Below are 57,671 nucleotides of genomic sequence, written 5' to 3' on the forward strand. Positions count from 1 at the left end.
TCTGGTGAATAGTGTTCTCTCGATTTCATTCAATACCCCCGATTGTCTCATCGTAACAATCGGGACTGTCTGTGAAAATCAGGATACCTCAGATGATATGAAGCTGCACGACCTGATCAAAATGAACCAGTCGCTCCTGTTGCGTCTGCCCCTTGCGCAGATGAGTGCTATCGCAGTGTGGCCAGCTGCGCAACAACACTAGTTCAGATGCTCGATACGCAGCCTCAAGGTTATCGGCATCGCGAGCCCATACAAAGAGTATCCAAAGACACAGATAGGCCTTTCGCAGTTGGCGTGTGCACTCTGCCTGGTCCTTCGGCTTAGTGAAGATTGCATTGAGCAAGTGGGAGAAATACCGATAGGCGACATCAGGCTGATCAAGCATCGCTAGCGCCTTCTGAAACAGTCCCCGGTTCTCGCTCTCAATTAATTCCGCGCGTAACATACCGCTGAGAATCAGATCTGCAAGGCGATCTCCGTTCCACTCGGCGAAATGAATGTTAACTGTCTCGTTCTTCCGGCAAAAACCGCTCCACTGAGCGCGAACGTCTTCGCGCATTTCTCCCCCCATGCAAACACATATAACGACCGGCAGACTCGCTAAATGGGGCGGAATACGATTCGGGATGTAATCATCCAATATCTCGTTAAGCGATGGACGCACGGCTTGTTGGCCAGTATCCCAATGCTCTCGTGTCAGATCGCCGGACTTGATTGTAAACAGAAACAGGCTGCGATCACCGCCACTGTCACGATTGGGACCCACAGCAGCGACATCAACTCCGGCTTGCCGCGTACCACGGCGGGGGCGGGTGAGAACTTCGAACCCACTCTCAGCCAAGAGATCGGGCAAAATGGCGTCGAGTTCGTCACGTTCACGAAGCGAGCGCAAATAGTGCAACACGACAAGTTTCATCGAGATTCCCGTTGCTCCAGTCTGAAATTAAAAAGCATGTGGTCAAGGCCAATTGGGTCAACAATATTGAGCAGGGGCAACTCAGACGTAATGGAAAATGATGTCATCTCTATCTCAGTGAGATTAGTTTTGCCCTCACCGGTATGGACCGAGGTCAACGACGAGCGTCCGTAAAGGATGTATTGCTTGGTGAAAATATCATCAAATATTGATTTCCGACGCCCCTGCGGGATACTACGCTCCATCTGTTCGTGCCATTGAACTCGCTCCACTTCACGCTGCATTTCGTTGGGGTGTAGTTCAACCAAACGTTCAATGCCTTCCAGCGCGTCATCAAGCGCAGTCTTGCGTGCGAGCAATTCGGCAAGGCCTGAGCTGTTTCCCCCCCCTTCGACGACACACTGCTCAAGATAACTCTTCAACTTGCCGCCATAGCTCAGTAGTAAGGGATCATAGATAAGCTCGAGGACATCATTTTTGATGTCCGGAGATCCATTGCGAAGCACCGCTAACAATATGGTAACCACAGCTAGAGGATCAATGAAGAACCAACCAATAGCCTTACGACAAAGGAATAGCTGATCCGATGGGTCTGATGGCAGTGACGACGAGGATATAGAGAAAGATGGTACATCGTTCCCAACCCCGCACACTTTGTACGCCAAACATTTGTGAGTGTATGCTCCTGCATTAAGCAACCAGTACACCACTGCACTACCAAGCACATCATAGCCTGCTTGATTAAGCGCATGATATGTACTCTGAAGCGAATCAAACGTAATGCGTCCTTTTGAACGATCGATCAATTCACTAAGTAAAGGAATCACCTGTTCAGTACGCCCAACGCTCACGAGTTGGTATAAGGCATGGTCGATGAGAGAGAGTGTGCTGGCGTTATCTGGATCAACGTGGGCCGCAGCGCCAAGACACAGAACAATGGCATCTTCTGTGAGGCTCTCTCGGTGACGCGTCAAGAGGTTTACCGCAAAGTGAATAGTAGATGGGCTAAGTGTAAAAAGGATTTGTTCGAGCCGCTTTTCGAAACCAACTGGTGCATATGCTTTTCGCTTTGCAGCAGCACGATAGCCGGCTTCTATTGATCGAAGGCAGATGTCCTCATCCTCGCTAGACGCACACTGGAACAGGATGTCGATCACCTCAGAGTAGCGATCTCCTAGCTCCATAGACCCCAAAGCCGATATAGCCGCGAGCTTTGCCTCCTGCTTATGAGCCTTCGCGAAAATGATGCTTTCATCCACATCAGAATTTATCAGGAGCACCGTGGATAACAGACGCAGCGCGAGGTTATCACCATTACGTGCTGACTTATAGACTTTTTCAGACCGCTTTGAGTCTTTTTTCGTCCACTCCCCAAACGAGGCAATCAGTGCGCCATCACAACCGGCATCAAGCAAATGCATGATGAATAGGTGAATGATGTCCTGTTCTACGTTCAGAAGGGGAATCAAATCGCATAGAACATTCTCGACAAGGAAAAGTCGCGATCTATCCAACTCCTCAAGCGCGTCTTCGATATAAAAAACAATCGGCGGCGCGTCTGTGGTATTTAATATATGTGCGATCGTCTCAATCAACTCGGAGGCGTTACCATTCAGATGCCAACACTCCAGATCCACAATAGTACGCACCAAGCCGCGAGTACGGAGCTGCGTTGCCAATTCCGTCGCATCTACCTGTATCCCCTCATTAGCCATTGATCTACTCATTGGGTTTTGTCCTCACAAATTCACTTATAATCCTACCGAAATCGCAGACATCTCCCAATCGATTTAGTACTCACGGGGCTAGATAAGTGCTTAATACCATTCACGTATTTGTGACCAAGCGTAACGCTAGCCACATTTTCGTTATCAATAAACGTATTTTTGAGAACTAAGGGTCAAAGGTGAAACATGGGTAGAAAAAAATGCACAAAAGCTGGCAATGGCTCAGACCAAGCCTTGCTACTCGAAGCCAATACTACAGGCACAGGTGCTCGGAAACTAACCGCCCATGAACTCGCTGCACTTCGTCGAGATATGGCCGAGTCATCAGCCAAGATGCGAGCAGAAGTGGCGCGTAGAGGGAACAAAGCCTGATGAGCTCGGAGCTATAACCGCGCGATTGCCCGATTAAACAAAGTTTGTGATCACCAGCTTAGAGATGACAAGCCCCGCAGGGCAGGAAGTACGTTGAGCGCCGCAGGTGCGAATAAGGGACAGTGAAGAGAGTTAACCGGCTTGCCGGTTAGCTAACTTCACACATCCTGCCCTCAGATCAGCCTTGCATCTCTCGTGGAGACTCAATAGGAAATGGCTGTTATCGCCATACATAGGGTTAAGTAATGAACTTACGCCAGGAAAAGATCTAAAAACAGATTAAAATACATATAAAACAGTGCATTACACCTCAAGAGCACATACTTTACTTTGCTAAACCCAATAACTTTACACATAGTTTCCGTGCATTTTCCTACGATCCCCCCTCAGTCAGCTTATAGGGCTAGATCCCTTCCTGGCGTTCAATTATCGGCCTCTGGCCGATTGCGCAGTACGACAAGGTGCAACCGTCCGCATAAAACGGACGGTTACACCGCCTGGAGATCCTGAGATATCCTAAATATCCTGCCAAAACAGTAAAAAATCGGGCGGGTGTGAAACGCCATCGGGCGGGTGTGAAACGCCATCGGGCGGGTGTGAAACGCTATCGGGCGGGTGTGAAACGCTATCGGGCGGGTGTGAGACGCTTTATCCTATTTTCAGCATCTATCGCTATCCCAACTGCATGCAATTTTTCCGCATCTTCCCTGAGCCTGTAACGCTCACTTCGTATCTTTTGACTATTAAGATTTTCACCACACACTGCGCGAATCAGGGTGTCAACATGCCATCCTCCGGCGGGCTCATGCTTGTGAGTCAATATATGGCGAGCAATAGCCTGGCTAATACCGTGCCGCAAACGGGCAATGGGGGCCGGATCGTAGTACAGGCTTAGGTCATGCTCCAATAACATGACCAGTGCGATACCAAGCCGAACTCTCCATAAGTTCCGCTCCCCTCCCGTCAGAGGATCAAGGCGTGTCATCAGTGAAGGGATAACATGATCTATCAAACCACCGATTATTGGGAAATCGAACTGTGACGTTTCAATAGTTACGGTTGCTGCTCGCAGCTCAGTCAGTAATTTCTCAAGCTGGAAGAGGCTATACCGGCTGTCTGACAGCGTTTTCCGCACTTTAGCAGGGTCTACCAGAAGTTCGACACCACCATCGGACACATCGCGGCGACGTTCGGCACAATACAAGATTGCCTCAACAACATCTGCGTGCCGCTGGCCTAACCTCCCCTGAATAGAACAACGGCCAAAGGATGTCTTCATCCAATTTGCCTCCCTCATACTCGGGCGTTGAGTCGCCTGGTAGATCATCACTCGTGCCTGTGCGCTGGTACTGGTTGGAACGACCTTGTTACCAATTGTCATCAGCGCCCTCCACAACAATTTCCGATTTCTTGAACGGCAATACTTCTTTAGTTTTACGCCGCCTCTCCAACACAGCCGGCTTGAGTACGCCCCCCTCATGTCGGCGCAGCCAACGTTCGGGAAAAGGTGCGCCATAGTTGGCTTTGCTGACGCCAAAGCGGACGAAGTAACCTCGCTGACCGTCGTTGACCCCCAACTCTTCGGCTTCCTTTAGCGTCATCCCCGAAAGGTAGGATTGCCAACGGATGTTATCGACCAGTACAGATGAACCACGACTGGCCTGCTGTTGGTCACCAGCCCCCATCATGGTCGCACCCTTGCTGGAGTGATGGAGAAATACGATAGCGCAGCCGGTTTCGACAGCTATGGCCTCCATCCGGCCAATCACCTGTGACATTGGCCCACTGGCGTTCTCCTCCTCAATATGGAAGCGCCGCAGAGTATCCAGAATGAGCAGGCGTCGGCCATCAGCAACCTGTCTGAGTCCGTCGAACCATGCCGAAGACATAATGTCAGGACACCGACCGATCAGCGGCTCAATCAGTAATCCATCAGCTACCGCCTGCTGTTCTGTAAGCGTGAGATGTGCACCCAATACATGTAACCGATGATGAATCGTGGCGGTCGGATCTTCAGCTGGCAGGTAAGCCACAGCCCCTGTGAGGAACTCACCAATGTTCAGTAGATCTGGGCCTCCAGCAATCTGTGTCGCAAGCTGTAAGGCCAACATGGACTTACCCGCCCCACCAGGTGAAACAATTGCGCCTACAGTTCCCGCAACCATATTTGGTAGAACGTAATCAATAGGCGGCGGCAGCTTAGTAAAAGCGGCCATGAGATCGAGGGCCATGCTATTAACCTCTAATAGTCTGGCCGGGGCGTGAAGCATGGAATCCAGAAGACTTGCGCTCTTCAATCCATTTTTCGACTTCCGTCAGCTCCCAAGCAACATTTCTGCTTGTCAGCGCAATACGGCGTGGGAATTCACCCCGCAGCTCCATGTTGTAAATTGTTCGCGCAGAAAGTGGGATCATGTCCAAAAGTGCTTTTCTATTAATGAGGGTCTTGAATGCCATTGTTTGCATGTGTTTGCCTCCAGCAACCAGTGAAGGCGCCATAGTGCCAAGCAATACAACTTGAGTAAGCGCATTAATTGGCTAAAATGGTTGACATGAAAAAAGCACCAAAGATAGTCATCTGGGAGAACTGCGATCATCACATTTCGGCTGCTATCCGGCAGTTTGAAGAACTCTGGCTGCCATACTCAGTATCATCACGTCGATACCCTATCCTTCGCTTGATCAAAGAAGTCATCGACTCCGCTGTAAATAGCTACATAAAGACTCTTCCTGCAAACTACGCTGGGTATCTGCCTGGTGCGGGAGGTGGTGTACCTTTCAGTGAAATTGTCAAATTGGTGGGGCTAGAAGCCATGGTCCGTATGCAACGACAATTGTTGCGACAGTTCATCAAAACTGAAGACCAACAAACTCCGATAGACCTGTGCTTTGTCGCTACGCTTGAATCTTTGATTGGATTAGTCGGGTGCTGCGCATGCAAATCCCCTAAGAGGTCTGCCTCCAGAAAGGGTGTCAACCTGAATAAGCAACGAAAACATGGATTTTGCGAGTTCTGCGGGAATATGACTGAGTTTGCAACCTTTATGGCAACTGTGGAGGAGAACCGGATCAATAATTCCGAACTCGAAGATCACAAAAAATTAGAGCTCAGTCACCAGTATTGCAGCGAGCACCGACCCAAGCTGGTAACTGGCGAGTGGAATCCTTTATATAGAAGAGCAAAACGCTCACTAACACAATTTAATATCGAACTTGCTAGGCTAACTCATCAGTGTGCCAACCGATCCAGACCTAACGCACTATCAGGCGATGAACTAATAGATAGGTATTTTTTTCAATTAATGCTGAGATTAACCCTGCAGTCAGCAGATGAAGCCAAATTACGCAACCTAGCCCGTAGAATGGTAGACTCAAAATGTTCTGACACTAAGAAAATAATACTTACCCTCAAACAATTGGGGTTAAATCAAACAGAAATTGGGCTACGAATACAGCAGCCAATGACACGACAAGCCGTATCTAAATCGCTAGTTACAATTCGTAAAGAATTCGTTTTATAGAATAAAGAGGCTTGGTACCGACCTAAAATTCAGTAGTTGATATCTAGGTCGTAGCCCAAGGAGGTTGGAGCCCCAAATCACTATAAATTCCTTCAAGAGGCTCAATATCAAGCTGCCATTTTCGAGGCAATGAAGTACGAAATTTTTTTGCGAGAAAGTAAACTAAAAGAACAAATGGGTGCCTAAACTCCACCGATCCAAGTTGCCTAGCTTTAATTTTGTCACTGACATAGGAATATCTTGGGTCCTCAAGAAAAGCTAGAAACTCATCCATTGATGTTTTCTTCAATAACTCACTGACTGAGTTAAGTAGATAGTCTGCACTTTTACTATCATCAATAAGCTGAATGTCTCCAAGACGTTTTATTGCCTCGCGGCTAATAACATCCTTCCAGGCATTTATATCGGCCGTTGCTTTTTCCAACAACTCCTTTGCACTGCATAATAAATCATCAGTGGTCTCCATCAGCGCCATACTTTTTGCGAATGTCCTACGGACCTCTGGTGAGGCCGATATATTACCTTTATAGATAGTATCATGAGCCAGTTCAGCATAAGCATGTTGCAGCAAAGTCCTTAACTGCACTTCACAGGGTGTACCTTCTTTTATAATAACACTATTGTGTTCAATATCTCTATTTGCATAAACTATATAGTGAACAGACTGATAATCAAATAATCGTGGATCATCTCCTTTCCAATCATCAAATTCTTTATCCTTTGAATAAGCCCAACTTGTCGCCCCTTCAACTATATTGCAAAGTAATTCAAGCTGAGATGTTAGCAGCACAACAAAGCGAATTCCTGCTTTATCAGTAATCTCTTTATAAGGATCTTTATACTTATTTCGCTTCCTGATAAATGCCTTCGCAACTAGAGAATCTACCTGTTTAACTCTTTGAGATGGCGGGATTTTTACCCATTCCAAGTACGCATTTTTCGTTCCAGCATGAGAAAGAATTTTGGAGTCAATATAAGTCAGAACAAAGTCAGCCCACGCTTCATACATGGGCAACTCAGCCTCGTACAACTTGATGAAATCTGGGCGTTCCATTATTCTTGCTCAGTCAGTCTACCCTGGATTCTAAGGATAGTATGTTCATCGGTAACGTCAACAACCTGAACCATTTCTTCAAATTTTTCTGCAGGAGCTGTTAGCTTAACACTAGAAGAGAAATTCATTTTACGATGCTGTAGCCGTTTCTTAATTAAAGAGGTATCTTTAACTATTGCATTCGTTGGGAAATTTTTACTTTCCATATAATCAGCATAATTATCTCTTAACTCTTCGTTCATGAACTGGTCAGCAAAGCTACTACTCTGGATTGTATTGCTCTGGTCAGTTTTTAGATATGTATGTAATGCCTGCTGAAGGTCAACCTTACTCTCTGTCGACAGTTCAGAATCATTGATAAAACTCTTTGTATATTCAAAAAAATCCCGAGTTCTTTGTTCTGAGTTGTTAGGGATTCTCAACCCCAAGAAACCAGAGTAAAAATATCTTGCTGCCTTTCTATCATCTTTAGCTTGGATATTACTATCGAAAACATAAGCCTCAAAATCGTTTGAGTCCCTAATTTCGTTGCCAACACTTTCTCTACTTAATTCAACGAATGCACCAACCTTATAGAGCTTTGATTGAGGTGTAAGTATTAGGTTATCCAAGTAATCCATAACAACTTTATCACCCACTTCTTTTCCTACAAATCCTGCTTGTTGCTCTGCTTTTATGATGAACAAGCATCTCTTATTCGCAGCACCAGCAGTTCCATCAATAATAACAAGAGTACCTCCGGGCCAGCTTTTACTGGTATGAGCGGTGGTATGCAGTTCCGCAATCTCAACCGAATTATTTATAAAACTGGCATCGTCATCTGTTAGAAGCCTAGTGGCACAATGAAAGCAACTAGCCGCACCATCCTGTGCAATATCCATTTGTAAGCTATGTGATCCATTACCAAGCACACTACTAATTCTCTGTTGCAGCTTATCTAAACCAGCTCCGACTAACTGAGTTAATTCACGACTAGGAAACGGGTTAACTCGCCCTTCATCGTTGGGCTTATAAACGTTATGTAGAATTATTCTATTAAAAATGAGGTTATCAAAAGTAAAAGCCATTCAAAGTTCCGCTCCCTGCATAGTTTTCTGTAAATGGTAATCATATTTACTTATTTAATACTACATTGATCACCAATAAATAGTTAGTCTCACAGCCCACCTGTATTAAGATATCCAATCATCTATCATATCTGCCCAATCTTGCAACATCGCAGTGCGCTGTTCTCTATATTCTGCCTTGTTATAAACAGCTCTAACACCTTTTTGTTCATGAGCAAGGCATTTTTCGATCCAGTCAGTGTTATAGCCAGCCTCATGTAGCAGGGTGCTAGCCGTGCGTCTCAGGTCATGGGGACCAAATTTGGCGAGCAGCTTGCCTTCTTTCTGGGCCAGTGTGTAGGTCATGGTCATCACCCGATTCAAGGTGGCGCTGCTCATAGGCAAATCTGAGTCGTAACGGGATGGCAGTATATAGTCAGAGCCACCAGAGAAGGTCTTCAACGCGATCAGGATGTCCAAGGCTTGTCTGGATAGAAACACCAGGTGGGGGGTCCGTCGCTTCATCCGCTCTTTTGGGATGGTCCAAAGAGCGTCGCTGAAATTGATCTCGCTCCAGGTCGCATTTGTCAGCTCACTTTTGCGCACCATGGTCAAAAGCAGTAACTTTACCGCTGCACGTATGGAGGGCGATGTGCCAATCCGCCCCATATATTCATACATAAGCCGGATTTCTGCAGGCGACAAAGTTCGATCTCGCGGCTCAAATCTGGCAATGCTCGTTGGTCTAACAAGGTCAGCGGGGTTTTCAACCTTCTGCCCTCGCTCGATGGCCCAACGATAAATCTGCAGCACTATGTCACGGGTATGAACAGCCGTTGCTGGAGCCCCTCGCTCCACAATGGCATCCGTCAGCATGCGCAAATCTTCATGGGTGATCTCGGTCAGCTTCTGGTTGCCAAATTTCGTTTCCAGTTCCCGAGCATAGACAGAGCGACGCATATCACGGGTGGAGTCCGCCATCTGGTAACCTCGCAACCACTTTTCCGCCCAAGCACCAAATGTTTCAGCATCTTTTACCCGAGCCTTTTTACGAGCCTTCTCCTTAGCCGGAGACTTACCGTCGGCCACCATCCGCTTGGCTTCATTCAGTCGCTCGCGGGCTTCAGCCAAACTGATACCACCGACACCGTAGCGGCCAAAGGTGATCGTCTCTTGCCTGCCATTGATCGAGTAGTTGTAACGGAACGAGACCGAACCAGCGGGGGTAACCGCTACATAAAGGCCATCCCGGTCATTCACCTTGTAAAGTTTGTCCCTCGGCTTGAGGTTGCGCAGCTTGGTATCAGTCAGCATAAGTCTTATCCTTACTCGAATCTGATACCATGCTGAAACACCACCCCAAAATAAGGCAATAAAACCAATAAAAACAGTTAGTTAAACAAATTAAATACCATGAAAATACAGAATCAAGCAGCATGGTATCGGCTATCATTCATGGCATCATGCCTCGATAATACCACCTTGGATACCATACTCAAGTGGTGCTTCCCACTGCCATCCGTTGCCAGGTCATGCCAAATACAAAAACAAAAAAGCCCATGTAAACATGGGCTTAAATGTATTCCTGTGCCAGTTAGTACCAGCTAATGCCTAACGAGTGATCATTCCCATTCGATGGTTGCAGGCGGCTTGCCGGAGACGTCGTACACCACGCGGGAGATACCGTTGATCTCGTTGATGATGCGATTCGATACGTGACCGAGGAAGTCGTACGGCAGGTGAGCCCAGTGGGCGGTCATAAAGTCGATGGTTTCGACGGCACGCAGGGCAATAACCCAGTCATATTTGCGGCCATCGCCCATCACGCCAACGGAGCGCACCGGCAGGAACACGGCGAATGCCTGGCTGACCTGGTTGTAGAGGTCGGCTTTGCGCAGCTCTTCGATAAAGACCGCATCGGCGCGGCGCAAGATATCGCAGTACTCTTTCTTCACTTCGCCAAGGACGCGCACGCCCAGACCCGGGCCCGGGAACGGGTGACGGTAGAGCATGTCGTAGGGCAGACCCAGCTCGAGGCCGACGCGGCGCACTTCATCTTTGAACAGCTCGCGCAGCGGCTCGACCAGACCCATCTTCATCTCTTCCGGCAGGCCGCCGACGTTGTGGTGGGACTTGATGACGTGGGCTTTGCCGGTTTTGCTGGCAGCGGATTCGATAACGTCCGGATAGATGGTGCCTTGCGCCAGCCACTTGGCATTTTTCAGCTTTTTCGCTTCATCGTCGAACACTTCAACGAAGACGCGGCCGATGATCTTGCGCTTGGCTTCCGGCTCGTCAACACCGGCCAGGGCGGAGAGGAAGCGCTCTTCGGCTGCAACCTTGATGATGTTCAGACCAAAGTGGTCACCAAACATCTCCATCACCTGAGTGCCTTCGTTCAGACGCAGCAGACCGTTGTCAACGAAGACGCAGGTGAGGCGATCGCCGATGGCGCGGTGCACCAGCATGGCAACCACGGAGGAGTCGACACCGCCGGAGAGGCCGAGGATCACTTCATCGTCACCCACCTGCTCGCGGATGCGGGCAACGGCATCGTCGATGATGGTGGCCGGGGTCCAGAGGCATTCGCAGCCGCAGATGTCTTTGACGAAGTGCTCCAGCATGCGGGCACCCTGACGGGTGTGGGTCACTTCCGGGTGGAACTGCACGCCGTAGAAGCGCTTGGCTTCGTTGGCCATGGCCGCGTGGGGGCATGTCGGGGTCTGGGCGATGGTGGTGAAGTCGGCCGGAATGGTGGTGACCTTGTCACCGTGGCTCATCCAGACATCCAGCAGGGCATTGCCGTTGTCGGCGATGGCATCTTCGATGTTGCGCAAGAGGGCGCTGCTCTTGCCAGCTTCGCCCAGCACTTCCACCTTGGCGTAACCGAATTCACGCTCGGTGGAGGATTGCACCTTGCCACCCAGCTGCTCGGCCATGGTCTGCATGCCGTAGCAGATGCCGAACACAGGGACACCGGCGTTGAACACATACTCGGGGGCGCGCGGGCTGCCTGCTTCGGTGACGGACTCGGGGCCGCCGGAGAGGATGATGCCGCTCGGATTGAATTCGCGGATCTGCTCTTCGGTTACGTCCCAGGCCCACAGTTCGCAGTAAACGCCGATTTCGCGCACGCGGCGGGCGATCAGCTGGGTGTACTGGGAACCGAAGTCGAGGATAAGGATACGGTGCTGGTGAATGTCTTTAGTCATTTTATTCCTGCATCAGGCTGATGTTGTCACAAAGGGCACGGGATAAAAAAAGGGTGGAGAAACGGGGCGCAGGGCCCCGTTTTATCAGCCCATCCGATAGTTGGGGGCTTCTTTGGTAATGGTCACATCGTGGACGTGGGACTCTTTCATCCCGGCGCCGGAGATGCGCACGAACTCTGCCTTGGTACGCATGTCGTCGATGGTGGCGCTGCCGGTCAGGCCCATGGAGGAGCGCAGGCCGCCCATCTGCTGATGGATGATCTCTTTGAGGCGGCCCTTGTACGGCACGCGACCTTCGATGCCTTCCGGCACCAGCTTGTCGGCGGCGTTGTCGGTCTGGAAGTAGCGGTCGCTGGAGCCTTTGGACATGGCGCCCAGAGAGCCCATGCCACGGTAGGATTTAAAGGAGCGACCCTGATAGAGCTCGATCTCGCCCGGCGCTTCTTCAGTACCGGCGAACATGGAGCCGACCATGACGCAGCTGGCGCCCGCGGCGATGGCCTTGGCGATGTCGCCGGAGAAGCGGATGCCGCCGTCGGCGATAACCGGAATACCGGTGCCTTCCAGCGCATCAACGGCGTCGGAGATGGCGGTGATCTGGGGCACGCCCACGCCGGTCACGATACGGGTAGTACAGATGGAGCCCGGGCCGATACCGACCTTGACGGCGTTGACACCGGCAGCAGCCAGCGCCTTGGCGCCCGCGGCGGTCGCCACGTTGCCACCGATAATCTGCAGATCCGGATAGGCGTCGCGAGTAGCCTTGATGCGATCCAGCACGCCCTGGGAGTGGCCGTGGGAGGAGTCGATCAGCAGCACGTCTACACCGGCTTCCACCAGCGCAGCAACGCGCTCTTCGTTGCCGGCACCGGCACCAACGGCAGCACCGACCCGCAGACGACCCTTGTCATCTTTACAGGCGTGGGGCTTGCGCTCGGCTTTCTGGAAATCTTTAACGGTGATCATGCCCTTGAGTTTGAAGTCGGCGTTCACCACCAGCACTTTTTCGATACGGTGCTTTTGCATCAGGGCAACTACCTCTTCACGAGGGGCCCCTTCACGCACGGTGACCAGACGATCTTTCTGGGTCATGATCTGTTCAACGGTCTGGGAGAGGTCAATCACGAAGCGCACGTCACGGCCGGTGATGATACCGACCAGCTTGTTGCCGTCAGTCACCACGGGGTAACCGGCGAAACCGTTCTTGTGGCTCAGCTCCTTGATTTGGGCGATGGTCATGTCAGGGCGCACGGTGACGGGGTCAGTGACCACGCCGCTCTCGTACTTCTTGACCTTGCGCACTTCGGCAGCCTGCTGCTCGATGGACATGTTCTTGTGGATAAAGCCGATACCGCCTTCCTGGGCCAGAGCGATAGCCAGACGGGCATCAGTCACTGTGTCCATGGCAGCGGAGATCATCGGGATATTCAGGCTGATGGCGGAGGTCAGCTTGGTACGCAGATCGGCAGTATTGGGAAGAACTTCGGAGTGGGCGGGAACCAACAGTACATCGTCGAAGGTTAACGCTTCTTTGGCAATCCTGAGCATGGCAATATCTCACCGTTGAGGAAGTGGGGGTGTAAAATATTGCCGACGAAGTTTACTCACCGATTGGTCACTGGTAAAGAAGTTTTTTGAATTTTTTATGGCGTAGCCCGCTTTTAGCAGGCCAAGAGGCTAAAAAACCAAGATTTTCTCTTCAAAAATGACCGTTTTGTGGCAAAAGAGTTGAGCGATTGGGGTTTTATGCAAAATGTCCCTGATGAATTTCCCCCGTAGGCAGATTTGCAACCCCCTGCCCTCCTCCCAATCCTGCAGCAAAACAGACCCATACAACCCGGCATTCCATTGCATCGCAATGCACTCGTTAACACGCCAGGCAAGTCGCCATGTTGGCAGTTGTTGCGCTGGCGCAACAAATCAAACAATTCCCGTCACACACACGCAAAAGTAGTGGCCGCAGGAAGAGGAGGTCTCGTAAGATACCCTGCAGCGTCATGATGTGACCATGCTCGTATTGGCCCATTCGGCCACTAACAAGAGAGGTCAAGCACCGGAAAACGGGGCAACAGCGAATATATTCTGCGGGTGAAGTCAAACCCGGCTGAATAACGAGTTTGCCACCCTGACATGCTTATTTCAGTGCATGAAGCACAGTCCATAGATATCAATCAACCATCGCGGGCATATATATGAGATTTCAAGGAAAGATTTCTGAGTGGAACGATGACAAGGGATATGGATTCGTCGAACCTAATGGCGGAGGTGAACGCACATTTATTCATATCAAGTCATTTACATCGAGAGCACGAAGACCCGCCAATGGCGATCTGGTTATTTATGAAGTAGAGAAAGATAGTCGGCAACGCAGCAATGCAGTCAATGTCTCGTTTCCCCATGAACGATCACTGCAAAGAAAGAGAGGGGGCAGTAACGTCAGTCTGGCATGGCCGCTACTGTTTATATCAGGCATATTTGCACTCACCCTGTTTCAGCGTATTCCGGCTCTCATTCTCATCGTATATATATCCCTGAGCATTATTACGTTTATTGCCTATGCCATTGACAAACATGCCGCCCAAAATAACCACTGGCGTACTCAAGAGAGCACCCTGCATCTGCTGGCCCTGCTCGGTGGTTGGCCTGGCGCTCTCTCAGCCCAACAGCTGCTCAGGCATAAATCAGCCAAAGTGGAATTTCGCCAAGTGTTCTGGGTAACGGTTTTCCTGAATCTGCTCCTGCTGTGCGGGTTAACCATGAGCGATCCGGGTCGTGCCATGCTTGGCACTGTCACAACAGAGATCCTCCGTCTGATCGCCCCCTGGGCTTGAGTCCGGGCTCGGCTCCTGCCGTGCGCTGGGGTAAGATAGCGGCCATCGTTTTATCCCGGCCCGCCGGAGCAGACTACAGGTACGCCCTTGAACCGATTTACCCCATCCAGTGCGGCGAGCGGCCGCGAGCAGCAGGTCTTTACCGTCACCCGCCTCAACAGCGCCGTGCGCATGATCCTGGAGCAAGATCTGGGGCTGGTGTGGCTGACCGGCGAGCTCTCCAATCTGGCGATGCCAAGCTCCGGCCACTGGTACTTCTCCCTCAAGGACATGTCGGCGCAGGTGCGCTGCGCCATGTTCAAGGGCAACAACCGGCGGGTGGCCTTCCGCCCGCAGGATGGCATGCAGGTGCTGGTGCAGGCGCGGGTCTCCCTCTATGAGCCGCGCGGCGACTACCAGCTGATCATCGAGTCGATGCAGCCGGCGGGCGACGGCGTATTGGCCCTGCGTTTTGAAGAGCTCAAGCGCCGCCTCGGCGCCGAGGGGCTGTTTGACGAAAGCCGCAAGCGGCCGCTGCCCCGCGAACCGCGGGCGGTGGGCCTTATCACTTCCGCCACCGGTGCCGCCCTGCACGATATGCTGACTGTGCTTAAACGCCGCACCCCGGATCTGCCGGTCTTTATCTACCCGACTCAGGTACAAGGCAGCGCCGCCATCAGCCAGATCGTCGCGGCGATCGCCAAAGCGAACCAGCGCGCCGAGGTGGATGTACTGATCGTCGGACGCGGCGGCGGATCCCTCGAAGATCTCTGGTGCTTTAACGAAGAGGCGGTGGCCCGTGCCATTGCCCACTCCGCCATACCTGTGGTGAGCGCGGTGGGCCACGAGGTGGATGTCACCATCAGCGACTTTGCCGCCGACTTGCGCGCCCCTACCCCATCGGCCGCCGCCGAGCTGGTGGCGCCGGATCAGAGCGCCCGTGCCCAGCGTCTGGTTCACCTCAAACAGCGACTGCTGCAGGCGATGAGTCGCCAGCAGACCGCCGCCCGCCACGATTTCATCCTGCTGCAAAAGCGGCTCGACCATCAGGATCCGAAACGGCGACTGGAGCAGCAGTCCCAGCGCCTCGATGAACTCTCCACCCGTTTGCAGCAGCTATTGCGCCAGCGGCTGCATCAGGGAGAGCGGCGCCTCACCAACCTTGAGCTGCGCCTGCAGGGCAAGAGTCCGGAGCGCCTCCTGGCCGCTGGCAAGCGCCGCCACCAGCTGGCCGAGGAGCGGCTCTATGCTCTGATTGCCAAGCGGCAAGACCTTGCCAGTCACCGCCTCGCCATGCTCACCGCCCGCCTCGACGGGGTGAGCCCGCTCGCCACCCTGGGGCGCGGCTACTCCATCACCCGCACTGAGCGCGGTGAAGTGATAAGCCGCGCCGATCAGGTCAACAGTGGCGATCAGCTCATCACCACCCTGGCGCAAGGGAGCCTGCAGGTGCGGGTCGAGGACATTAAGCCGTAACCTGTTCTCTTGAGCCACAACCGGGCGCCGCACCTCGCAGGCAACCAGTCGCCTCGTTCAAGCCGATATAAAAAATCCCCGCCGATTGGCGGGGATTTTTATTGGGTTCTTCTTCATCCCGCGAGCGGGAGAGCGCGCTTAGCTGGCCTTGCGCAGGATCTGCTCAAGGTAGTCGGCGAAGCGGTGACCGTGATGCTCCAGCAGTTTCGGGAACATGGAGATGGAGGTCATGCCCGGGAAGGTGTTGATTTCATTCAGCAGGATCTCGCCCTCGTCGGTCAGGAAGAAGTCGATACGGGAGAGGTGAGTCAGTTTCAGCTGACGGAACGCCTTGAGGGCATACTCGTGGATCGCATCGGCCTGCGCCTGGGTCAGCCCCTCGGCACGCAGTGCCGTCTCGGTATGGCTGGCGCTGCTGTACTTCTCTTCATAGGTGTAGAACTTGTCCTGCGGCACGCAGATCTCGCCCGGGTAGGTCGCCACCAGCTCGTCACCGTACTGGTAGACTGCCACTTCCAGCTCGCGCGGCTTGACCGCTTTCTCGATCAGAACCTGTTCGGAGTAACCGAAAGCATCGGCAATGCCCTTCACCAGATCCGCTTCGTTGCTGGCAGAGTAGCAGCCAACGGAAGAGCCCTGGGAAGCTGCCTTGATAAAGACCTTGCCCCACTTGGCCAGCGCGGATTTCGCCTCGGCGAGCGCAGCGTCGTTTTGCTCGGTCAGGAACAGGTATGGGGTATTGGGAATGCCGATGGCGGAGAGCCACAGCTTGGTGCTGATCTTGTTGAAGCAGATCTTGCTCGCCTCGGCATCGCAACCGAGATAAGGCAATCCGGCCAGCTCGAGGAAGGATTGCAGATCGCCGGTCTCACCCGGGTAACCGTGGATGCAGGGCACCACGTAGTCTACCGGACGGGCCACGCTGTCAAACGAGAGCAGCTTGTCGAGCCCCAGCTTGCACTCGCGGCCATCGGCACTGAGCCAGCGATCGGCGAACATCTCGACGCGGGTCACTTCGACACCGGGCAGAAGGCCCAGTTGTTGCTCGAGGAAATTGGCGCTGCGCAGAGAAACTTCGTGCTCGGAGCCACCGCCGCCGCACAGCAGCAAGACATGCATGTTCTTCATTAGATGTGATCCCTTGGGAAAAGCGGCCTCGCCATGACCATTTGATAAGCCAACCACCATAAAAACCCGACGAAGCCAGATACGAACATAAGTGCGCGCCAGTGTAGCAAGGGAGATCAACCCTTGTCAGCTGATGGGAGACCCATGACCCCACTTCTTGCAGTGAAAAGTCTCCCCTGTGTCAAAATCGGGACACATTGCCCTTCAGCGCGGCGGATCGACCCTTCCCATGCCGTTGCCATTGACCCGAAACCAGCCGGCGATGCTGTAGCGCTCGCGATTGGCAGGCAGCACTTCGTGGGGAAACTCCTCGGAGAGAAACATGACCAGCCGCCCCCCCTTGGGGCAGACATCCATCAAAAACTGTTCCTTGTCGTCATACATGCGCAGCACTCCACCCGCTTCGGGCAGCCAGTCGTTGTTGAGGTAAAACACGGTGGTAAGACGGCGGTTGGAGCGACCGGCAAAGGCATCCCGGTGGGTGGCGTAAAAATCCCCGCTGCGATAGCGGGCGAAGTGGGCCTCGTAGTCGAACAATCCCAACATCAGCATCCGGTTGGCGGCAAGACGCAGGGACTCCATCCGGGCGAGGTAGTCAGCCACCGGCGCACCGAGGGAGGGCTCCAGCCAGTGGATCTGGTCACGGCGAATATCGGGATTGCCCTGGTGCAGGGCGTCACGGCCGATCCCGGCCGGTTGCCATTCGCTTGGCAAACAGGCTTTGAGGGCATCCACCTCGGCGGCGGTCAAAAAATCATCCACTATCACCCATCCCCGGGTGTAAATGGCATCCATGGCAGCTTGATAGTCCAAGATTGGCTCACAATGAGTGGAGAGAGGGCGCTTTGTAACGACTTACCGGCAAAGCCACAAACCGGTTTGCTTCTCTTGAGAAGTCCTACCATCAATACGCGATTTGTCGCCCGCTTCCCCGCTTTTTGTCGCCAGTTGTGATCCCGCCCCACCGGACGGCGTATTGGCTGTCGAAACTGTGATGGCCATTGCAATCAGGGGGAAGATAGAGTGCGGGTCTCTTGCCGCCAAAAGAGCCAACCGATACCGTACTCCAGTACCATCATGCCGTTCATCCGACATCTATCGCCACAACCGACCGAGCGCCTCACGGACAACCAATAGAAGGATCTGCTTATGCCTCTGCCCGATCTCACTTTGCAACGACTGGATGGCACCCCCTATCCGCTGGCCCAACTGGCTGGCAAGGTGGTGCTGGTGGTCAATGTCGCCAGTCGCTGCGGCTTTACTCCCCAATATGAAGGGCTGGAAGCCCTCTATCGGGAACTCGGCCCCAAGGGGCTGGTGATCTTGGGCTTCCCCTGCAACCAGTTTGGCAATCAGGAGCCGGGGGATGCGGACGAGATTGCCCGCTTCTGCTCCCTCGACTATCCGGTCACCTTCCCCATCATGGCCAAGTGCGATGTCAACGGCGAGCATGCCCACCCCTTCTACCAGTGGCTTAAAAAACAGAAACCGGGTTTTCTGGGGCTGGAAAATGTCAAATGGAACTTCACCAAGTTCCTGATCGACCAGGAGGGAAATGTGGTGGACAGATTCGCCCCCCAGGCCAAACCGGAGAACCTGGCCGAGCAAATCCGCGAGATGCTCTGAATCTTCCGACGCGTTTTGCCCCATTGCTTTTGAACGATTGTGTGGCGGCCGGTGCGACAGCTACTGCGCAGCGGCCGCTATTTTGCTATATTACGCCCCCACTATCTTTTCCATATCGTGGCTGGCCCCAAAGTGCTGGCTGCCCGTTGAGCCAAAGGCTCATCTCAGGAGTGTCTCTCGAACATGTCATTCAACGAACTGGGTCTGTCTCCGCATATTCTGCGGGCCGTCAAGGAGCTGGGTTACGAACAGCCAACCCCCATCCAGCAGCAAGCGATTCCGGCCATTCTGGCCGGTCAGGATGTGCTCGGCGGCGCTCAGACAGGCACAGGCAAAACGGCAGGTTTCACCCTGCCGATGTTGCAGCGTCTGCTGGCCAACCACGGTCGTGGCCGTCGTCAGGTACGCGCACTGGTACTGACCCCGACCCGCGAACTGGCGGCACAGGTGGGCGAGAGCATCATCAAGTATGCCCACCACCTACCGTTCAAGACTCTGATCGCCTACGGCGGCGTCAGCATCAAACCGAATCTGGACGCCATCAAGCTGGGTGTGGACATTCTGGTCGCCACCCCGGGCCGTCTGCTGGATCTGCTGACCCAGGGCGCCCTGACCCTGAGCGAGCTGGAAGTGCTGGTGCTGGATGAAGCGGATCGCATGCTCGACATGGGCTTTATCGTCGACATCCGCCGCATCATGAAGGCGCTGCCTGCAGAGCGGCAAACCCTGCTCTTCTCTGCCACCTTCTCAAGCGACATCAAGGCGCTGGCGGATGATCTGCTGAACGACCCCACCCTGATCGAGGTGGACCCCAGCAATACTGCCGCCGAGCAGGTGACCCAGCGCATCATTCAGGTGGATCGGGAACGCCGCCGCGAGCTGCTCTCCCACATGATTGGCCGTGGCAACTGGCAGCGGGTGTTGGTGTTTGTTCGCACCAAGCAGATCGCCGACCGCCTCGCCCAGCAGATGCAAAAAGATGGCCTCAATACCGTGGCGATCCACGGTGACAAGAGCCAGGGTGCCCGCAACCGGGCGCTGGCCGATTTTCGCAGTGGCGAGGTGCGGGTGCTGGTAGCGACCGATATTGCCGCCCGCGGTCTCGATATCGATCAACTACCCTACGTGATCAACTTCGAACTGCCCCAGATGGCGGAAGATTACATCCACCGTATCGGCCGCACCGGCCGCGCCGGTCGTGGCGGCGAGGCCATCTCGCTGGTCAGCCAGGACGAGTTGGGTCAGCTCAAGGCGATCGAAGCCCTGATCGGCCAATCCCTGACCGTGGAAATCCTGGAAGGGTATGAGCCAAGCGGCAAGCCGAGTCGCCAGACTCTGCCGGGCAGCAAGCCGGTGCAGAACCCGCCTCGGGCTCGCGGCCATGCCAAGGGCAAGCCAGCCGCAGGCAAGGGCAAAGCCAAGGGTGACGCCAGCAAAAATCCCGCCCAGTCTCCTCAAAACAAGTCCCGCAAGCGGGAAGTAGTGGGCGAGGATATCGGCTTTGCGCCAATGCGCCGCTTGCCCAAAGCAATGCGCGACAGCTATCAGGAGAGCAGCGACGAGTAAGCTCGCGCGACGCTAACTGCCAAGCCAAAAGAGGGAGCCTGCAAGGCTCCCTCTTTCGTTATGGATGGTGCGAGCTGGCGCAAGTGCTGCGCTCAGGCTCAGACCAGAGAGTGACGCACTGCGGCGGCGCCATGGCTGGGCGGTGCTGAACCATCGAGCGGATTGAGTTGCAAGAACTCGAACAGCCCGGCCTGCATATTGACGTTCCAGAAGCGCCCGGCGAGAGTGAGTTGCAACCGTGCGCTCTCGATCTCGGCCAGCCCGTGCCGCTGCCAGACGGCAAAAAGCGGCATCAGATGGGTCAGCAAAGGCGTTGGCAGACGATCCAGCGCCAGCACGCCACTGTCGAGGGCACCGCGCAGCAGACCATCAATCCTTGCATTGGGATTGCGCCCCATCACCATCCCGGGTGCCCGCTCGCTGTTGGCCAGCGCATCGTGCCAAGGAGCCAGATCCCGCCCATACATCAAGCCATGGCCAAGAATGCTGCCCCCAGCACCGGCGCCAAAGGGGAGGATCTCCGCACCGCGCTTGGCCATCTGGTTATAACGGCTCTGCTCGGCCGGGCTGCGCCGCCAGTGACTGCAAGAGAGACGCTCCCAGCCGTGGGCTTCCAGTTGCGCCCCGCCATAGGCATACATAGCGGCTCGCTGCTGGCCATCGGCAAGCCAATCCAGGGTGCCCTTCTCCTGCGCCCGCTCCAGATTGGTGCCCTGCATGGCGATGAGCTGGTAGAGATCGACCCCGTGTACACCGCTCGCCATCACATCGCGGATATCCTGCTGCCACACGGCATCATCCTGACCGGGCAGACCAAAGATAAGATCCGCCACGATCACAGCCGCATCATCACGGGTCAGCTCACCCAAACGGGTCAGCAGCGTCTCCCTGTCATCGAAACGGGCTGCCTGCTGACGCACCCGGGTATCAAAGCTCTGCACCCCGAATGAGAAGCGGTTGAAGCCCCCCGCCAGCGCAACCTGCCATTTCTCATCATCAAAGCCGTTGAGACGTCCCTCCAGTGTCACCTCGGCATCCGCCGCCAGCGGAAAACGGCGGATCACGGCAGCCAGCATGGCCAGCTCGTCGGCGCTCATGTCGGTCGGCGTACCGCCCCCCACATAGACGGCTGAAAACGGCATGCTCTGCGCCAGCGGGGTGTCAGCCGCCTGCACAAGGGAGGCGCACAAGGCGTTGACATAGCGGTTGATCCGCGCCGGGTTGGCGCCATTTTCAAAGAAATTGCAAAAGCTGCAGCGCTTGCGGCAAAACGGAATATGGATGTAGAGGGCGCGCTCCTCAGCTTCACTCTCTCGCTGCCACCAGCTTTGCCAGCCAGCCTCATCCAACGGGAAGGGGCGCATCCCTCCCCGACTGGCGTGAGCCGAGGTCTTGGCGCTAAAAGCAAACTTGAGGGGATCCGGCGTGGCAATACCGGTCATGGAAGGGGTCAGATTCATGATGGTCACTATTATCAGCAAATAATGACAATGATAACGATTATCGTTACTTGCGATTTGTTCTGGATCAACCCGAGGAGCAGCCCCCCTCCCGAAAGGCATTTTGGCAACCTGCATTACCGATCTGCTTAACAAATTATTTACTCAAGAGTGGTTATCGTGTGCCGATAGAGAACCATCTCCCGCCGTTTCTTCGTCTACGATCAAGATGATACGGGATCACATAACAACACCAAGCGCATGGAACTTGCCCAAAATGCATAACCTCTCCTTGAACTGGAAAATATTCCTCCCTCTTGCGCTGGTCATCAGCACCACCTTTGGCCTCTGCTTCGAACTCTCCGCCTGGCTGCAACGGGATCTCGCCATCCGGCTGGCAGAGGAGAAAGTTGAGAGCATGGCCAACACCTATATGGATCAGGTGAACGTGCTGATGATGACCGGTGGCATGGCCAACCGGCAGATAGTGCAGACCAAACTCAAAAGTGAAGCGGGCATCGTTGAGGCCCGTCTGGTGCGCGCGCCGGCCGTCAGCAACCTGTTTGGCCCGGGTCATCCGGATCAGAAAGCGCAGGATCCCCTCGATGAGCGTGCCATCAATCAGGGCGAAGCCATCCTGGAGCAGCAGGGCAACCGGCTCATCCTGATCAAACCGTTCAAAGCTTACAAGGAGTATCGCGGCACCCAGTGCCTCACCTGTCACCAGGTCAATGAAGGAACCGTGATGGGGGCAGTACGGATCAGTTATGACCTCAGCCACACCTTCGGCGAGATCCGCCACAACAACCTGATCCTGAGCGGCAGCCTGGCCGCCGTCTTCAGCCTCGGCTTCGGCTTGCTCTGGTGGGTATTGCAACGTTACGTGAAACACCCCCTGCGCCAGTTGCAGCTCACCATGATCCGGATGGCCAAAGAGCGCGACCTCGCCCTCCCCCTGGTCAATCACAGCCGGGATGAACTGGGCCAGATGACCCGCGCCGTCAATGACATGGTGCAGGGATTCCGCCACAGCCTGCAGGAGGTGGAAGGGGCGACCCACCAGCTTTATCAGGAGTCGAACCAGATCCGTCAGGTGGCGACCCAGACCGAAAACTCGGCCCGCCAGCAAGAGGGGATGACCACCCAGGTTGCCGCCGCCGTCAGCGAGCTGGCCGCCAGCTCTCATGAAGTGCGCGAACATGCCCGCCACAGCGCCGAGCTCTCCGCCCTCACCAATCAGGATGCCGCCGACACCAGCCGCCTCGCCCAGCACTCCATCACCGATATGGGCGAGATGTCGGCAGAGATCGATCGGGTGGATCAGGTGATCCAGCAACTCGACAGCCGCTGCCTGGCGGTTGACGGTGTGCTCGAGGTGATCAAGGGGATTGCCGATCAGACCAACCTGCTGGCCCTCAACGCCGCCATTGAAGCGGCCCGGGCAGGTGAGCAAGGCCGTGGCTTTGCGGTGGTGGCCGATGAAGTGCGGGCCCTCTCCAACCGCAGCCGCGCCGCCAGCGAAGAGATCTCACAGATGATCGCCGCCCTGCAAAATGAGGCCCAGAGCGCAGTTACGGTGATCGGGGATGCAAAAAGCAAAGCCGGTGAAAGTATCAGCAAAACCGAAGCGACCCTGGCGGCCATGCAGAACATCATCGAGCGCATCGCCCGCATCAACGACCTCAACGCCCAGATGGCGCAGTCGGCCGAAGAGCAGGACAGGGTCTGCCATGAGGTTGACAGCTCGGTAAGCGATATTCGCAACACCTCCAACGACACCCTGGGTCAGGCGCACGCCGCCAACCTCGCCAGCATCCAGTTGGTGGAGCAGTGCCAGAAACTGGAAGCGCTGCTGAAAACCTACCGTTGGTAATCCACTTCACCAATGAAAAAGCGCGACCCTAGGGTCGTGCTTTTGCTTTATGGATTCGATTTGGCCGAGCGGCAGCTTGCTGTTCCAGCGGCGCGCTGATATTAACGGCGCCGCCGGGATGACTTTAGCGGGCGTTACGGGTTGCGACGGCATCCGCCAGGTTGCGCAGCAACACTTCGGTATCAGCCCAACCGATACAGGCATCGGTGATGCTCTGGCCGACGGTGAGTTCACACCCTTCCACCAGATCCTGACGGCCTTCTACCAGATGGCTCTCCACCATCACCCCAAACACCGCCTTGCTGCCGGCACGCAGTTGGCCAGCCACATCCTCGGCCACCACCATCTGGTTCTTGAACTGCTTGCTGCTGTTGGCATGACTAAAGTCGATCATCACCTTCTGGGGCAGACCGGCCTTCTCCAGCCCCTTCACAACTTCGCTGACATGGGCCGCGCTGTAGTTCGGCTCACGACCACCACGCAGAATGATGTGACAGTCCGGGTTGCCGCGGGTCGCCACGATGGCGGAGTGACCGTATTTGGTGACCGACAGGAAGTGGTGCGGCGCACTGGCAGCGCCAATGGCATCGATGGCCACCTTGATGGTGCCGTCAGTGCCATTCTTGAAGCCCACCGGGCAGGAGAGACCGGAGGCCAGCTCGCGGTGTACCTGGGATTCGGTGGTACGGGCACCGATCGCGCCCCAGCTCATCAGATCCGCCACATATTGCGGGGTGATCATGTCGAGGAACTCGGAGGCAGTCGGCAGCCCCATGTCGTTGAGATCCAGCAACAGCTTGCGACCAATGCGCAGACCGTCGTTGATCTTGCAGCTGTTGTCGAGGTACGGGTCGTTGATCAGTCCCTTCCAGCCCACCGTGGTGCGCGGTTTTTCGAAGTAGACCCGCATCACGATCTCCAGCTGACCTTTCAGCTCGTCACGCAACGCCTTGAGGCGCTTGCCGTACTCCAGCGCGGCCACCGGATCGTGGATGGAGCAAGGACCAATCACCACCAGCAGACGCTCATCTTCGCCGGCCAGGATATTGTGAATGGCCTGACGGGATTCAAAAACGGTAGACGAGGCAACCTCGGTAGCCGGAAACTTCTCAAGCACCGCAACCGGGGGTAATAACTCTTTGATTTCACTGATACGAACGTCGTCGGTTTGATGCTGCATGACAAGGCTTCCTGCTAGATGACTGCGATTAAGAAATCTCAACATAGCCCGCGACAGCGCATGTGTAAATAGGAAATTACAGCAATCACAAAACTATTTTGCGTAGCAATCTTGCAAGTTATTGAAATGATGCTAGGCGAAAGGACGATGCAGGTGAGGAAGGCAAAAAGGCCCGCTCAGCGCGGGCCCGAAGCGTCGGTGATGACGGGTTTGTCAGTGATCAGCCACGCTGGCTGATACTGGCCAGCTTGTCGAAGTAATCCGGGAAGGTCTTCGAGGTGCACTTGGGATCATTGATGGTGACCGGAGTATCCGACAACGCCACCAGTGAGAAGCACATGGCGATACGGTGATCGTTGTAGGTATCGATCTCGGCATGCTTGAGCTGGGTCGGCGGGGTCACGGTGATAAAGTCATGCCCCTCCTCCACTTCGACGCCCAGCTTGCGCAGCTCGGTCGCCATGGCGTGCAGACGGTCGGTCTCTTTCACCCGCCAGTTGTAGATATTGCGAATGGAAGTCGGCCCCTCGGCAAACAGCGCGGCAACGGCGATGGTCATGGCCGCATCGGGAATATGGTTCATGTCCATATCCACTCCGTGCAGCGGCGCCTGCTCCGCCTCGATAAAATCATCGCCCCAGGTGATGCGCGCGCCCATCTTCTCCAGCACGTCGGCGAAGTGGATATCACCCTGAATGCTGTGCTTGCCAATACCGGTGACCCGCACCTTGCCCTTGATGGCGCCCGCCGCGAGGAAGTAGGAGGCGCTGGAGGCATCCCCTTCCACCAGAAAATCACCCGGGCTGATATAGGTCTGGTTGCCCTTGATATAGAACAGCTTGTAGTTGTCGTGCTCGATGACCACCCCGAACTGCTTCATGATGTGCAGGGTGATGTCGATGTAGGGCTTGGAGACCAGCTCCCCCTTGATGTGGATCCGGGTATCACCGGCCGCCATCGGCGCCGCCATCAAAAATGCGGTCAGGAACTGGCTGGAGACGGAGCCATCGACGTGCACATCGCCGCCCCACAGCCCCTTGGCATCCACCACCAGCGGCGGATAACCATCGTGTTTCAGGTACTGGATATGGGCACCCGCTTCACGCAGGGCATCCACCAGATGGCCGATGGGACGCTCTTCCATGCGCGGCTCGCCACCCAGGGTATATTCACCGGAGCCGAGGCATAGCGCGGCGCAGAGCGGTCGCATCGCAGTACCGGCGTTGCCGAGGAACAGATTGACCGGCTCTTTCACCGCGAAGCTGCGGCCCAGACCCTGCACAGTACACTCGGTCTTGTCGGCGGAGAGCTTGTACTTGACCCCGAGCTGGGTCAGCGCAGCCAGCATATGACGAATGTCATCGCTGTCGAGCAGGTTGGTCAGACGGGTGGTGCCACGAGCCAGCGCCGCCAGCAGCAGCGCACGGTTAGAGACACTCTTGGAGCCGGGCAGATTGACCTCACCGGCCACACGAGAAATGGGTTCCAAACGCAACGAATTCATAGACTTCCTGTGCTATCTCAAAAATAAACGCCTGTCCGGACGTTAACAGCCTGCGTCCCGCTCGGCAAGGGCACTTTCAGGGGAAATCGCACGGCAAACGCCAGCGCGCTGGTTCTGTTGAAAAAAAGACGCCGAGGTATCCCCGGCGTCTTGAATCACTGCAATAGCTGGAAGCGGCTCACGAGTTGTCACGAGAGGCCGCCAGCAAGCACGTATGTACTTTCTTTTCAGCCGTGGCGCTTGGCAAAGCCATCCATAAAGCTCACCAGAGCCTTCACTCCCTCCAGCGGCATGGCGTTGTAGATGCTGGCGCGCATGCCACCGACGATGCGGTGCCCTTTGAGGGCCAGCAGGCCGGCCGCTTCCGATTCGGCCAGGAACTGCTTGTCCAGCTCGGCATTTTTCAGCTGGAACGGGATGTTCATCCGCGAACGGCAGCTGACATCCACCTGATTGCCGTAGAAGCTCGACTGATCGAGATAGTCGTAGAGGAAGTCGGCCTTCTCCTTGTTGCGCGCTTCCATCGCCTCGAGGCCACCCTGTTCCTTGAGCCACTCGAACACCAGACCGGCCAGATACCAGGCGTAGGTGGGCGGCGTGTTGAACATGGAGTCGTTCTTGGCAGTGAGCTGGTAGTCGAAAATCGAGGGGACATCGGCTCTTGCCTGATCCAGCAAGTCATCGCGCACGATGGCGATGGCAAGCCCGGACGGCCCGATATTTTTCTGGGCACCAGCATAGATGATGCCAAAGCGGCTGACGTCGAGAGGACGGGAGAGAATGGTGGAGGAGAGATCTGCTACCAGCGGCACCTCGCCGGTGACCGGGATGTCGAACATCTCAATGCCGTCGATGGTTTCATTCGGGCAGTAGTGAACATAGGCCGCATCGGCGCGAAACGCCGGGGTCGGCAGCAGGTGAGAGATCCCCTGCTCGTTCTTGGCAACCCCCTGGAAGGTCTGGATATCGCCATACTTTTTGGCTTCATCCACAGCACTCTGGGACCAGACACCGGTCAGCAGGAAGTCCGCCTTCTTGTTGGCCCCGCCCAGCAGGTTCATGGGCACGGCGGAGAACTGACCGCGGCCGCCACCGTGCATGAAGAGCACCTTGTAGTTCTCCGGCACCGCCAGCAGCTCGCGCAGATCAGCTTCGGCCTTCTCGGCAACCGCCATGTAGGGCTTGCCGCGATGGGAAAGCTCCATGACCGAGGCTCCCAGCCCCTGAAAATTACAAAATTCGCGCTGGGCGCGCTCCATGACTTCAACCGGCAGCATGGCGGGGCCGGCGCAGAAGTTGTAAATCTGTTTGCTCATGACGCTTTCCGTGAGTGGATGAGAGTAATCGATGACTTGTCAGGTTTTACACAAGAGCAGCCAGCGGATCAAAGGCTTTTTGGGAGCTGGCTCAACCTTTTACCGTCACTCTGCATCCCCCTTGCAGTAGAAAAAGCCCTGAACGGGTCAGGGCTTGCAGGGAACATGCACAGAAATGGCGGGCAGAGCGCATAAACGACCACAGCTCAGCCATTTCTGACAAATTTACAGTTTGGCGGTGAGCTCCGGCAGCAGGGTGAAGAGATCCCCCACCAGCCCGTAGTCTGCCACCTGAAAGATGGGGGCGTCGCTGTCCTTGTTGATGGCCACGATCACCTTCGACTCCTTCATCCCCGCCAGATGCTGGATGGCCCCCGAAATGCCGACCGCGATATAGAGCTCGGGTGCCACCACCTTGCCGGTCTGTCCCACCTGCAGATCGTTGGCGACATATCCCGCATCAACAGCGGCTCGCGATGCCCCCACGGCACCGCCCAGCTTGTCGGCCAGCACCTCAATCAGGGCAAACTGCGCCTTGGAACCAAGGGCGCGGCCGCCGGAGACAACCACCCGGGCGGCGGTCAGTTCGGGCCTGCTGGAGCGCACCGCACGGCGCTCGACCAGCCGGGTACGGCCAGCGAATTCGGGCACGGCCAAGTGCTCGATGGGAGCCTGCCCGCCTGTCGCCGCCTTGGCAAACGCGGTGGCCCGCACCGTCATCACTTTGACGGGCGCCGAGCTTGCCACTCTGGCAATGGCATTGCCCGCATAGATGGGGCGCAGGAAGGTGTCGCTGCTCTCGATAGCCGTCACCTCGGAGAGCATCTCCACCCCGAGCCGGGCCGCCACCTGTGGCAGCAGCGCCTTGCCCATGGCACTCGCCGCCATCAGGCAGTGGCTGTAACCTTCGCACCAGCTGGCCAGCAGCTTGTCCACCCCATCCAGCAGCCCGTCGGCCAGCAGGGGATGTTCGGCAAGCAACACCTTGTCGACGCCGCCGAGAGCTGCCGCCTGTGCACCCGCCTCGGTCAGTCCCTGCCCGAGCAACAGCAGGTCAACCTGACCGCCGATGGAGACGGCGACGGTCACCAGTTGTGCCACGTTGTCGGCCAGATGGCCCTGATGATGTTCGGCAATGATCAGCACGCTCATGGCAACACCTTCGCTTCGTGTTTGAGTTTGTCCACCAGCTCGTCCACCGAGCCCACCTTGATCCCGGCGCTGCGGGCTGGCGGCGCCATCACCCCGAGCAAACGGGTCTGGTTGGCCATCTCAACGGCGAGTGTCGAGAAGGGGGCGCTATCAAGCGGCTTGCGCTTGGCCTTCATGATGTTGGGCAACGAAGCAAAGCGCGGTTCATTCAAACGCAGATCGGCGCTCACCACCGCAGGCAACGGCATGCCGAGGGTCTCGAGGCCACCGTCGATTTCGCGGGTCACCAGCAGCTCTCCCGCTTCCACCTTGAGGGCGGACGCGCAGGTCGCCAGCGGCCAATCATTGAGGGCAGCCAGCATCTGGGCCACCTGATTGTTGTCTGAATCGATGGACTGCTTGCCGAGCAGCACCAGATCAGGCTGCTCCTGCTCACACACCTTGTGTAAGGCGCGGGCGACAGTCAGCGGGGTGAGCGTCTCATCGGCGACACTCTCACCGGTTATATAGTGCAGCGCCCGATCCGCCCCCAGCGCCAGCCCATGGCGTAGTTGCTCGGCGGCAGCGTCAGGGCCAAAGGTCACCACCACCAGCTCGCTGGCGATACCCGCTTCCCGCAGCCTGACCCCCTCCTCCACCGCAATTTCACAAAAGGGGTTGATCCCCATCTTCACATTGGCGAGCTCCACGTCGGAGCCGTCTCCCTTCACCCGGATCTTGACGTTGTAGTCGACTACCCGTTTGATTGCGACCAGCAGCTTCATGGGGTCATGCCTCGTCTCTTTGGATTGAATTCATTAGTGTGCCTCTGCGTTTGTTACAGTGCGCTCTTCCCTGATTTTTTGCTTTTTCTTGCTCAGCTTTGCTTACAACTGCTTTACGTTTACGTAAACTACCAGCATTACCCTAGGCCAACCAGAGCGCAGAGGCAAGATGGAACGGGAAGCAATGGAATTTGATGTCGTCATCATCGGCGGCGGTCCGGCGGGGCTCAGTGCAGCCATCGCCCTGAAACAGCAGGATGCCACTCTCTCTGTCTGTCTGCTGGAGAAAGGGGCCGAAATTGGCGCCCATCTGCTCTCCGGCGCCCTGTTTGATTCCGTCGCCTTGCAAGAGCTGCTGCCGGATGGCTGGCAGCAAGCGCCGCTCGGCGTGCCGGTCAGCGACGATCAGGTTCATCTGCTGCAAAGCGAGCAACGCTCACTGCAACTCCCCGCCTGGGCGGTGCCACCCCGGATGCACAATGAGGGCTGTCACATCGTCAGCCTCGGAAATCTCTGCCGCTGGCTTGGCCAACAGGCGGAAAAACTGGGAGTCGAAATATACCCGGGGTTTACCGCCAGCGACCTTATCATGGAAGCGGGAAGGGTCAAGGGGGTGATCACCGGCGATTTGGGACTTGATCGCGCGGGCAATCCAAAACCGGATCATGTTCCCGGCATGGCGCTCTATGGCCGCTATACCCTCTTTGCCGAGGGAGCCCGCGGCCATCTCGGCAAACAGCTGATCTCCGACTTCAACCTGGCAAGCCCTGCCCAGCCCCAGCACTATGCCATCGGTTTCAAGGAGCTGTGGCAACTGCCTGCTGGCCAAGGCAAAGCAGGACAGGTGCTGCACGGTAGTGGCTGGCCCCTTGGCAAGCAGGGGGGCGGCAATAGCCACGGTGGCTTCTACCTCTATCAGATGGAGGGAGATCAGGTGGCAGTCGGGCTGATCGTCGATCTCAACTACCAGAATCCCTGGCTCAGCCCGTTCGACGAATTCCAGCGCCTCAAACATCACCCTCTTATCGCCGACCTGCTGCAAGGGGGCGAGCGCATCAGCTATGGCGCCCGCGCCATCACCAAGGGGGGCTGGCACGCCCTGCCCCGCATGCACTTCCCCGGCGGCCTGCTGATCGGCTGCGATGCCGGCACCCTCGACTTTTCCCGCATCAAGGGGATCCACATCGCCATGAAGTCCGGCATGCTGGCGGCAAAAACCGTCGCGATGGCGCTGCGGGGGGGCGATGAGGGAGGCCGGGATCTGGCCCAGTATGGTGACGAGCTGCACCAGAGCTGGCTGGCCCGCGAACTCAAGGCGGCGCGCAACTTCGGCGCGGCGCTTCACCGCTATGGTCCCTGGTTGGGCGGTGCCTTCAACTGGCTGGAGCAACGGCTGTTTGGCGCAAACTCGCCCTTCAAACTGCTCGATAAGGCTCACGATTACCGTCAGCTACGCGTGGCCAGCCGCTGCGAGCCCATCACTTATCCCAAACCCGATGGCAAGCTGAGCTTTGACAAGCTCTCGTCTGTGTATCTGGCTAACACCAGTCACGATGAAGATCAGCCTTGTCACCTCAAGCTGCAGGACGAGCGCATTCCGGTCGAGGTCAATCTGCCCACCTGGGCCGAACCCGCTCAACGCTACTGCCCGGCAGGGGTGTTTGAAGTACTGGACATGGAAGGCGCGGCCAAACTGCAAATCAACGCAGCCAACTGTATTCACTGCAAGACCTGTGACATTAAAGATCCCAGTCAAAATATCATCTGGACACCGCCACAGGGAGGTGCCGGGCCCAATTATCCGAATATGTGATGAAGCGGGGCAGCGGCAACAAGCAGCCTCAGCCATCCTCCCCCCTGCCAAAAGCGGGTTCTACCCCGTACGGCCGCTCAGGTGATCCGACCTCGCTGTTTTTTTAAACAAACAGGCTGAATCCCTGATGAATAGCCCCTGACAAGCGCGGCCCGCCCCTGTATAGTTCGCCGCATTCAGGTTTTCCATCGGCCCGATCTGCTTATCCACGGGATCGCCTTCTGCAGCGATCTAAGGCCGCATGACCTGTGCAACCATCCCTGATTACCCATGACTTTTTAAGGGGGGACAGATGATCACCGCCTACATTCTCAACAACAAGGTGCTGGACATAGTCACGCTCGGGCCTGACGACATAGTACCTGACAACACGGTCTGGCTGGATGCCTACAAGCCGGACACGGCAGAGCGAGAATGGTTGACGGGCCTGTTCCTGGAAGAGGTTCCCGACAAGGAAGAGCTCGACGACATCGAGGCATCCGCCCGTTTCTACTGGGATACCGATGGTCTGCACATTCACTCCCTGTTTCCCCAGCGGATCGGTCGTGACACCAAGGGTGTCCACGTCTCTTTTACCCTGCGCAACAACCTGCTGATCAGCATTCGTGAAGATGACATCGGTCTGGTTCGCCTGCTGCGCCACTATATGCGCCAGGATCGGCTGGAGGTGGAGGATGCCCTCGACATCCTGCTGGAGGTGCAAAACCTCAAGGTGGAGTACCTCTCCGATCTTATCGAAGATGGTTACAAGACGTTGGAAAACACCGCCGATCAGATCTTCGAGCCGGATCAGATCAACCCCATGCTGAAAGAGTTGATGGCGCAGGAAGAGGCCAACGGCCAGATCCGTCTCTCCCTGCACGATACCCGCCGCGCCTTGCGCTTCCTCAAACGCAGCCTGCGCCAGCGCATGAGCCTTGAGCAGAACAAGTGGATTGACGAGATGCTGCACGACGTGGAATCTCTCTTGCCCCACACCCAGTTCCTGTTCGACAAGATCAACTTCCAGCTGGAGGCCTCCATGGGGGTGACCAATCTGGAGCAGAACAAGGTGATCAAGATCTTCTCGGTAGCCGCCGTGATCTTCCTGCCGCCAACCCTGATTGCCAGCATCTACGGTATGAACTTCGGTCGCATGCCGGAGCTCGCCTGGGAGTATGGTTATCCCATGTCACTGGTGCTGATGGTGATGTCATCGCTCGGCACCGGCCTTTTCTTCAAGCGCAAAGGCTGGCTGTAACGCTACCGACGCGCGCTGCGATACCTGAATAAACCGATTGGGGGGCATGGCCCCCCGATTAATTTGCGCCACGCCCAACGCCTTGCAAAGGGCGCTTCGTCGCCCCATATCCCCTTCATCACTCAATTCAAGTGGCTAACGGGCAACCATGACCCTCTACCCCGAACACCGATATGACGATCACGGCCAGTTGCGCCCGCCCCTCTGGTTCTGGCCCATCGCCTTGTTGCTGACCCGCTCGGTCTGGCTCTTTCTGATGGCAGGGGTCACCCGCGAGAGCGGCAGCGAGATCCTGACCCTCTTTTATCCGGACAAGATCACCCTCTACATCAGCCTGCTGACCGACGTACCCGCTATGCTGGTGTTGCTCGCCTGCGGGGGCACCTATCAGCAGACCCAGAGCATTCGCGCCAGACTCCGGCGCCACAGCCCGTTGCTGCTGCTCTGCTCTGCCGTCAGCGGTCTGCTGATGCAGTTGCACAGCCTCAATCTGCAGAAGTGGTCATTCAGCTGGCCCACCGCACTGGTGCTGGTCGCCAGCCTCTGGGCGCTCTGGTATCTGCTGCGCAGTCGCCAGCTGCGGGAATATGCCGCAGATCAGCCCCACTGACGGGGCTGACACCTATTGACGAGTGACCCGGATCTGTAGGGTCTGGCGCTCGCTCTGGCTGCCTCGCCCGCCCTGTAGCTGGGTGCCGAGGCTACTCCCCTGATCTGCCGAGCTGGTCGAAAGCTCTCCCACCGTCAGCCACTGGCCCGGGGCCCCGCTCACCTCGGTGGCACTCTGCCCACGATTGATGGTGCCTTGATCCAGCCTCGCCTGTTCGCTGCTCAGCGCAATCTGCACCCGATCGCCAATCAAGGTGGCCGTGGCATAGAGGCCGTTCACCAGCGGCATCATCCCTACCACGGCGCCCCCGTTCCACTGATAGAAGGTGACCGGCTGATAGGAGCCCATCTGCAGCAGCACGGGACGACCCGACAGCCCGCGCACCTGCCAGCTGTCGTTCTGGCTGCGCTGGTACTGCCGGGCGTTGCCATCGACCAGCCACTGCCGCTTGGCCTCGTCGCGACTGATTGAGCCCCCCAGTTGCTGACCGCTGGCGGCACCATCCACCCGCCACTCGATAAGCAGGCTTTGCGGTGGCTGGTTGATCTGCGCCAGCGTGGCTTCGGCCTCCTGCAGCTGGGCTGGCGTCCCGCTCAGCACCAGCTGATTACCCATGGCGCTGACCCCAAGCCGGGGATAGATCTCCTTGAGGGTCTGCACCGCCGCCTGCGCCTCGAAGACCGGGATCACTTTCACCTCGGCCCACAGCGACGGGCTCCAGAGTCCCATCATGCAGCCAAGCCACAACAGCGCCCTGCGGCCAACCTTGCCCATCCGAACCATTACGCTCTCCTCGTTCTCTTTGCTCTTCTCGCTCTCTGTTCTCTTCTCTCTGCTCAGGTGTAAACACCGCCCGCAGTCAACAGCTCAGCCCTATTCCGCTCACTCGTCGATGATGAACCCGGCGGTTGCCAAAAAACAATCGGGAATGCAGCAACTCCGTGATTTCCCACGGTATGAGGCTCTCATTCCACGCCCGTTATCGCGTAAGATAGCGCCATCATAGTTGCCCAAGTGGAATCCATCATGTTGAAACAGCTGTTGTTACTCCCCCTCGCCCTGCTGCTGGGGGCCTGCTCCCTGACCCAGTACAATGTCAGCGAGGCCGAAATCAACCAGTACCTCAAAGATCAGGTCTCTTTTGAAAAACAGCTGGGGATCCCCGGCATCATGTCGAGCAAGATCCGTCTGGATAAGATGCAGAGCCGTATCGGCCGCAAACAAGCAGATCGCATCGAGCTGGACGCCGCTGGCGACCTGCAGGTGAGCAGCCCCCTTGGCAGCCAGCAGATGAAGATCCGCTTTGCCCTGAGCGCCCGCCCGGACTATGTGGCCGATCAAGGCGCCATCTATCTGCGCGACCTTGAGCTGGTCTCGGTCAAGACCGAGCCGGCCGATATCGGGGCAGCCCTCACCCCGCTGCTGCCCACCTTCAATCAGTCGCTCTCCCTGTTCCTGTCGCAGACCCCGGTCTACCGCCTCGACAGCAGCCGCAAGAACGAAGCCAGGATCAAGGAGAAGGTCGAAGCCCTCAAGGTAGAGCCGGGCCGTCTGGTCATCCCGTTCAAGCTGCTCTGATCGCTGCCGCACTGGCACTTTCATCGCAATAAACAGATAACCGTCCTCTTCGACAGCCCGCATCCGGTTTAACGTGCTGCCGATCTGGGCGGTTTTTTACTTCTCAAGTCCCTTTCAACACAGCATAATGCAGACCATTCTCATTTAGATTCGTCATGAGAAGCATCAATAATAAAACCAATGGTGAGAAGGGACATGAGAAAAAGCGTACTGGTTCAGGCGATCGCCTGCGCACTGATCAGCGGCGCCGCGCACGCTGCCATCAAAATCGAAGACAAGACATTCAATACCGCCGCCAACATGCTGGCCTATACCGAATTCGAGCTCTCCGGTGAGCCGCTGGCCGAAGCGCTGGGGCTGGATCTGGATGTGCTGGATGCCAACCGTGCCGATGAGCCGACTCCGTTCGACTTCGCTGCCGGCATCGAATCCTACGAATACTCCGAAGAGGCGATGTACGCCCTCAACTACCAATCCGGCATGGGCCCACATCTGGTGAACGGGCCGCAAAACCTGGCCCGTGGCGGCACCATGGCCTCTCTGGGGCAACGGGTTCTGGCCATGGCCGACGCCGTTGGCTTCCCGGCTGATGAAGTGCCGCAGGGTATGTATCCCCTCTCCCTGCCCTACGCCTCCGCCAATCCGGAGTTTGCCCAGGCCGTCAACGCCACCCCGGTCAATGGCGATCAGATCACCATCAAGACCGCCAAAGGGACCGAGAAAACCGTCAAGACCCAGGTGCCCGCCTACTTCCGTGACTACAGCACCCTGCGCTGGAGCGGCAGCGACAATCTGCTGGTGCCGGCGGCCGTGGGCGGCATCCTACTCAAAGAGGTGATGTGGTCCCAGGACTTCCTTGGCGGCATGCACGTGGCCGAGACCGATGAAGAGGTGGAAGCCGCGTCCGCCACCATGGATCAGGACGGCAAGCACAAGCTGGGCGTCTCTGCCGCCGACGGCTTCAACGGCATGATGCTGACCGAGCAGTCCATCGACAAGCTGGCCATCCTGCAGGGTCAGCTCGGCTTTGACGGCAAGCAGCTGGGCGCCAAGATCACCCCGCAGTACGATCCGGCCAAGGGCGTCATCTACTTCCCCCATCAGGTGAAAGTGACCGAGACCAGCAACAACGACGTCGGTGCCATCGGCAAGCTGGAGGTGGTGGATGGCTCCGCCCAGCTGCGCGATGCCTGGATGATGCTGTGGCCGCTCTCCGAGTTCTATGCCTTCAGCGATCAGCGCAGCGCCAACACCAACCAGAACCCGGCCTTCCACGCCGTGTTTGACGGCGCGCCATTTGCCGCCGCACCGGCTGCCAACAAGGCCAATGATCTGGGCAAAGCGGTCGCGGGCAGCGATGCCTTCTCGCTGGCGATCAATCTCTCAAACCTCACCTTCAAGAACCTGGCGGCCCTGCACTTTGATACCAAGGCTGGCACCCTGGTTGACAGCTGGCAGGCAGGCAAACAGGGCAAGCACGTCACCACCTTTGACGCTGCTTACGCACTGGTCGCCCTGCAGATCTTCCAGCGCGCTCAGGATGCGCTGCCGGTCGGTTACGCCGCCGGTGACAATGGCGAGCTGAACCTCAAGACCAAGCAGGGTCAAGAGGCGCTCGACTTGATCCGCAAACAGGCCGATTTCATCCTTGCCAACCTCAAGGGCAAAAATGGTCTGGTGCATGACGGCATCACCCTGAGTGGCAAGCTCGATGCCGGTCACTCCATCGATGCGCAGTTTGCCGCCATCCGTGGTCTGACGGCTGCGTTCCTCGCCACCTCCGATGCCAAGTACCGCACCGCCGCCCGCGAGCTGTTTATCGCCGCCGACAAGGCCTACTTCAATGCCAAGGCAGGCACCTGGCTGGCGGGTAAACAGGGTGAATACACTCCCTGGACCCAGGCTGCCATCTCCGGCGCCCTGCGCTCTGCCATGCTGAACCTGCGCAACGAAGGGGCCGAGAAGGCCCCCGAGCTGGAGCTGGCCAAGCTGACCGGTCAGTACGTCAGCTGGTTCCGTGGCACCGTCAACGGTGGCATGCAGATGGCCGAGTGGATCGGTGACTCCGGCGAGAACATCATCGAAGGTGCCGGCAGCGACACCGATGAAGATGGCGTACCGCAAGTGGCCGCCGCCGGTGGCAAGCACGGCACCGCCATGGTGATGGCCGCCAAAGCGGTGGTTAGCGAATAATCCTCGCCATTCACCAGCATGAAAAAGGGAGCCAGTTTGGCTCCCTTTGCATTACAGCGTCTGATACAGTTTCAAGGGCCTTCCTCAAACCAGCTTGTCCAGCATCTCCTTTGTCACCAGCACAATCCCCTGCTCGGAGCGGTAGAAGCGGCGGCTATCCTCATCGGCATTCTCGCCCACCACCAGCCCATCGGGCAGCACACATCCCTTGTCCACCACCACCCGGCGCAGACGGCAACCGGCGCCAATCTCGACCCCGGGGAAGATGATGGCCTGATCCAGGGTGCAGAAGGAGTGCACCCGCACATTGGTAAAGAGCACCGAGTTAAGCACAAACGACCCGCTGACGATGGTGCCGCCCGAGAACATGGAGTTGATGGTCATGCCGTGCTGGCCATTGCGGTCCTGCACAAACTTGGCCGGTGGCGTCAGGGTCTGGCTGGTCCAGATAGGCCAGTTCTGATCGTAGATATCGAGCTCGGGCAGCACGGAGGCGAGATCCATGTTCGCTTCCCAGAACGAGTCCAGCGTACCCACGTCACGCCAATAGGGCTTTTGCCCCTCGCGCGCCCCGACACAGGACATGTTGAAGGGGTGAGCAAATGCCATCCCCTCCTCCACGATGCGGGGGATCACGTCCATCCCGAAGTCGTGCTTGGAGTCCTGATTGTGAATGTCCTCCTCCAGCAGTTGGTAGAGGTACTCCGCCTCGAAGATATAGATCCCCATGGAGGCCAGCGAGCGATCTTCGCAACCCGGCATGGCGGGCGGATTGGCCGGTTTTTCGACGAAGGCGCGGATCTTGCGCTGCTCGTCGATATCCATGATCCCGAAGGCCGATGCCTCGGCCCGCGGCACCTCGATACAGGCGACCGTCACCTTGGCGCCGAGGCGCACATGGTCGAGCAGCATGGCAGCGTAATCCATCTTGTAGATGTGATCCCCCGCCAGCACCACCAGGTATTTGGGGCCGTAGTCACGGATGATATCGACGTTCTGATAGATGGCATCGGCGGTGCCGCGATACCAGTGCACCTCGTCCACCCGTTGCTGGGCAGGGAGCAGGTCGATGAATTCGTTCATCTGGTAACGCAGGAAGGACCAGCCCGATTGCAGGTGACGCAGCAGGCTGTGGGATTTGTATTGGGTGACTACACCAACCCGGCGGATCCCCGAGTTGATACAGTTGGAGAGCACAAAATCAATGATCCGGAATTTGCCACCGAAATGGACGGCAGGCTTGGCGCGGTTGTCGGTCAACTGTTTCAGGCGACTGCCACGCCCTCCTGCCAGCACCAGTGCCATACTCTGGTTCAGTAATTGTCGTGCTTTGGCACTATTTTCGGGCTCTAACAACATGATTTACCTCTGCCTTGTTTGATCTATTTTCAACTCATCTTCGCCTGATTCGGTAGCTGTGAAAGTGGTTTCACTCACATTTAACCGATCCCAATTGACCCTTTTAACCAAGTTGCGAGGAATAGCATGCTTTGATCCGCCAGCTTGGTTAAAATTCCCCCATAAAGCAGCCACTTCAAGGATGACAAGATGGTTCACAAGCTCGGACGTTCCCTGTTTCTCATCGCCACCATAGTGACCATACCCCTGCTGCTCCTGCAAGCAGTTTGGTTGGCCCTTCAGAGCACACCGCTCACCCTGGCCATTATTCTGGCCACCACACTGCTTGGCATGATCCTGCTGTTGATGCTGGCCATCCGCACCATGGATGGCATGCTCCAGCATCAGGAGCTAACCTGGCTCAAGGCGATCAGGGGGCGGGATCCCTCACAACTCGATGAGCCCGCCTCCCAGGAGGTGCTGCAACAGCTGCTGGAGCAGTTCGAAAGTGCCGAGCAGAGCGCTCATCGCCAGCTAACCGAGCTCAGCAATCTGGCCACCACCGACGAGCTGACCCAGCTACTCAACCGCCACGCGTTTCGCCGCGACATGACCGAGTTGCTGCAGCGGGATCAGGACACCCAGACCGCGACCCTGGTGCTGATCCGTGCCACCGAGCTTGGCAAGATCAACGCCCAACGCGGCTTCCAGTCTGGTGATGCCTACATCAAGGACATGGCGGCCCTTATCAAGCGGGTGGTAAGCCGCTTCCCGGGCAATCAGGTCTACCGCATTTCGGGGGCTGATTTCGCCGTGCTGGTGCAACCGGTGGCCAATATTCCTCCCCATCTGCTGGGGCAGGATTTGAAGGTGGCCTTCGATCACTATCAGGATCAACACGAGCTGGAGAGCACCGGTTACTCGGGGCTGACCAAGCTCAGCAGCGGCCAGAAAATTGAAGCCGTGCTGGCCAGAGCGGACCTGGCGCTGGCTCGCGCCCAGACCGAAACCATCAACGGCTGGGCTATCCAGCAAGATGACAGCGCCTCCGAGCTGCAGGGGCAACATCACTGGCGCGACGTGCTGACCGAAGTACTGGCGCAGGAGCGCCTTAGCTTTACCTATCAGCCGATCCAGCCCCTGCACCGCAGCATGCTGGCTTACAACGAGATCTACACCCGCTTCAGCGGCAGCGACGGCACAGCCCTGCCCACCGACACCCTGTTTGCCATGGCGCAGCGGCTGGATATGGTGATGCGGCTGGAGCAGCTGGTCATTACCCATATCATGCGCCAGTACCGGGCCTTTGGTGCCAACCAGAGTCGCTGGGGGATCAACCTCTCCCCCAACCTGCTGCAAAACAGCGCCTTCCTGATCTGGCTTGACCGCCAGCTGCTCAAAGATCCCAATACCAGCGCCAATCTGGTGTTCGAACTGGATGAAGAGCATCTGGAACGCAACCTGACCGGCGCCAAGCGGGTGTTTGAACTGCTGCGCCGCAACGGCAGTCGCTCGGCCATCGCCAACTTCGGCAAGGGGATCGGCTCCTTTACCCTGTTTCGCGAGCTCAAGCCCGACTACATCAAGCTCGATCCTGCCCTGATCACCGGGTTGGAGCAGGATCAGACCAACCAGCAGTTCGTGCGGATGATCGTCGATGTATCACATCGGATGGGGTGTCAGGTCATTGCAGAGGGGGTAGAACAGCTTGGTCAGAAACAACTGTTGCAGGGGATGTACGTGGATGGCTTGCAGGGCTATCTGATCGCCCGGCCGCAACCACTGCGACCGGATATCAGCCAGCTGGGGCTCTTTACTGAGGATGCTTCAGCTTCAAAAGGGTCAGAATGATGTCATTGAGCTGGCGATAGCGCTCCAGCTCTTTCTGATCGTACCGGGTCGCTAGGGTGGTGGGGTTGTGGCGGTTCTTGAGGTAACGGTTGATTTGCAGGCGATTGAACCCCGCCACCTGATAGACCTGGCCAAGCAAGGTATTGAGTTCATCGTGCTCCAGACCGGCTCTGGCCAGATAGTCCCCATCGGCGGGACTCTCGGTCTGGTGACTCCACTTGCCAATGCGGCCACTCTCCTGCAGGTAACTGAGCCACTGCTCTATATAAAGCGGTTTGCACCCCGCCAACAGATTGAAAAAGCCCACTGCATCGCAACGACAACCGCTCAGGAGCACGACCGCCAGCTGATCGTCATCGCACTGGAAGGTCACAGGCCCGGCTTGCGCCCAATCCAGTGCCTGCACCCTAATGCTGGCCTTCTCACCCGCAGCTCCCGTTACGTCGAATACAAACATGGCGCTCCTCCCTTGGCAAAAGGTTGATGATGGACCATCCCCTTGACAGGTGCAAAGGCAAATCGGCTTTTAACTCATCAATCGGGCCATTCGACCATAAAAAAACCGGCACCCTCACGGGTGCCGGTCTTTGTCCCGATGGTCTGTGTGCTCAGGCCATCAATGGAGGCGCTTTCAGGCGTCCAGTTCAACCAGTGCCTTGGCCAGCTCGATGGGTTCGAGCTCCTGGCCTTCCAGGTCGGCGTTCCAGTTCGGGCCGACCAGCACATCGTCTTCATCCAGATCGTTGATCCAGATATCGAGAAACTCTTCCAGATCGATCACTTCCGGCTCGTAATCGGCCCACTCGTCGACGCAGTGCAGACGGGCGTCCTCTTCGGCAGACCAGAGCGGCATCACGTCGGCATCTTCAAATTCGGCGGAGCGGCAGACGACCCAGTCTTCCCCATAGCGCAGACCCCACACCTGACCCGACTCGCGGACTTGTTCGATAAACAGTTGGAAATTGGCGTCAAGGTTGTCGTTAAGCATGCTCATGGGGTTCTCTCTTTCTTTCGGGTGCTGCGGTATTGTCGGGCGACAATACGATGGCCAAATGGTGTCGCAAAAGTGACATGGACTCAAGCATATTGGGGTTATTCCGGGAAAAAAGCCGGGATAACCCATATTTGCCTGCAAAAACGCCTCCCGATGGAGGCGTCTTGCAGATTCAGGAGATCAACGCTCCCAGTAAACCTCTTCCAGGCTGTCCTCTTTCTCCGGCAAACCGCGGGAGAGACGGGGGCTGCTCTGGGCCAACACCTCGTAGCTGACGCGGTTGGCGTATTTGCACACCTGGGCCAGTGAGGAGTAGGTCAGGAACTCGGAGATGTGCTTGGCGGAGTTGGGCACATTCATCCGGTGATAGGAGTTGGCGACCATGTCGTGCAGCACGGCGGAAAGGGCGCCATCCCCTGCCCCGTTGGTGTTCTTGATCTTCTCCGGGCCACCCATATACGGGGAGATGTGGGAGTAGATACGGGCCGGTTTGCGGCACTTGGCGCGGGCCATCGGGCGGCTGAACTCATACATGTTGAACTCGGGGATAACGCCGGGCAGCAGGGTATGAGTGGTCTCGCGCTTGTAGTCCTCATCGGTGTAGCTCGCCATGTAGAGGCCGATGGGGCCAGCAGTACAGAGCACCATGTCGGCCCAGTCGAGCGCCTTGTCGGCCGCACCGAGCGGATCTGCGATGCCGGTCAGGGCTTCACCTTCGTCTTCGTTCATCGCCAGCACAGTCACGTTCTCGGCAATGAAGTCGCGCCACCACTGGGGGTTTTCGTCGATGACGAAACGGGTGCCCAGGGTCAGCACCACGGGAATACCGGCCTCGCGGGCATAACGCACTGCGGTCATGGCCGCCTCTTTCATCGGATCACCATCGTCACCACGCACCAGATAGGCGGTGATCACCAGCGCAGATGCCCCCTTGATCACCTCTTCCGGAATGTGCTGCACATCCAGCTGGTTCATCTTGCCGGCGTTGATGCCGAAGCTGCGCTCGCCACACTCGGTGATGAAGGTGAAGCAACGACCGATGGGGCCATCAACCGGCTGCAGATAGTCCAGATTGACGCGGGAAGAGGTGTTGCACAGATAGCGATAGGCGTAGCAGCCGATGCGAATGTCCTGGCTCATCACACCCAACAGGATGGAGTGGGAATCGGCCAGTACCGAGTAGTTGTGTACCGTGTTGCCGATGGTGCCGCCGGCAAACTCGCTCACCACCATGTTGTTGGCCTTGAGCTCGTCATAAATACGTTCGGCCACGTCATCGTTGATGACGACGGAGTGCCCCTTGCTCAGACCATAACGGGTCAGAAACGCTTCATCCACATGGGCTTCGATATCAACCAGGGTCTGATCAATCCCGACGACGTAGGCTTTGCCCAGTTCGGTTAACAGGGGATTTTGCGGAACCAGGGGATCGCGTCTGTCGACAGGGAAGTAATGTTTGGACTTGCGCTGACCGGGAAATTTCATGGCAATGTTCTGTGCTCTGGGGGAAAGAGGGGCGGGATTTTAACACAATCCACCGCCCCGAAAAGTCGCCCTGTTTAAATAATGGAGTCAGTATAGACAAGGCTTGCAAGGAAAAACGTTTGCCTTTTCAGCATAAAAAAACCACCCCGCCCGGGGTGGTTCTGAAGTACAAAAATGCGGCCAGCGTTCAGAGTGCCGCAACGCCCTGCAACAGGGCCAGCAGCGAGAAGAGTCCGAGGGCGAGCCAGAACAGCAAGGTGCCCAGAAAACGGGACGCATTGGGGGCTTTGGGGATCTGGATGCCGATGGCATGCAGGATGCGGCCGACCAACAGCATGGCACCACCCGCATGCAGCCAGAGCGCACCGGCACCGGAGAGCTCGCACAGCGCCATCAGCAGCAGGGTCAGCGGCACATACTCGGCAAAATTGCCGTGGGCCCGGATCGCCGCCAGCAGCTCGGGGGCTTCCCCCTGCCCTATCATCACCCCGAACTGGGCGCGGCGTCTGACCACCCAGAAGGAGAGCCCCAGAAACAGCAGCCCCAGCAGACCTGCATAAATCAGCGTGATATGTACCATGACTCGACTCCTTGTTTGACTGACGGCCGGTCACTCATGCCAATTCGCGGCAAATGAGCGAGACCATCATCCTGATATGGGCCTGATCGCTGTTGAGGGCCGGAATATATTCAAACCGCTCGCCACCGGCAGCCATGAAGATCTCCTTATTCTGCACCTGGATCTCCTCCAGCGTTTCGAGGCAATCGGCGGCAAAGGCGGGGCAAATTACATCGAGCCGCTTGATGCCCGCTGCTGGCATACCGGCGATGGTCACGTCTGTGTAGGGCTTGAGCCACTCCTCCTTGCCAAAGCGGGACTGGAAACTGGCCGTCCACTGCCCGGCCGCCAGCCCGAGCGCCTCGGCCAGCTGCGTGGCGGTATGGCGACACTGGTGACCATAGGGGTCCCCTTCGTTCTCGTAGCGCTCGGGAATACCGTGGAACGACATCAGCAAGTGATCACCCTGACCGTGCTGCTCCCAGTGACGGCGCACGCTCATGGCCAGCGCCTGTATGTATTCGGGATGGGCGTGATAATCACGAATGAGCCGTACCACCGGCAGATTGCGCTCTCTCTTCATCGCCTTGCTCCAGGCATCGAAGACCGAGGCGGTGGTACTGACCGAATATTGCGGATAAAGCGGCAACAGGATCACCCGGTTGACCCCTTTGGCCTTGAGCGCCTGCCAGCCATCATTCACTGACGGGGAACCATAGCTCATCGCCAGCTCCACCGGCACATCGACCCCCTCCCGCTTGAGCTCCTGCTCCAGCGCAGCGCGCTGCTGCTTGCTTATCACCATCAGCGGCGAGCCCTGCTCGGTCCACACCTGCTGATAGAGCTTGGCCACTTTGGGCGAGCGCGTCGGCAAGATGATGAAGTGGAGCAGCGGGCACCAGAGGTAGCGGGGCAGATCAACCACACGGGGATCGTGCAGGAACTGGCTGAGGAACGCTTTGACGGCAGCGGTGGTCGGTGCGGCTGGGGTACCCAGATTGACCAGCAATATTCCGGTTTTCGTGGTCACGTTGGCTTCCTGTCTCTCTGTCATGATGCAAAAAGGGCCCCGCAGGGCCCTTCTCTTTATTTATCTGATGGCACGGGAAACAGTGCCGGCAGCAAAGATCAGCCCAGAATGGTGGCAAGCTGCTTGCTGACCAGATCAACCGGCTGGGTGCCGTCGATCTTGACGTAACGGGTGTGGCCCGCTTCCGCCTCTTTACCGTAGAAACCGATCAGCGGCGCGGTCTGCTGATGATATACATCCAGACGCTTGCGTACTGTGGTCTCTTCGTCGTCGGCGCGGATCACCAGATCTTCACCGGTCACGTCATCTTTACCTTCCACTTTCGGCGGGTTGAACACCACGTGATAGGTACGGCCGGAGCCGGAGTGAACGCGACGGCCGCTCATGCGCTTGACGATCTCTTCGTCCGGCACATCGAACTCCAGCACGAAATCAACCACGACACCGGCGTCCTTCATGGCTTGCGCCTGGGGAATGGTGCGCGGGAAACCGTCCAACAGGAAGCCTTTGGCGCAGTCCGGCTGAGCGATGCGCTCTTTGACCAGACCGATGATGATGTCGTCAGAGACCAGCTGACCTGCGTCCATCACAGCTTTGGCTTTCAGACCGAGCTCGGTGCCCGCTTTGATCGCCGCACGCAGCATGTCGCCGGTGGAGATCTGGGGAATACCGTGTTTTTCCATGATGAACTGAGCCTGGGTACCTTTGCCGGCGCCCGGAGCCCCCAACAGAACAATGCGCATACACGCTCCTATTGATTGGTTATTCAAATCTTGCGAAGGCAAAAAAGTACACGGTTTCGCCCGTTTCTACAAGGGTGAGCCACCTGAATGAGTACTTTATAGCCACAATAAGCGTGCCACAGTCTGACAATAGGCACCGGAGGTCATTGGGTCTTGCACAGTGAAACTCAAGCTGGCCAATTATGCAGCCCAAACATTAAAATCAGCGTGGTTATTGCTCGCAGGCAAATCCTTTTAAGCAACATGAAGACACTATGAATAGTGACTTGAAGATGACAAATTTCCCACCAAGGTGACCCTCTTCTTGAAATACCGGGTAACAAGGGGTATAACCACGCGTTTTATCAGGTGTATTAAGTGAGCGGTATGATGCAAGCCCCCTTTTGGCAGACCAAGAGTTTGCTGCAGATGACTGAGTCCGAATGGGAATCCCTCTGCGATGGTTGTGGCAAATGCTGCCTCAATAAGCTGATCGATGAAGATACCGACGAGCTGGTATTCACCAATGTCGCCTGCAACCTGCTCAACACCAAGACCTGTCAGTGCTCTGATTACGCCAATCGTTTCAAAAAAGAGCCTGACTGTCTGCAGATCACCCACGACAAGATTGCCGAGTATGACTGGCTCCCCTCCACTTGCGCTTACCGCCTGCTTGCCGAAGGGCAACCCTTGCCAGAGTGGCACCCCCTGCTGACCGGTAGTCGCTCAGCCATGCATCAAGCCGGACAATCCGTACGTGGCAAGGTCATTCACGAGGATCAGGCGGGTGAATGGGTCGATCACATCATCACCTGGGCCAGCTGACGCGCTCAACCCGCCATTTTCATAGAGACAAGGGCTGCACATGGTGCGGCCCTTGTTGTTTCTACAAGCAGGGGAAGTTGTCTCGTTGGCTTGACCCCACGCTCATCTGGCAGTCTCGCCGTCCCCCCTCCTTACAGCACACCTGTACATTGGTAGGAGATAAAGGCAGAGGCATCATTACATGACCACTGACGCAATGACAGACAAAGCAACCGCCCTATAGGGACATAGAGCGCGAATAAAGCATGATCGCCAAGGTCACCTTAGTGAAACGCTATGCCAGAGCCCTGCTCAAATGTTCCATGACAACCTGTGTAGTTGCGATAGAGCTTGATACTGGAGGTCTGTTTCCCCTGAATCGCACGCATAAAAAAACCGGCGCCTTGGCGCCGGTTTTTGCTCACTGCAGCTCGATTACAGAGATGCGGTGAAGGTACGGGTGATGACGTCTTGCTGTTGCTCTTTGGTCAAAGAGTTGAAGCGAACGGCATAACCGGATACGCGGATGGTCAACTGCGGATATTTCTCCGGGTCTTCCATGGCGTCCAGCAGCATTTCACGGTTCATCACGTTCACGTTCAGGTGCTGGCCACCCTCTACGTTAGCTTCGTGGTGGAAGTAACCGTCCATCAGGCCAGCCAGGTTGGCTTTCTGAGCTTCCATATCTTTACCCAGTGCGTTCGGAACGATAGAGAAGGTATAGGAGATACCATCTTTCGCGTACGCAAACGGCAGCTTGGCAACGGAAGTCAGGGAAGCAACGGCACCTTTCTGGTCACGACCGTGCATCGGGTTGGCACCCGGGCCGAACGGAGCACCTGAACGGCGGCCATCCGGAGTGTTACCGGTCTTCTTGCCATATACCACGTTAGAGGTGATGGTCAGAACAGACTGGGTAGCCACAGCGCCACGGTAGGTGTTCAGCTTTTGGATCTTCTTCATGAAGGTCTCAACCAGCTCACAGGCGATATCATCGACACGAGCGTCGTTGTTACCGAACTGCGGGTATTCACCGTCAATTTCGAAGTCGATGGCAATGCCATCTTCATCACGGATCGGCTTGACCTTGGCGTACTTGATGGCAGACAGGGAGTCAGCTGCTACAGACAGACCGGCGATACCGCAGGCCATGGTGCGATAGACGTCACGGTCCATCAGCGCCATCAGCGATGCTTCGTAGCTGTACTTGTCGTGCATGTAGTGGATGATGTTCAGCGCAGCAACGTACTGCTTGGCCAGCCAATCCATGAAGTGATCCAGATTGCTCATCACTTCGTCGTAGTTCAGGTACTCGGAGGTGATAGGTGCAGTCTTGGGACCAACTTGCAGTTTGAGCTTCTCGTCCACACCGCCGTTGATTGCATACAACATGGTCTTGGCCAGGTTGGCACGGGCACCAAAGAACTGCATGTGTTTACCGACAACCTGCGGGGAAACGCAACAAGCGATGGCGTAGTCATCGTTGTTGAAGTCCGGACGCATCAGATCATCGTTCTCGTACTGAACAGATGAGGTCTCGATAGAAACCTTGGCGCAGTACTTCTTGAAACCGACCGGCAGCTGCTCGGACCACAGGATGGTCAGGTTCGGCTCAGGGGACGGGCCCATGGTGTACAGGGTGTTCAGCATACGGAAGCTGTTCTTGGTGACCAAGGTACGGCCATCAACGCCCATACCGGCCAGGGTCTCGGTCGCCCACATCGGGTCGCCAGAGAACAGTGAATCGTATTCTGGGGTACGCAGGAAGCGAACCATACGCAGCTTCATGACCATGTGGTCCATCAGCTCCTGGGCTTCTTGCTCGGTGATCAGGCCTTTCTTCAGGTCACGCTCGATGTACACGTCCAGGAAGCTGGAGGTACGACCGAAGGACATGGCTGCACCGTTCTGGGACTTGACTGCCGCCAGGTAGGCGAAGTAGGTCCACTGTACAGCTTCTTTGGCGTTGGCAGCCGGTACGGAGATATCGCAACCGTACTTGGCAGCCATCACCTTCATCTGTGCCAGGGCACGGTGCTGCTCGGAGATCTCTTCGCGCAGACGGATGGTAGCTTCCAGGTTGACGCCGTTTTCCAGGTCAGCTTGCAGGGACTTGAACTGGGCCAGTTTGTCGGCCATCAGGAAGTCGATACCGTACAGGGCAACACGACGGTAGTCACCGATGATACGGCCACGGCCGTAGGCATCCGGCAGACCGGTGATGACACCAGACTTACGGCAGTTCAGGATGTCTTTGGTGTAAACGTCAAACACGCCCTGGTTGTGAGTCTTGCGGTACTCGGTGAAGATCTTCTCGACCATCGGGTCCAGTTGACGACCGTACACTTCGCAAGAAGTTTTAACCATCTTGATACCGCCGTTGGCGATGATGGCGCGCTTCAGCGGCTTGTCAGTCTGCAGACCAACGATCTGCTCCAGGCTCTGATCGATATAACCGGCATCGTGTGCGGTAATGGTGGAGGGCAGGTCAGTATCAAAATCCACCGGCGCGTGAGTGCGGTTCTCGATTTTGATCCCTTCCATGACCTTGTCCCACAGCTTGGTGGTCGCTTCGGTCGCGCCAGCCAGGAAGGACTCGTCACCTTCATACGGGGTGTAGTTCTTCTGGATGAAGTCACGGGTGTTGACAGAGGTCTGCCATTCACCGGCCGCGAAGCCTTCCCATGCTTTTTGGAACTGTTCGTTAAGTTCTGCCATTTTTCATTACCTCACACGGTATTGATGTAGTATCCCGCAATCATCCTTAATGATGACGACGGAAGATAAACCAGTAAGTCAGACCAACCATCACGCCACCACCGATGATATTGCCGATGGTCACGGGGATGAGGTTGTGTAGGACGAAGTTGGATACGGTCAGGTCAGCAAAGGTTGCCGGATCCTGGCCGATGGCCTGCCAAAATTCCGGACTAGCCACGCTGTGGATAGCGATACCAACCGGAATCATAAACATGTTTGCGATGCTGTGCTCGAAACCTGATGCAACGAACATGGCAACCGGCAGCAGCATAACCACTACCTTGTCAGTCGCGCTGCGGGCACCAAAGGCCATCCAGGCAGCAAGACATACCATCAAGTTACAGAGAATACCCAGCGCCACCGCTTCAAAGAAGGTGTGGTGAATTTTGTGTTGGGCCACTTTGAGGGCGTTAAGGCCCCACTGACCGTCTGCTGCCGTGTACTCTGCAGAAACGATGATCAGCGCCACCATCAGCAGACCGCCAATCAGGTTGCCAAAGTAGACCAGACCCCAGTTCTTGAGCAGCTGAGCCCAGCTGATGCGATTGGCAGCCTTGGCCACCAGCGTCAGGGTGGTGGAGGTGAACAGCTCGGCACCGAGCAGCACACAGAGGATAAGTCCGAGAGAGAAGCAGAGACCGCCAACCAGTTTGGCCATACCCCAAGGCATGGAACCGGTTCCGGTCGTCACTGTGATGTAGAAGATAAATGCGATGGCGATGAAAGCGCCTGCGGTAATGGCCAGTGGAATGACCTTGTATGCCGGCTTGGTAGCCTTGGCGTAGGTGATGTCTTCAGCCAGTGCAGCGATGGCTTCGGGCTTGAGACAATCGAATGGGGATTCAGCTTTCAATTATTTTCTACCTGAATGTTTTGCCTGTTGAAATCATAACAAAGGGCCAAATAGCCAAAATTGACATTGATCAAGTTTATCAGAGTGCGAATGTAATTTTACTACAAATATTTTTAGTGCGATGGCTACGCCACTTTACACCAGGTATCAGCTGAAACAGAAATATCACATTTTTAATGCAATGATTTTAAAGAATTTATTTCAAAGCATGGAAATATGGTATTGGCAAGATATCTTTGCAGATCAACAGCACATTCCCTGCCCTGCCATCAACCCCCTTAGGGGTATTTTTTGTTTTTTATTTCATCTTTGAATAACAATCCCGTGCCTTGCCGCACGGTAAACAGAAGGGGCCACACGGCCCCTTACTTTACAGCAACGATCACGCCCACTGATGGGCTCGCTTGGCCTTCTGCAGCTTCTCGTAGGCCGCCAGCAGCTTCTGGTGCAGCGGGAACTGGGAGAGCGACTGGTCGGCCGCTTCCAGACCGTGGAAGCGTGCTTCGCCAGTGGCGTTGGCCCATGCCTGTGTCAGCGTCTCTTCACCATACATGCGAGTGAAGACGGCGCGATACTGCTCCGGATCCCGCTCCTCGTCGAGGAACAACTCGACGCAGGCACGCAGGGCGCGGTAGTAGCTGGCTCGCTCGGCAGTGAACACCGACTGGTTGAACTCCATGGTCCAGTCAATGAGATCCAGTGCGGTCTCCAGCTCACCGGCGGCCAGCGCCAGCATGGCTTTCAGCTCGCCAACGCGCAGGGTGTGCAGTGCAGTCCCCTTGGCAGCGGCGATGCCCAGCAGCTCGCGTACACGGGTACGCTCGTCGTGCCCCTCTTCATCCAGTTGATCAAACAACGCCATGTACTGCTCGGCATCCCAATCAAGTGATGGCAGCGCCAGGATCACTTCGCGCAGGTTGGCGCCCATGTTGTTGTTGGCCAGCAGCAGATCTTCGGCCGGATAGATGTCGGACATGCCCGGCACCAGAATACGGCAGGCGTAGACACCCAGATGTTCGTAGTCGGCGATATAGACCGGCTGCTCCAGCTCATGGAAGATGCCGATCAGGTGATCAAACTCCTCCTGCGAGGTACCACGGAAGTCCCAGTCGGCAAACTCGAAGTCCGCATCCTGCTTGAACAGATCCCAGCTGATAAGGCCCGAGGAGTCGATGAAGTGGGTCTCGAGGTTGTGGTGATCCGCCACCTGCTCGTTGTCGAATGACGGCGGCACGAACACGTCGAGATCCTTGAGACCACGGCCTTGCAACAGCTCGGTGACGGTACGCTCGAAGGCCACTTCGAAGCGCGGGTGGGCGCCGAAGGAGGCAAAACAGGTGCCGTTGCTCGGGTTGAGCAGCACCACACAGATGACCGGATAACGGCCACCCAGGGAGGCATCGAAGCTGTAAATGGGGAAGCCTTCCGCTTCGAGGGCGGCGATGGAGGCAGCAATTCCCGGATAACGGGCAATGACCTCGTCCGGGATCAACGGCAGGCTGATGGCCTCGGCGATGATCTTGTTTTTCACGTGGCGCTCGAACACCTCGGAGAGCGCCTGGGTGCGCGCTTCGGTCTTGGTGTTGCCGGCGCTCATGCCGTTGGAGACATAGAGGTTGCCGATGATGTTCATCGGGATATAGACGGTTTCGTGATCGGACTGGCGCTCGAACGGCAGAGCGACGATACCGCGCTCCTCGTTGTTTGACTGCAGATCCACCAGCATGTCGGCGGTCACTTCACCGTCCGGGTTGTAGAACTTGCGGGTGAAGCTGTCTAGCAGACCGGCCGGGAACTGGTCACCCTCGATGGGGAACCACTTCTCGTTCGGGTAGTGAACGAAATCGCCGTTGGCGACCTGCTCGCCCAGATAGAAGTCGGCGAAGAAGTAGTTGGTGGAGAGACGCTCGAAATATTCGCCAAGGGCGGAGGCGAGTGCCGCCTTCTTGCTGGCACCCTTGCCGTTGGTGAAGCAGAGGGCGCACTCTTTGTCGCGAATATGCACCGACCAGACGTTCGGCACAGGGTTGAGCCAGGAGGCCTCTTCGATATCAAACCCTAAGGCTTGCAGCTTGGTCTGGAAGCGTTCGATGGAGTCTTCCAGCGCCGCGTCCTTGCCGGGAATAAAAGTGTGGTCAGTCATCACGATATCCTGATTTTTATTGGCTCATGTTCGGCCGCAGATAATAGCAGGGGTCGGCGGCTTTGGCAGGACAAAAATCAGCAAACAGGGATGAGTCGCACGTTGAGAAACCGGCTTATCCCCGCTCCCCCGCCACAAACAGCGCGGGCCCGGGGATTGCCCGGGCCCGCTGGTTACGCGACGCGATACATCGTCAGAGCTGCTTGCCCTGGCTCGCAATCACCTGGCTGTACCAGTGGAAGCTCGCCTTCTTGATCCGGCGAAGGGAGCCCCCCTGCTCGTCACGCTCCACATAGACGAAGCCGTAGCGCTTCTGATAGCCATTGAGCCAGCTCAGGATGTCGGTGAACGACCAGGCGCAGTAGCCGAGCAATTCCACCCCATCCTGCATCGCTTCCTGGCACGCCTTGACGTGACTGCGCAGATAATCGATGCGGTACGCATCGTTCACCTTATCACCCGCCTCCAGCTTGTCGAACTCGCCAAGGCCGTTCTCGGTGATCATCAGCGGCAGACCATAGCGAGAAGAGAGGCGACGCAGGGCAATGCGCATCCCGGTCGGGTCGATGGCCCAGTCCCAGTTGCTGGTCTCAAGGTGCGGATTGGGCGCCGTCTTGTAAAGACCAGGAATGCCGCTGGACGGCGTGGTGCCCTTTTTGCCCGTGGTGTTGATCCGCTGCAGGGTCTGACCGCCCAAGGGGTTATCGGTGTAGGTCAGGGTGTAGTAGTAGTTGACGCCGATGTAGTCGGGCGTCCCCTCGCGCAGCAACTCCATATCGCCCGGCAGGATCTCCGGCGCCTCGCCGTTTTCTCGCAAGTAAGCCAGCGCCGCCTGCGGATAGCGGCCAAAGCAGTAGGCATCCAGCCACCAGAGGTTGTTGAACTCCTCGGCGTTCTCATAGGCCAGCATATCTTTCGGATCGCACGACGCCGGATAGGCAGGGGAGTAGGCAAAGCTCGGGCCGATGAGGCCATTTGGCACATGCTGGCGAAACGCCTTGATCACACGGGCATTGGCCAGAAACGCGATGTGGTTGGCGGCAAAGAAGCGTTTGCGATCCTGCACTGCGGGCGGATGGGTGCCGAGCTGATAGGCGTTAGTCAGGTTGTAGTTCTGCTCGTTGAGGGAGACCCAGTACTTCACCTTGCCGGCAAAGCGTTGATAGAGGGTCACGCAGTAGCGCTCGAAATCGGCGATAATGCGTCGGTCTTCCCAGCCGCCGTACTCATCCTGCAGCGCTTGCGGCAGATCCCAGTGATAAAGGGTCAGCACCGGTTCGATCTTGTGGGCCAAGAGGGTGTCGATCAGCTTCTCGTAGAAGGCCAGCCCCGCCTCGTTCACCTCCCCCCGACCGGTGGGATAGATGCGCGGCCAGCTCACCGAGAAGCGGTAAGCCTTGAGCCCCATCTCGGCCATCAGCGCCACGTCCTCCTCCATGCGGTGGTAGTGATCTACCGCCACATCGCCGTTGCTACCCTCAAAGGTCTTGCCCGGCAACTTGGTGAAGAGATCCCACACCGAGGGCCCCTTGCCATCGGCATTCCAGCCCCCCTCCACCTGATAGGCGGCGGAGGCTGCGCCCCACAGAAAATCGCTCGGGAAGTCGTTGAACTTATGGTGATGCATCTGGTGTTGCTCCTTCTGCGGCGGTGGTCCTGGCCACCTAGATTGCGCCGGCTGGCGGCACCCAATTGAATTGGCAATAGCATCGAACAGTTCTAAAATTCCGTCCAATGACAAATATGACCACTCAACATTCCCGAAAGGAATGAAAGGAGCCGCTGTGGAGCTACGGGATCTGAAAGCCTTTGTCACTCTGGGAGAGGTACTGCACTTCGGCCAGGCGGCGGTGCGCCAGCATGTCACCCAGTCGGCACTGAGCAAACAGATAAGGCGGCTGGAGGAGGAGCTGGGCGGCGAGCTGTTCGAGCGCAACGCCAGCACCACCCGCCTCACTGTGCTGGGGCGGGCCCTTTATGAGGATGCCCGCACTCTGGTTATCCAGAGCGAGCAGCTCTCGCGCACCGCCCGCGATGTGCTGGCGGGCAATGTCGGCACCCTGCGCATCGGCTTTGGCGTGGCCACCAAGATCCTGGTGCCCGCCGCCATCGCCCGCTTTCGCGCCGAGCGGCCGCAGGTGACCATAGAGCTCAACGATCTCTCTACCCACCACCAGCTACTGGCGCTGAGTGAAGGCAAGCTGGATCTCGGTTTTTGCCGCCTGCCCGCCCCCAAGGGGTGGCACGCCCTGCCAGTGGTCGAAGCCCACTTTGTCGCCGTGCTGCCCGCCAGCTACCGCGATGTGAGGGAGTTGGCGGATCTGGTGGACAAACCGCTGGCGATCCTGCGTAGGGACAAGGCGCCGTCGTTTTACGATCACCTGATGAACTATCTGGCCCAGAGTGGGCTGCGTTTTCGCGATATCCAGTACGTCAACGACTTCGCCGCCGGTGTTGCCACCGCGGCAGCCGAGATCGCCTGGACCCTGGTCCCCTCCTCCACCACCATAGAGCACCCGGATGTGATCACCCTGCCTCTTACGGAGAGCGAGGCATGCTGGACGATTGGCCTCATCCGTCCCCCAAATAGTCACTCGCCACTGGCTGACGCCTTCTGGCAGACGGTTACCGATCACATAACGGTGGAAAAGCTCTTTTCTGATTAAAAAGTTAATAATTTCTTAAGAATCCCTGTGTCTATTTAGGGGCATTATTCTCAGCCCGAGTGCGCCCCCATGAAAAAAGTCAGAGACATACTGCGCCGCTTCGACGGTCAGCGTCGCCACTGGACCTCCGGCATCGAGCGCTCGCTCCTCGCCTGGCTGGCCCGAGGCTCCCTGCTGCCACCCGGTGAAGCGCCCCCTCGCCGCATTCTTGTGGTACGCAGCAACAACCGGATTGGCAACAACCTCTTTTTGCTCCCCTTCCTGCAGCAAGTACAAAAGTCCCACCCCCGCGCCGAGATCGAGCTGGTCTGCAGCCTGGGGCCTCTGCTCCCTCTCTTTACCGCCCTCAACCTACAGCGCATTCATCTGATCAAACTGCAGGGAAAAGGGCTATTCAACGCCTTGCCTGCCCTCTGGCAACTGCGCCAGCAGCGTTACGACCTGGTATATGTGCCATTTGCCTCCAGCACCGATCACCTGCTGGCTGCCTGGGTGCCTGGGTGCGCGGCAGTGAAAAATGGGGCTTTGACGATGCCAAGGGGGATGTGATCTTCGCCCATCCCGAGCCAGTTGAAGCACAATGCCACTACGCCCACCGCCCCCTGCGCCTGCTGGGGCTGGATGTAGCCCCCGATCAGCAAATAACGCTGGGACTGCCGATGGCGACCAGCTACCCACCATTGGCAGAGCTGGCCAGCGCGCACCCGGGGCAACCGCTTATCGGCTTTTTTACCGGCGCCCGCAAAGGCAAGGGACTCTCTCCCATCCAGTGGCAACGGCTACTGGAACAACTTCGCCAACAGGCGCCCGATGCCGTGATGATCCAGTTCAACGACCCCGCTGCGCCGCTGCCACTGGTTGGCGATGTGACCTTTTCGATCGCCGGCCTGTGTGAATTTGCTGCGGTCACCGCCGCGCTCACCCTCTTTGTCAGCTGCGATACCGGCCCGTTGCATCTGGCCGCTGCCAGCGGCGTTCCCTGTCTAGGCCTCTTTACCCAGACCGATCCGCGCCACTACGGCTGCCTCGGAGCGCAGCACTACAATCTGGTGGTGCCGGATCGTAACCAGATCCCCCTCGACTATCATTGGCTCGGCCAAGTGCTGGCGCGTAGGCATCCAGCCCCGCAGCCCGAGACGCTCTTCATCCCACAACCAGAGCCTCAACCGCTCAACCTGCAGCAAGCGTGCTGATCGCGGCGCTTGTCGTTGATGTAACCAAGAGGGAAGGCTTGCGCCTTCCCTCGTTCGTTATGCCCGTACTCTCTTGTTGTTTGCTGATGCTCTTCAGGCCAGCTCGGTGCGCAGCGCCCTGGTGGCATCGACCATCACCTTGAGGGCGGCTTCTGTCTCTCCCCAGCCGCGGGTCTTGAGGCCACAATCCGGGTTGACCCAAAGCCGCTCGGCCGGGATCTGTTTGGCCGCCTTGCGCAGCAACCCCTCAATCCAGCTCTGGCTCGGCACGTTCGGCGAGTGGATGTCGTAGACGCCCGGGCCAATCTCGTTGGGGTAGTTGAAGCGTTCGAACGCTTCGAGCAGCTGCATCTGGCTGCGGCTGGTCTCGATGGTGATCACGTCAGCATCCAGCGCCGCCACCGCCTCGATGATGAGGTTGAAGTCGCTGTAACACATGTGAGTGTGGATCTGGGTGCTGTCCGCCACCGGGCTTGCGCTCAGACGGAAGGCCCGCACTGCCCAGTCGAGATAGGCCTGATGATCCTGCTTGCGCAGGGGCAAGCCTTCGCGGATCGCCGGTTCGTCGATCTGGATGATCTTGATGCCGGCGGATTCCAGATCTGCCACCTCGTCACGAATGGCTAGCCCGATTTGCAGGGCAGATTGCTCGCGGCTCACGTCTTCCCGCGGGAAGGACCAGCAGAGGATGGTCACAGGGCCAGTCAGCATCCCCTTGACCGGCTTGTCGGTCAGGCTCTGGGCAAATCGGGTCCATTCGAGCGTCATGGGGGTCGGGCGGTCGATGTCACGGGTGATCACCGGCGGCTTGACGCAGCGGGAGCCATAGCTCTGTACCCAACCGAAGCGGGTGATGGCAAAGCCATCCAGCAGTTCACCGAAATACTCCACCATGTCATTGCGCTCGGCCTCACCATGAACCAGCACGTCCAACCCGATGGCCTCCTGACGCGCGATGGCATCGCGGATCTCCGCCTGAATACCCGCCTCGTAGGCGCTGTCATCGATGCGACCGGCGCGCCAATCCTGCCGCAATACCCGGATCTGCGAGGTCTGCGGGAAGGAGCCGATGGTGGTGGTGGGCAGCAGCGGCAGCTTGAGATCCGAGCGCTGCAGCTCGGCCCTGACCGGATAGGGGCTGTGGCGATCAAAATCGCTGTTGGTGAGGCTGGCGAGCCGTGACTGCACCGCTTTTTTGTGCACCCGGCTGTCGGACTCCCGATCCACGATGGGCTGGCTGTAGGCGGTGATTTTGTCGAGCTCGCCCCCATCCAGATACTCCCTGAGCAGCCCCAACTCGAAACATTTTTGCAAGGCGAAGGCGAACCAGCTGCGGGTCTGGGGATCCAGCTCCTGCTCCAGGGTCAAATCCACCGGGCTGTGCAGCAATGAGCAGGATGAGGCCACCCAGAGCCGCTCGCCGAGTTTGGCTTTCAGTGCCTTCAGAGTCGGCGCCAGCTTGGCCAGATTGGCACGCCAGACGTTGCGGCCGTTGATCACCCCGGCTGAGATGACCCACTGGGCCGGCAGATGCGGCACCAGGGTCTCCAGCTGCTCGGGGGCGGCCACCAGATCCAGATGCAGGCCATCAACTTTCAGGCTGGTGATAATGTCGCGCTGATGAGCCACCGAACCGAAATAGGTGGTGAGCAGCAGCTTGCAGGGGCCCGCGAGGCGCTCGTAAGCGTTGAGGTAGGCCAGCCGCCACTCGTCTGGCAAGTCCAGCGTCAGCGCCGGTTCGTCGATCTGCACCCACTCCACCCCTTGGGCGGCCAGTTTGGCCAGGATCTCCTGATAGACGATGAGCAGGCGATCGAGCAGTTCAAGGCGCGAGAAGCCGCTCTCTTTTTCCTTGCCGAGCCACAGATAAGAGACTGGTCCCAGCAGCACCGCCTTGACCGGCAGCCCCAGAGCTTTGGCCTCTTCCACCTCGTCAAACAGCTGGCTCCAGCCCAGCTTGAAGCGCTGATCACGGCTGAACTCCGGCACCAGATAGTGATAGTTGGTGTTGAACCATTTGGTCATCTCGGCGGCGGCCGCCGCCGGGCCGGTCGGCGCACGGCCGCGGGCCACCCGGAACAGGGTGTCGAGATCGGTCTCGCCATGACGGTGGCGGGCAGGCACCGCATCCACCAGCAGGCTGGTACCGAGCACCTG

General features: G+C 57.1%; 47 protein-coding genes (1 of these 47 running past the window's edge). 16 read left to right on the top strand and 31 right to left on the bottom strand.

All coding sequences use genetic code 11. The features are described 5' to 3' along the window. Window positions 1-88: 88 nt before the first annotated feature. The 5 genes from ACW5W8_RS12365 to ACW5W8_RS12385 form a co-directional block, all read right to left on the bottom strand. Window positions 89-916, bottom strand: coding sequence for a hypothetical protein (locus ACW5W8_RS12365; RefSeq protein ID WP_498628140.1), 828 nt, complete (start codon window positions 914-916; stop codon window positions 89-91). Continuing rightward, complete coding sequence (locus ACW5W8_RS12370) at window positions 913-2,631, bottom strand: hypothetical protein (RefSeq protein ID WP_498628141.1); 1,719 nt, start codon at window positions 2,629-2,631, stop codon at window positions 913-915. Before ACW5W8_RS12370 ends, ACW5W8_RS12365 begins: the two co-directional genes overlap by 4 nt. 1,009 nt (window positions 2,632-3,640) lie before the next feature. Further along, window positions 3,641-4,396, bottom strand: a complete 756-nt coding sequence (locus ACW5W8_RS12375) for an ABC transporter ATPase (protein ID WP_498628142.1) — start codon at window positions 4,394-4,396, stop codon at window positions 3,641-3,643. Next, window positions 4,383-5,246, bottom strand: coding sequence for a helicase RepA family protein (locus ACW5W8_RS12380; RefSeq protein WP_266136084.1), 864 nt, complete (start codon window positions 5,244-5,246; stop codon window positions 4,383-4,385). The genes ACW5W8_RS12375 and ACW5W8_RS12380 overlap by 14 nt, the downstream gene beginning before the upstream one ends. 4 nt (window positions 5,247-5,250) lie before the next feature. Then, window positions 5,251-5,481, bottom strand: a complete 231-nt coding sequence (locus ACW5W8_RS12385) for a helix-turn-helix transcriptional regulator (RefSeq protein ID WP_236758306.1) — start codon at window positions 5,479-5,481, stop codon at window positions 5,251-5,253. A gap of 86 nt (window positions 5,482-5,567) precedes the next feature. On the opposite strand from ACW5W8_RS12385, the gene ACW5W8_RS12390 reads away from it, so the two are divergent. Beyond that, entirely contained in the window at window positions 5,568-6,536 is a 969-nt protein-coding gene (locus ACW5W8_RS12390) for a hypothetical protein (RefSeq protein ID WP_498628143.1), read from the top strand. Between the two features lie 43 nt (window positions 6,537-6,579). Here ACW5W8_RS12390 and ACW5W8_RS12395 read toward each other — a convergent pair whose 3' ends face one another. The 5 genes from ACW5W8_RS12395 to guaB all read right to left on the bottom strand — a co-directional run bounded on the left by ACW5W8_RS12395 (window position 6,580) and on the right by guaB (window position 13,396). Continuing rightward, entirely contained in the window at window positions 6,580-7,590 is a 1,011-nt protein-coding gene (locus ACW5W8_RS12395; RefSeq protein WP_498628144.1) for a GTP pyrophosphokinase, read from the bottom strand. Further along, window positions 7,590-8,657 (bottom strand): nucleoid-associated protein, encoded by a 1,068-nt coding sequence (locus tag ACW5W8_RS12400; protein ID WP_498628145.1) that lies wholly within the window; start codon window positions 8,655-8,657, stop codon window positions 7,590-7,592. The genes ACW5W8_RS12395 and ACW5W8_RS12400 overlap by 1 nt, the downstream gene beginning before the upstream one ends. Window positions 8,658-8,762: 105 nt before the next feature. Continuing rightward, window positions 8,763-9,950, bottom strand: a complete 1,188-nt coding sequence (locus ACW5W8_RS12405) for a tyrosine-type recombinase/integrase (protein WP_236758310.1) — start codon at window positions 9,948-9,950, stop codon at window positions 8,763-8,765. 308 nt (window positions 9,951-10,258) lie between these two features. Next, entirely contained in the window at window positions 10,259-11,848 is a 1,590-nt protein-coding gene (gene guaA, locus ACW5W8_RS12410; RefSeq protein WP_498628146.1) for a glutamine-hydrolyzing GMP synthase, read from the bottom strand. A gap of 84 nt (window positions 11,849-11,932) precedes the next feature. Beyond that, on the bottom strand, window positions 11,933-13,396 hold the full coding sequence (gene guaB, locus ACW5W8_RS12415) for an IMP dehydrogenase (RefSeq protein WP_498628147.1): 1,464 nt from the start codon (window positions 13,394-13,396) through the stop codon (window positions 11,933-11,935). A 644-nt stretch (window positions 13,397-14,040) separates the two neighbouring features. Here guaB and ACW5W8_RS12420 point away from each other — a divergent pair. Together ACW5W8_RS12420 and xseA are read left to right on the top strand one after the other, a co-directional pair. Next, entirely contained in the window at window positions 14,041-14,679 is a 639-nt protein-coding gene (locus tag ACW5W8_RS12420; RefSeq protein ID WP_498628148.1) for a DUF1294 domain-containing protein, read from the top strand. A gap of 87 nt (window positions 14,680-14,766) precedes the next feature. Continuing rightward, a complete protein-coding gene (gene xseA, locus ACW5W8_RS12425; RefSeq protein WP_498628149.1) occupies window positions 14,767-16,134 on the top strand; it encodes an exodeoxyribonuclease VII large subunit in 1,368 nt (455 codons plus the stop codon). Between the two features lie 138 nt (window positions 16,135-16,272). On the opposite strand, the gene ACW5W8_RS12430 is transcribed toward xseA, so the two are convergent. Together ACW5W8_RS12430 and ACW5W8_RS12435 are read right to left on the bottom strand one after the other, a co-directional pair. Next, window positions 16,273-17,262: a D-alanine--D-alanine ligase gene (locus tag ACW5W8_RS12430; protein ID WP_498628150.1), complete on the bottom strand. Its 990-nt coding sequence runs from the start codon at window positions 17,260-17,262 to the stop codon at window positions 16,273-16,275. A gap of 204 nt (window positions 17,263-17,466) precedes the next feature. Further along, window positions 17,467-18,075 carry a 2OG-Fe(II) oxygenase gene (locus ACW5W8_RS12435; protein ID WP_498628151.1) on the bottom strand — a complete coding sequence of 203 codons (609 nt, stop codon included), beginning with the start codon at window positions 18,073-18,075 and terminating at the stop codon, window positions 17,467-17,469. 336 nt (window positions 18,076-18,411) lie between these two features. Here ACW5W8_RS12435 and ACW5W8_RS12440 point away from each other — a divergent pair, with 336 nt between their 5' ends. Then, window positions 18,412-18,888, top strand: coding sequence for a glutathione peroxidase (locus ACW5W8_RS12440; protein ID WP_042062312.1), 477 nt, complete (start codon window positions 18,412-18,414; stop codon window positions 18,886-18,888). A gap of 183 nt (window positions 18,889-19,071) precedes the next feature. Further along, window positions 19,072-20,454 carry a DEAD/DEAH box helicase gene (locus ACW5W8_RS12445; protein WP_498628152.1) on the top strand — a complete coding sequence of 461 codons (1,383 nt, stop codon included), beginning with the start codon at window positions 19,072-19,074 and terminating at the stop codon, window positions 20,452-20,454. A 98-nt stretch (window positions 20,455-20,552) separates the two neighbouring features. Here ACW5W8_RS12445 and hutW read toward each other — a convergent pair whose 3' ends face one another. Further along, window positions 20,553-21,914, bottom strand: coding sequence for a heme anaerobic degradation radical SAM methyltransferase ChuW/HutW (hutW, locus tag ACW5W8_RS12450; protein ID WP_498628153.1), 1,362 nt, complete (start codon window positions 21,912-21,914; stop codon window positions 20,553-20,555). Between the two features lie 256 nt (window positions 21,915-22,170). Between hutW and ACW5W8_RS12455 the strand changes: the two genes are divergently transcribed. Further along, window positions 22,171-23,766, top strand: a complete 1,596-nt coding sequence (locus ACW5W8_RS12455; protein ID WP_498628154.1) for a methyl-accepting chemotaxis protein — start codon at window positions 22,171-22,173, stop codon at window positions 23,764-23,766. A 124-nt stretch (window positions 23,767-23,890) separates the two neighbouring features. Here ACW5W8_RS12455 and aroG read toward each other — a convergent pair whose 3' ends face one another. The 5 genes from aroG to ACW5W8_RS12480 all read right to left on the bottom strand — a co-directional run bounded on the left by aroG (window position 23,891) and on the right by ACW5W8_RS12480 (window position 29,682). Then, window positions 23,891-24,946 (bottom strand): 3-deoxy-7-phosphoheptulonate synthase AroG, encoded by a 1,056-nt coding sequence (gene aroG / locus ACW5W8_RS12460; protein ID WP_227096384.1) that lies wholly within the window; start codon window positions 24,944-24,946, stop codon window positions 23,891-23,893. 220 nt (window positions 24,947-25,166) lie between these two features. Next, the gene (aroA, locus tag ACW5W8_RS12465; protein ID WP_005351267.1) at window positions 25,167-26,450 is read right to left on the bottom strand and encodes a 3-phosphoshikimate 1-carboxyvinyltransferase; all 1,284 of its coding nucleotides are present in this window, start codon (window positions 26,448-26,450) and stop codon (window positions 25,167-25,169) included. A gap of 227 nt (window positions 26,451-26,677) precedes the next feature. After that, on the bottom strand, window positions 26,678-27,766 hold the full coding sequence (gene serC, locus ACW5W8_RS12470; protein ID WP_498628155.1) for a 3-phosphoserine/phosphohydroxythreonine transaminase: 1,089 nt from the start codon (window positions 27,764-27,766) through the stop codon (window positions 26,678-26,680). A gap of 225 nt (window positions 27,767-27,991) precedes the next feature. Next, window positions 27,992-28,918, bottom strand: a complete 927-nt coding sequence (locus ACW5W8_RS12475) for an electron transfer flavoprotein subunit alpha/FixB family protein (RefSeq protein ID WP_498628156.1) — start codon at window positions 28,916-28,918, stop codon at window positions 27,992-27,994. Continuing rightward, on the bottom strand, window positions 28,915-29,682 hold the full coding sequence (locus tag ACW5W8_RS12480; protein ID WP_498628157.1) for an electron transfer flavoprotein subunit beta/FixA family protein: 768 nt from the start codon (window positions 29,680-29,682) through the stop codon (window positions 28,915-28,917). Before ACW5W8_RS12480 ends, ACW5W8_RS12475 begins: the two co-directional genes overlap by 4 nt. 169 nt (window positions 29,683-29,851) lie before the next feature. Here ACW5W8_RS12480 and ACW5W8_RS12485 point away from each other — a divergent pair, with 169 nt between their 5' ends. From ACW5W8_RS12485 to ACW5W8_RS12495, 3 genes are all read left to right on the top strand, one after another. Then, window positions 29,852-31,495, top strand: a complete 1,644-nt coding sequence (locus tag ACW5W8_RS12485) for an electron transfer flavoprotein-ubiquinone oxidoreductase (RefSeq protein ID WP_498628158.1) — start codon at window positions 29,852-29,854, stop codon at window positions 31,493-31,495. Window positions 31,496-31,787: 292 nt separating this feature from the next. After that, entirely contained in the window at window positions 31,788-32,735 is a 948-nt protein-coding gene (gene corA, locus ACW5W8_RS12490; protein WP_005337059.1) for a magnesium/cobalt transporter CorA, read from the top strand. A 148-nt stretch (window positions 32,736-32,883) separates the two neighbouring features. Then, window positions 32,884-33,345: a DUF2919 domain-containing protein gene (locus ACW5W8_RS12495; RefSeq protein ID WP_498628159.1), complete on the top strand. Its 462-nt coding sequence runs from the start codon at window positions 32,884-32,886 to the stop codon at window positions 33,343-33,345. 12 nt (window positions 33,346-33,357) lie between these two features. On the opposite strand, the gene ACW5W8_RS12500 is transcribed toward ACW5W8_RS12495, so the two are convergent. Then, window positions 33,358-34,077: a hypothetical protein gene (locus tag ACW5W8_RS12500; RefSeq protein ID WP_498628180.1), complete on the bottom strand. Its 720-nt coding sequence runs from the start codon at window positions 34,075-34,077 to the stop codon at window positions 33,358-33,360. Between the two features lie 294 nt (window positions 34,078-34,371). On the opposite strand from ACW5W8_RS12500, the gene ACW5W8_RS12505 reads away from it, so the two are divergent. Further along, the gene (locus ACW5W8_RS12505; RefSeq protein ID WP_110303875.1) at window positions 34,372-34,923 is read left to right on the top strand and encodes a lipoprotein; all 552 of its coding nucleotides are present in this window, start codon (window positions 34,372-34,374) and stop codon (window positions 34,921-34,923) included. A 195-nt stretch (window positions 34,924-35,118) separates the two neighbouring features. After that, the gene (locus tag ACW5W8_RS12510; RefSeq protein ID WP_498628160.1) at window positions 35,119-37,116 is read left to right on the top strand and encodes a hypothetical protein; all 1,998 of its coding nucleotides are present in this window, start codon (window positions 35,119-35,121) and stop codon (window positions 37,114-37,116) included. Between the two features lie 84 nt (window positions 37,117-37,200). On the opposite strand, the gene glgC is transcribed toward ACW5W8_RS12510, so the two are convergent. Beyond that, a complete protein-coding gene (gene glgC / locus ACW5W8_RS12515) occupies window positions 37,201-38,475 on the bottom strand; it encodes a glucose-1-phosphate adenylyltransferase (protein ID WP_005337070.1) in 1,275 nt (424 codons plus the stop codon). Between the two features lie 189 nt (window positions 38,476-38,664). On the opposite strand from glgC, the gene ACW5W8_RS12520 reads away from it, so the two are divergent. Further along, on the top strand, window positions 38,665-40,305 hold the full coding sequence (locus tag ACW5W8_RS12520) for an EAL domain-containing protein (RefSeq protein WP_498628161.1): 1,641 nt from the start codon (window positions 38,665-38,667) through the stop codon (window positions 40,303-40,305). Here ACW5W8_RS12520 and ACW5W8_RS12525 read toward each other — a convergent pair. From ACW5W8_RS12525 to adk, 6 genes are all read right to left on the bottom strand, one after another. Beyond that, complete coding sequence (locus tag ACW5W8_RS12525; protein ID WP_042055706.1) at window positions 40,268-40,762, bottom strand: hypothetical protein; 495 nt, start codon at window positions 40,760-40,762, stop codon at window positions 40,268-40,270. The genes ACW5W8_RS12520 and ACW5W8_RS12525 overlap by 38 nt on opposite strands. Window positions 40,763-40,936: 174 nt before the next feature. Further along, complete coding sequence (locus ACW5W8_RS12530) at window positions 40,937-41,299, bottom strand: DUF2750 domain-containing protein (protein WP_005337077.1); 363 nt, start codon at window positions 41,297-41,299, stop codon at window positions 40,937-40,939. Window positions 41,300-41,479: 180 nt separating this feature from the next. Next, window positions 41,480-42,784, bottom strand: a complete 1,305-nt coding sequence (locus ACW5W8_RS12535) for an inosine/guanosine kinase (protein WP_498628162.1) — start codon at window positions 42,782-42,784, stop codon at window positions 41,480-41,482. Between the two features lie 187 nt (window positions 42,785-42,971). Beyond that, a complete protein-coding gene (locus tag ACW5W8_RS12540) occupies window positions 42,972-43,364 on the bottom strand; it encodes an MAPEG family protein (protein ID WP_498628163.1) in 393 nt (130 codons plus the stop codon). A gap of 34 nt (window positions 43,365-43,398) precedes the next feature. Further along, a complete protein-coding gene (gene hemH, locus ACW5W8_RS12545; protein ID WP_498628164.1) occupies window positions 43,399-44,373 on the bottom strand; it encodes a ferrochelatase in 975 nt (324 codons plus the stop codon). Between the two features lie 98 nt (window positions 44,374-44,471). After that, window positions 44,472-45,116: an adenylate kinase gene (adk, locus tag ACW5W8_RS12550; RefSeq protein WP_005337083.1), complete on the bottom strand. Its 645-nt coding sequence runs from the start codon at window positions 45,114-45,116 to the stop codon at window positions 44,472-44,474. Between the two features lie 369 nt (window positions 45,117-45,485). On the opposite strand from adk, the gene ACW5W8_RS12555 reads away from it, so the two are divergent. Then, a complete protein-coding gene (locus ACW5W8_RS12555; RefSeq protein WP_498628181.1) occupies window positions 45,486-45,920 on the top strand; it encodes a YcgN family cysteine cluster protein in 435 nt (144 codons plus the stop codon). Window positions 45,921-46,334: 414 nt separating this feature from the next. Here the strand turns inward: ACW5W8_RS12555 and pflB are convergent, their stop codons facing one another. From pflB to ACW5W8_RS12575, 4 genes are all read right to left on the bottom strand, one after another. Continuing rightward, window positions 46,335-48,617 (bottom strand): formate C-acetyltransferase, encoded by a 2,283-nt coding sequence (gene pflB / locus ACW5W8_RS12560; RefSeq protein WP_498628165.1) that lies wholly within the window; start codon window positions 48,615-48,617, stop codon window positions 46,335-46,337. A 46-nt stretch (window positions 48,618-48,663) separates the two neighbouring features. Further along, entirely contained in the window at window positions 48,664-49,512 is an 849-nt protein-coding gene (focA, locus tag ACW5W8_RS12565; protein ID WP_005333620.1) for a formate transporter FocA, read from the bottom strand. A 382-nt stretch (window positions 49,513-49,894) separates the two neighbouring features. Beyond that, window positions 49,895-51,655 (bottom strand): 30S ribosomal protein S12 methylthiotransferase accessory factor YcaO, encoded by a 1,761-nt coding sequence (gene ycaO / locus ACW5W8_RS12570; protein WP_498628166.1) that lies wholly within the window; start codon window positions 51,653-51,655, stop codon window positions 49,895-49,897. Between the two features lie 193 nt (window positions 51,656-51,848). Beyond that, a complete protein-coding gene (locus ACW5W8_RS12575) occupies window positions 51,849-53,282 on the bottom strand; it encodes a glycoside hydrolase family 1 protein (RefSeq protein ID WP_498628167.1) in 1,434 nt (477 codons plus the stop codon). A 157-nt stretch (window positions 53,283-53,439) separates the two neighbouring features. Between ACW5W8_RS12575 and ACW5W8_RS12580 the strand changes: the two genes are divergently transcribed. From ACW5W8_RS12580 to ACW5W8_RS12590, 3 genes are all read left to right on the top strand, one after another. Next, complete coding sequence (locus tag ACW5W8_RS12580; RefSeq protein WP_498628168.1) at window positions 53,440-54,321, top strand: LysR family transcriptional regulator; 882 nt, start codon at window positions 53,440-53,442, stop codon at window positions 54,319-54,321. A 69-nt stretch (window positions 54,322-54,390) separates the two neighbouring features. Next, window positions 54,391-54,870 carry a glycosyltransferase family 9 protein gene (locus ACW5W8_RS12585; protein WP_498628169.1) on the top strand — a complete coding sequence of 160 codons (480 nt, stop codon included), beginning with the start codon at window positions 54,391-54,393 and terminating at the stop codon, window positions 54,868-54,870. Further along, window positions 54,822-55,514: a glycosyltransferase family 9 protein gene (locus ACW5W8_RS12590; protein WP_498628170.1), complete on the top strand. Its 693-nt coding sequence runs from the start codon at window positions 54,822-54,824 to the stop codon at window positions 55,512-55,514. The genes ACW5W8_RS12585 and ACW5W8_RS12590 overlap by 49 nt, the downstream gene beginning before the upstream one ends. 93 nt (window positions 55,515-55,607) lie before the next feature. Here ACW5W8_RS12590 and metE read toward each other — a convergent pair whose 3' ends face one another. Next, window positions 55,608-57,671 carry the 3' portion of a 5-methyltetrahydropteroyltriglutamate--homocysteine S-methyltransferase gene (metE, locus tag ACW5W8_RS12595; RefSeq protein WP_498628171.1) on the bottom strand. It continues 201 nt past the right edge of the window, so 2,064 of the gene's 2,265 nt are visible here — the last part of the coding sequence; its start codon lies off the right edge, out of view — the gene reads right to left on this strand; it ends in the stop codon at window positions 55,608-55,610.

This window comes from Aeromonas aquatilis, assembly GCF_054052405.1.

What these genes read in the sequence shown, in the direction of transcription:
- ACW5W8_RS12380 (WP_266136084.1), bottom strand. Translation starts at nt 5,246, where the DNA reads ATGGCCCTCGATCTCATGGCCGCTTTTACTAAGCTGCCGCCGCCTATT.
- ACW5W8_RS12525 (WP_042055706.1), bottom strand. Translation starts at nt 40,762, where the DNA reads ATGTTTGTATTCGACGTAACGGGAGCTGCGGGTGAGAAGGCCAGCATT.
- guaA (WP_498628146.1), bottom strand. Translation starts at nt 11,848, where the DNA reads ATGACTAAAGACATTCACCAGCACCGTATCCTTATCCTCGACTTCGGT.
- hutW (WP_498628153.1), bottom strand. Translation starts at nt 21,914, where the DNA reads ATGAATCTGACCCCTTCCATGACCGGTATTGCCACGCCGGATCCCCTC.
- ACW5W8_RS12455 (WP_498628154.1), top strand. Translation starts at nt 22,171, where the DNA reads ATGCATAACCTCTCCTTGAACTGGAAAATATTCCTCCCTCTTGCGCTG.
- ACW5W8_RS12430 (WP_498628150.1), bottom strand. Translation starts at nt 17,262, where the DNA reads ATGAAGAACATGCATGTCTTGCTGCTGTGCGGCGGCGGTGGCTCCGAG.
- ACW5W8_RS12585 (WP_498628169.1), top strand. Translation starts at nt 54,391, where the DNA reads ATGAAAAAAGTCAGAGACATACTGCGCCGCTTCGACGGTCAGCGTCGC.
- ACW5W8_RS12555 (WP_498628181.1), top strand. Translation starts at nt 45,486, where the DNA reads ATGCAAGCCCCCTTTTGGCAGACCAAGAGTTTGCTGCAGATGACTGAG.
- ycaO (WP_498628166.1), bottom strand. Translation starts at nt 51,655, where the DNA reads ATGACTGACCACACTTTTATTCCCGGCAAGGACGCGGCGCTGGAAGAC.
- ACW5W8_RS12420 (WP_498628148.1), top strand. Translation starts at nt 14,041, where the DNA reads ATGAGATTTCAAGGAAAGATTTCTGAGTGGAACGATGACAAGGGATAT.
- ACW5W8_RS12390 (WP_498628143.1), top strand. Translation starts at nt 5,568, where the DNA reads ATGAAAAAAGCACCAAAGATAGTCATCTGGGAGAACTGCGATCATCAC.
- ACW5W8_RS12480 (WP_498628157.1), bottom strand. Translation starts at nt 29,682, where the DNA reads ATGAAGCTGCTGGTCGCAATCAAACGGGTAGTCGACTACAACGTCAAG.
- ACW5W8_RS12445 (WP_498628152.1), top strand. Translation starts at nt 19,072, where the DNA reads ATGTCATTCAACGAACTGGGTCTGTCTCCGCATATTCTGCGGGCCGTC.
- ACW5W8_RS12575 (WP_498628167.1), bottom strand. Translation starts at nt 53,282, where the DNA reads ATGCATCACCATAAGTTCAACGACTTCCCGAGCGATTTTCTGTGGGGC.
- ACW5W8_RS12530 (WP_005337077.1), bottom strand. Translation starts at nt 41,299, where the DNA reads ATGAGCATGCTTAACGACAACCTTGACGCCAATTTCCAACTGTTTATC.
- ACW5W8_RS12370 (WP_498628141.1), bottom strand. Translation starts at nt 2,631, where the DNA reads ATGGCTAATGAGGGGATACAGGTAGATGCGACGGAATTGGCAACGCAG.
- ACW5W8_RS12405 (WP_236758310.1), bottom strand. Translation starts at nt 9,950, where the DNA reads ATGCTGACTGATACCAAGCTGCGCAACCTCAAGCCGAGGGACAAACTT.
- corA (WP_005337059.1), top strand. Translation starts at nt 31,788, where the DNA reads ATGATCACCGCCTACATTCTCAACAACAAGGTGCTGGACATAGTCACG.
- ACW5W8_RS12400 (WP_498628145.1), bottom strand. Translation starts at nt 8,657, where the DNA reads ATGGCTTTTACTTTTGATAACCTCATTTTTAATAGAATAATTCTACAT.
- aroG (WP_227096384.1), bottom strand. Translation starts at nt 24,946, where the DNA reads ATGCAGCATCAAACCGACGACGTTCGTATCAGTGAAATCAAAGAGTTA.
- ACW5W8_RS12500 (WP_498628180.1), bottom strand. Translation starts at nt 34,077, where the DNA reads ATGATGGGACTCTGGAGCCCGTCGCTGTGGGCCGAGGTGAAAGTGATC.
- ACW5W8_RS12505 (WP_110303875.1), top strand. Translation starts at nt 34,372, where the DNA reads ATGTTGAAACAGCTGTTGTTACTCCCCCTCGCCCTGCTGCTGGGGGCC.
- ACW5W8_RS12475 (WP_498628156.1), bottom strand. Translation starts at nt 28,918, where the DNA reads ATGAGCGTGCTGATCATTGCCGAACATCATCAGGGCCATCTGGCCGAC.
- ACW5W8_RS12520 (WP_498628161.1), top strand. Translation starts at nt 38,665, where the DNA reads ATGGTTCACAAGCTCGGACGTTCCCTGTTTCTCATCGCCACCATAGTG.
- ACW5W8_RS12385 (WP_236758306.1), bottom strand. Translation starts at nt 5,481, where the DNA reads ATGCAAACAATGGCATTCAAGACCCTCATTAATAGAAAAGCACTTTTG.
- ACW5W8_RS12485 (WP_498628158.1), top strand. Translation starts at nt 29,852, where the DNA reads ATGGAACGGGAAGCAATGGAATTTGATGTCGTCATCATCGGCGGCGGT.
- ACW5W8_RS12535 (WP_498628162.1), bottom strand. Translation starts at nt 42,784, where the DNA reads ATGAAATTTCCCGGTCAGCGCAAGTCCAAACATTACTTCCCTGTCGAC.
- pflB (WP_498628165.1), bottom strand. Translation starts at nt 48,617, where the DNA reads ATGGCAGAACTTAACGAACAGTTCCAAAAAGCATGGGAAGGCTTCGCG.
- serC (WP_498628155.1), bottom strand. Translation starts at nt 27,766, where the DNA reads ATGAGCAAACAGATTTACAACTTCTGCGCCGGCCCCGCCATGCTGCCG.
- ACW5W8_RS12440 (WP_042062312.1), top strand. Translation starts at nt 18,412, where the DNA reads ATGCCTCTGCCCGATCTCACTTTGCAACGACTGGATGGCACCCCCTAT.
- ACW5W8_RS12510 (WP_498628160.1), top strand. Translation starts at nt 35,119, where the DNA reads ATGAGAAAAAGCGTACTGGTTCAGGCGATCGCCTGCGCACTGATCAGC.
- guaB (WP_498628147.1), bottom strand. Translation starts at nt 13,396, where the DNA reads ATGCTCAGGATTGCCAAAGAAGCGTTAACCTTCGACGATGTACTGTTG.
- aroA (WP_005351267.1), bottom strand. Translation starts at nt 26,450, where the DNA reads ATGAATTCGTTGCGTTTGGAACCCATTTCTCGTGTGGCCGGTGAGGTC.
- ACW5W8_RS12365 (WP_498628140.1), bottom strand. Translation starts at nt 916, where the DNA reads ATGAAACTTGTCGTGTTGCACTATTTGCGCTCGCTTCGTGAACGTGAC.
- glgC (WP_005337070.1), bottom strand. Translation starts at nt 38,475, where the DNA reads ATGTTGTTAGAGCCCGAAAATAGTGCCAAAGCACGACAATTACTGAAC.
- ACW5W8_RS12495 (WP_498628159.1), top strand. Translation starts at nt 32,884, where the DNA reads ATGACCCTCTACCCCGAACACCGATATGACGATCACGGCCAGTTGCGC.
- ACW5W8_RS12395 (WP_498628144.1), bottom strand. Translation starts at nt 7,590, where the DNA reads ATGGAACGCCCAGATTTCATCAAGTTGTACGAGGCTGAGTTGCCCATG.
- adk (WP_005337083.1), bottom strand. Translation starts at nt 45,116, where the DNA reads ATGCGCATTGTTCTGTTGGGGGCTCCGGGCGCCGGCAAAGGTACCCAG.
- ACW5W8_RS12375 (WP_498628142.1), bottom strand. Translation starts at nt 4,396, where the DNA reads ATGACAATTGGTAACAAGGTCGTTCCAACCAGTACCAGCGCACAGGCA.
- ACW5W8_RS12540 (WP_498628163.1), bottom strand. Translation starts at nt 43,364, where the DNA reads ATGGTACATATCACGCTGATTTATGCAGGTCTGCTGGGGCTGCTGTTT.